The sequence below is a fragment of the Anabaena sp. PCC 7108 genome, assembly GCF_000332135.1.
Classification (GTDB): domain Bacteria; phylum Cyanobacteriota; class Cyanobacteriia; order Cyanobacteriales; family Nostocaceae; genus Anabaena.
In genome coordinates, this window is the sequence record NZ_KB235896.1 from 3,394,694 (window position 1) to 3,452,364 (window position 57,671).

Here is a 57,671-nt window from a genome sequence, read left to right on the forward strand (position 1 = left end):
ATGCTTTTACCAAACACGCCTTAATTACAGGATTTACAGGAAGTGGAAAAAGTAATACTAGCCTATATTTATTAGATCAGTTTTGGCGTAAATTAAAGATTCCTTTTTTAGTGATTGAGTCAGCTAAAAAAGAATATCGGGGATTGCGAAATGTAGATGTATTTCAGAATCAATTACTTATTTACACTTTGGGTAATGAAAATATTGCACCTTTAAGATTTAATCCTTTTGAACTAATTGAAGGAGTAAGAGTAGAATCTCATTTAGCCAATTTACAAACTTGTTTTGAGGGTGCATTGCCCCCTGTCGGACCCTTATCATCAATTATTTCTGAAGGTCTAGAGGTAATTTATCGTCAATATGGTTGGAGATTAACTGATTATGGTAGATCTGCCGATCCCCGTCAGTTTCCGACTATGGAAGATTTTTATGTGACAGTGGAACAAGTATTAAAAGAAAGGGGTTATCAAGGAGAAGTAAAAAGTAATTTAGAAGCAGCAATTAAGGGCAGAATCAAGCCTTTATTAATGGGAAGTAAGGGCTTAATGTTCAGTAGTTCTCGCTCCCATCCTAGTGCAGAAATTTTATTTAGTCATCCTGTGATTTTGGAACTTAATGACCTGAATGAACAAGATAAATCCTTAGTAATGATGTTCTTTTTAACCTTATTAAGAGAATATCGAGAACTGCACACTAGCAAAGAATTAGCTCACATTACTCTAGTAGAAGAGGCTCATAATGTTTTAGAAAATGTGGCTTCGACTGGTAATCAAGAGGGAGGAGGTTCGGATGTTAAAGCCAAGTCAGTGCAAGCATTTTGCAATATGTTGGCAGAGGTGAGAGCCTATGGTGAAGGTTTAATTATTGCTGATCAATCTCCCGAAAAATTGGCACGGGATGCAATGCGAAATACTAATGTACAAATTGCTCATCAATTAAGGGATGCTCATGATCGGGAGGCGATTGCTAATGCCATGATTATGAGCGAAGAACAAAGAGACTTTTTAGGTAAATGTGAAACAGGTAGAGCAGCAGTTTTTTATACTGGATTGCAAAAAGCCACATTCATAGATATTCCTGTTTACAAGGATAAATTACCCCCCACCTATGAAGGTAAATCAGCCATTGAAAATCGCTGGCGGGGTTTTGATGACGATCCTAGTCCTCACGTTTCTGATTTGCAAGTACGAGATTACATGAGCCAATTTATTAATAAAGAGCCAAAAAATCTTAACTGTTCTTTATGTCAAGTTAAATGTAACTATCGTGATCGGATTTTAGAATTAGCAGAAATAAGTAAGTCAGAGTTTAAAAATGCTTTAGATAAATTTAATCAAGCTAATTCACAAAGTAAAGTTGATGAGTTTACTAAACTTGGTAAAGTAATTTTAGAAAGCACAAATGTTAACAATATGAATAACTTGGATTTGGCATGGTGCTATACAAAAGAAATGTGGTTTAGATTGGAAAAAGACCTTTTAGATGATGATGATAAAAAACAGTTTATGATTATTTTTACTAAAATTGTAAAGCAAGTATAAAATTTACTTGCATCGAATGAAACCAGGTTTTATACTGATATGTATTAATAACAAAATTTTAAAGGAAAAGGTGAAAAATAAATGGGAAAACAATTAATTTGGGAAGACTCCCTTCAGGAAATGTCATTCGCATCGAAGATAAAATCGATAATACCCCCCATACCCATAATACCATTCACCATTTCTACGGTAATAGTAATTCTTGTGGCGTGCTTTTCACCTTTGAGTGTTCTTTTTCTACTGGCTATACCTGTTATAATATGGAATCTATTTACTTACATATTTGCTGCATTTACTGGTTATCATATAGTTCATAATGATCTAAAAAAAGCAATCAACAAAGGATACTACTTAAGTATAAAGGAAGCATTAGTAACGGAATATCCCCAAGGGCTTGTTTATATTTTGGAAAATGTTCTACTTCACCTTCAAAACTTTCGTATAGATTACCTCCCATTACGTGAGCAAGAGGGATGGTTGGTTTATGGATGGCCAAACCAAACCAAATTAAAAGAAGCAGTTCGCATGGCTAAAACCCTCAGTTTAGAATGGGAAAAGCTGAATCCAACAGAGCAAAGCCAAGCAATGGAAAATATTAGACAAAAAATTCAAACCGAGGATATGTATCTTTATGGTCCTTGGAAAAAAACGACAAAAGGTGAAATTGAATATTCTGGTCCAGGTATTACTATTTCTCAAGACTATTATAAATTTAAGATTTACAAATACTATTATGATTATGATGATTATCAAGCAGATTTAGCTAAATCTAATGAAGGATATCGTAATCCTAGTTTAGAATTTGCTCAATCTCCTCCCAAAATTGCTTCTCAAGAAATCTCAAGTTTTACGGAGTGGGTTCAGAATAATCCAGTTATTCAAAAATTCACTGAATCCCAGCAAAGAAAAGCTTATCAGAAATATTTATATGAGAAAGGAGTATCAGATAGTGTTGTCATGAGTTTTGCAGAGTGGGTTGAGAGTAACCCAGTTATTCAAAAATTCACTGAATCTCAGCAAAGAAAAGCTTATCAAAAATATTTATCCGAGAAAGGAGTATCAGATAATAGTATAAACATTTTGTCCTTTGAAGAGTACATTAAACAAAATTCTGGTTTAGAGTTTTTTACTGAAGAAGAACAACAGGAGCAATATCAAAATTATCTGCGGGAGAATCAATGATTATGGAGAATGAAACAAACACTTCCGTACAAAAAACGGCTTTAAGTTCTGCAAACCAAGAGATTCTTAAAGAACTACATCAACTTGCAAAAATGATGGATAGTGCTTTTGAGATTCCTGTGATTCGGAAATCTTTGGGAGCAGAAGCTGTTGCTGGGCTTGTGTTACCGGGATTTGGCGACATTATCACAATTTTACCTTCCTTATATATTATTTGGAGGGCTAAAATGATGGGACTTCCTAATGACAAAATCATCCCGATGTTTAGTAATATTGCTTTAGATACCGGAGTTGGTTTAGTACCTATTGTTGGTGATTTATTCGATTTTTTCTGGAAAGCTAACATTAAGAATATCAATATTATTCATACCCATTTTAACTTACCTTTCTACAACCCCAATCGCAAACAATCTCAGATAGATACCGTTCAACCGCAAATATTATCTGCGGATTCTGAGCCACAGGTTATTGTAAAAAGTTCACCTACAAAGAAACTACCTTTTGAGCAATGGTTGAAAGAAAACCCAGTTATGGTTCATTTTACTTCGGAAGAGCAGAATGAAGCCTATCAGGAATATCTCAGTCAAAATAATCATTAATACACAATTAATGTGAGGTAGAAAATGAGTCTTGAAACTAATCAACAAAAACTTGAACAGCAAAAACTGGAGCAAGCTAAACAAGAGAAAAGTTCTACACCTAGAGACTCTCTTAATAGTGTTTATAAACTGTTAGCGCCAGAAAATAATCAAGAATTAACAGATAATAAATCTGCTCAGACAATTGATAATAGTTCAGAAAACAATTTCATCACTGATATCGTTGAAAAACTTCCTGAATGGCGATCGCAAAGAGAGAATAAAGAATCCTCTGAAGGTACAGAAGGTACATCAGATACAGGTAGGAGATCCCTTGATCTAGTCAAAGAACAGTTAGCGCCAGAAAATAATCAATCTTTGGATGATAATCTAGATAATCCCAATGTACAACCAAATCAAGATATTTCTCCAGAGGATTCTACACCGGATGATACAGAATTAGAGAATCAGCGCCAAGATATAGAGTCAAATATGAATATAGCTCAACATGAGTCTACTAATGCTCAAGTAGAAGCTCAAAATGCTCAGAAAGAATATGAACAGGCTAATCAAGAGGCTTTAGAAGCAGAGCAAAAGCCTGATTTAGAATTAAATACCAATTGGCTCAAAAATAGAAGAGACACAGCCGAAAAAAATGCACAAGCTAAATTCGATAAAGCCACTGAAGCAGAACAGAATCTTCAAGACTTACGGAAACAATTTCAAGAATTACCAAAACCGAAAAGATGATTTTAATGGCTCTTGGTATTGAGCCGAGATAAAAGTAACCAAACCTGGTTGAGAAAGCTCTTAAATTCTCTATCAATGCAATTGAAACAACCTGTTTAGCCACATTATCACCCGTTAAATAAATAGGGTTTCAATAAAAAGCCAGCCCGTACGTGCGGGCTTGGCTATCGTAGTATTAGGTTTTATCCTGCGGTAGCTTGAACTGCATTAGCCGCTTCAGTCGCCTTTGTAGATACAGCAGTGCTACCCATGCGAATTTCTGAAGTGAAGGAAGCCATACTAAAACCACCAAATCGCTTCAGGACACTTACTCGCATCCGCAAATTGGGACTAGCAAACCACAAGCGTTCTTCAGACCACATGGTTTCATACTCAGTAATTAGAGTAAGAGCGCCATCATTGCCCATTTTATAGCTACCAGCGACGGGTGCTTTTTCTGCATAACCCATTTCCCGCAGTAACTTACCTTCATCTGGATTATCTGCATTAGGAACTGTGGCTAAAACGGTAGAACCTTCGTGTTTTTCTTCGTCCCATTCCATTGTCCCGTTCCAGGTAACTCGCGCACCACAGGAAGCTGCACTAGGTTCAATTTCATACTGTTGACACAGTTTAATCACCTCTGGATGATCTGCGGCCAGCATCTCAATAGCGATATCTGATTTACCGTCTTCCGATTGCTTAAAAGCCAAATGGTGACTTGTGCGATGAGAAAACCATTTACCAGCACTTAACTCAAAAAACTCTTCAATATTCATGAATCAAAATTTTCTAAATCCTACTTTTATTATTAAAATCTAGCAGGAGTCCTTTAACTTAAACTTGGTTGCCAATTTCTTCAAGTCTTTGCAGAGAAATTCTAGCAGCTTCGGCAACATGGGGATGACTGTCTTTTTCTAGGTATTTCAAAGCTGAGATACTTTTAGGAGTGGGCAAATTAGCCAAAGCTTCTGCAAGACGCTGCCGCACTAACCAATCCTCAGCTTGGGCAAAGCGCAGGATATGATCTACAGATTCAATAGATTTAATTTCTCCCAAAGCGGAAATAGCAGCTTGTTGAATAACTACTTCTTCGCTATCAAGTGCTTTAATCAAAATTTCACGGGCGCGGGGGTCTTTAATATTACCGAGAGATACAGCCGCACTAAATCTAACTAGCCAGTCGGTATCTTCATAAAAAGCCCGTGATAGAGCCTCTAATGCTCTGTTATCACCCAAATATCCTAAAGCCCCAGCAGCATCAGCACGGATACCATAATCAGGGTCAGTTTCCAAAATTCTGATTAATATGGGATAACATTCTGGGGTTTGCTTGATACCTAAAGCAAATACTGCCATTGAACGCAGTTGCAGAGATTCATCATCTAAAACCTTTTTAATTAAAGGTACAGCATCTTCTGGGGAGATATGGCGCAAGCTGGCCAGGGCTACCATGCGATCGCGCAAATTGGGACTTTCTAACTGAGTAGAAATTATCTCTAGGCTGGGAACATTCATTTAATTTACTGCACTTTCTTAATTTATCTTTACTTTAACTTAATTAACTACCTATGCCCCAGGTGTAAGTCTAATGTATTCCAGTTAGCAGTCAGATTCTACCCTTAACTGTATCTCAGGTGTGAAGAGAAGAATCAAGGCTAAACATAGGGTTAAAGGTACGACTGTAGAGTACAGCGTCAAACCTTCAGGAGAATCACAATGGTTCAACTTAGTGAACGTCCAGGTGTCAAACAAATCACAAGCCTGCAAGATAAGTTTATCTACGAAGTAGGTGCGATGTACGATGCTGAAAATCGCTTCTTAGAAGCACAGCAGATGATGTGGCAATGTTGTCAAAACAACCAGTGTAAGTCTCTAATTGAGACCCATATTCGTGAAACTGAGCAGCAAATCAGAAACCTAGAGCAGGTTTTCAGCACTTTGAAGCAGCAACCACAACGGGTGACTTGTGAAGCTGCGGCTGGTGTGATTAGTGATGGTCAAAAATTTATGCTACTAGCTGCTAATAATCCCACAATTCTGGATTTGGGTCTAGCAGGAGTTCAGTCTAAAGTTGAGCATTTTGAGATTGCTTGCTATCGTGGCTTGATTACAGTTGCTGAACGCATGGGACAACAAGAAATTATGCAGTTGCTACAGCAAAACTTGCACCAAGAAGAGCAGACTGCACAAAAAATTGACCAGTTGATACCGCAGTTACTTCAAGCAGCACAGTCTGGTAACGCCAAGACAACTGCTAAATCTCGCTAATTGATAGCAGACTTATATTCAAATAATTCACATTGTAGAGACGTTTGAGGAAACGTCTCTATCTTCGTTTGAGAAAAAAAACTTTTACAAACTCCTGGCAAAATTTATCTGCAAGGGTTTAATTCTACAGACTAGGTGGCAAAATCAAGTTATCAATTACATGAATAACACCGTTGCTTCCTTGAATATCTGCCTTAGTTACCTGAGCATCATTGACAAATACACCTTTCTCAGGATCAACTTTCACACTAATTGGATCACCTTGTAAGCTTGTGACTTGACCAGTTTTCAAATCGCCAGAAAGGACTTTACCTGGCACTACATGATAAGTTAAAACTTTCACTAATACTTCTTTGTTTTCTGGCTTTAACAAATCCCTTACAGCGTCTTGTGGTAATTTTGCAAAAGCTGCATCAGTAGGCGCAAAAATTGTGAAAAGACCATTTCCTTTCAATATTTCTGTCAGTCCAGCAGCGTTTAAAGCCTTGATGAGCGTTTTAAAAGATCCATTTGATTCTGCCACTTCTACAATGTTTTTGGTTTTTATTGTACTAGCAGGTGATTGGTTTGGCTGGGGTGTGGTAGTTTCTGGTATTACAGTTTCAGGATTGCTGGGAACTTCTGTTTCTGGCTTCATGGGTTGAGTTTCTCCAGGTTCCTTACGACCTCTATAGGGAGGTTCATTGAAAATACTTGGTTTAGGATTGAGTACTCCACTTCCACTTGTCCCCTTGACCGGCATTTTGCGCTTAGTATTGCCCTTTTCTGTGGATAGGGGTTGATAATTGTCTTGACTTCTTTGACTCTGATTATAGGGAGCTTCGTTGAAAATATTCGGTTGAGGATTGAGAACTTCTTGGGCTGGAGATGGTAAAGTGATCAGGAGATTAATGCTGGTGATGCCAACTATACCAGCGATGTTGGTCAATAATTTGCTGTAATTTGCATTCATAAATTGTTTTTGTCTTCATTGTTAACAAGCTACATAAAAACTTATAACATTTTGTTAAACCAAAATCTAACTAGAACCTCAAGTCTAATTTTTGCCCCAGATTCAGAGCATATAGTGATAATAAACTAGTATCGCTTCTCTAGGAAATATGTATGCGGAATTAAAAATTTAAAACGCTAGTCAGGAAGACTTTTCAGAAATTGGGAATAATTTGTTGATTTCCGCCTCTGCGTACTAAAATAGCATAGTGAAAATAACTATGCAGCGAAACCAGTTTAAAAACAATTTTGATTCTCTCTGTCCTCCAGTCAGACTAGCTTCTGCCTTATTTTTCTGGGTTAATCCACATCAAACTAAATTATTTTTTCGGGATTTTATTTGTAAATTTCCTGGAAAATATCTGATAAATATATTTTGGTCAATTATTAATAGGAACAAAAATTAGGAAAATTTTCTACTTTATTTTCTATTAAATAAACGATATAATAACTTAATAGCGGGAAAAATTACTGAAACTAAAGATAGAATTGTAAAGTCAATAAATAAATTGAGTGACAAGGTATACAATATGCTGGAATTATACCAATGGGAATTATCTCAATATTCTGAAAAGGTGCGTTTAATCCTTGACTATAAAGGGTTAGAGTATCGTAAAATTGAGGTGGCACCAGGAATTGGACAAGTAGAATTATTTCGTTTGACAGGTCAGAGACAAGTTCCAGTATTAAAGGATGGTTATAAATATATTGTAGATTCTACGGAAATAGCTAAGTATTTAGAGTTAGAATATCCAGATTGCCCAATGATACCAAAAGACCCGAAAAAACGGGCTACTGCTTTATTGATAGAAGATTGGGCGGATGAATCAATAGGAACTAAGGCTAGAAAAGCATTCTTTGCTGCTATTAGTCAAGATCAAGATTTCCGTAAGTCTTTATTACCTGTTTCTACACCAGATATTTTCAAAAATATGGTGGAGGGTGTACCTAGAGATTTGGTCTCGGTTCTGGGTTTTGGGGTGGGTTTTACCCCAGATGTGATTAGTGCTGCGATCGCTAGTCTAAAACAAGATTTAGACATTCTCACAGAATTATTGGCAGATAGTCCTTATTTATTAGGAGATGAACCAACCATAGCTGATTTAGCAGTTGCGGGATTGTCGATATTGTTGAAGTTTCCAGAAGGTTCTTATTTGGATTTACCTCCATCTCTCAGAGGTAAAGGAGTCCCCGGTTTAGCTGATAATCCTGATTATGAACCATTCTTCACTTGGCGCGATCGCCTCTACGCCCAATTCAGAAAACCTCTATCAACCATATCTCCAAGTGCGCCAAGTGCGCCAACTTCAATTCAGATTGATTAATTTAGGTGACAGGTGACAGGTGAACCAGCGCGGTCTTGGGGGTTTCCCCCATTAGCGACTGGTGAACCCGAAGGGTGACAGGTGACAGTAAGAAGTTTACCAATTACCAATCACCTATTTCCTATTCCCTATTCCCTATTTCCACTGACAAATAAAATGAATTCAGGACAACCACTAGGTTCGGTTATCGAAGGTTCACTAACTGGGGGTTTGGAAGTCAGACTACACCCAGATATTTCTGTAGAAGATATGCGGGTGGGTAAATTTTTGGTGGTACAGGGGATGCGATCGCGCTTTTTCTGTATGCTGACAGATGTAGCTTTAGGTGCTGCGAATACACGTATTGTTGCTAGTCCCCCCAGTTGGGAAGATACATTTTTGCGCGAGGTGTTAGCTGGAAGCGGAACCTATGGAATGGTCAACCTCGCACCAATGTTGATGTTTACCCCAGAATCTCATGAATCTTTCTCCTCCCCTAATGGTAAATCTGTAAATTCATTTGTTCCGTCTTTCAAGGGTTTAGCGTCATTTCAACCGCAAACCAGCACAACAATGGAACTGCTACCTGTAAAAACCATTCCCAGTCACTTTAGCCAAGTTTACGACGCGAATGAAGATGATTTTCGGCGGGTATTTGGTTGGGAAGATGATCCCCACAGAAACAACTTTTCTATCGGAAAACCCTTAGATATGGATGTGCCGATTTGTATTGATTTAAATCGGTTTGTAGAACGAAGTAATGGCGTTTTTGGTAAATCAGGGACTGGGAAATCTTTCCTGACACGCTTACTTTTAGCGGGTATAATTCGCAAAAATGCCGCTGTTAACTTGATTTTTGATATGCACTCAGAATATGGCTGGGAAGCAGTTGCAGAAGGTAAAGAAGTTAACACCGTCAAAGGTTTAAAACAATTATTTCCCGGTAAAGTCGAAGTTTATACTCTTGACCCCGAATCAACTAAACGTAGGGGTGTACGTGATGCTCAAGAACTATATCTAAGCTATGAGCAAATTGAAGTTGAAGATATTAAATTATGTGGAAGAGATTTAGGACTTTCAGAAGCAGCTTTAGATAATGCCAATATCTTATGCAACGAGTTAGGTAAATCTTGGATTCCTCAGTTATTCAATATGACTAGTGAGGATATTAAGATGTTTTGTGATGACAAGCCAGGACACCCAGGCTCAATTACATCTTTACAACGTAAGCTACTACGTTTAGATAGTCTAAAATATATGCGGGCAGTTTGTCCCCAAAATTATATTAGTAAAATCCTACAATCTTTAGAAGCTGGGAAAAATGTAGTGATTGAATTTGGTTCCCAGTCAAATATGCTATCCTATATGTTGGTGACAAATATGATCACCAGACGCATTCACGAACATTATGTCAAAAGAGCAGATCGGTTTCTGCAAAGTAAGAATCCTTTAGATAGACCAACGCCATTAATGATTACAATTGAGGAAGCTCACCGCTTTCTTGACCCAGGAGTGGTACAAAGTACAATTTTTGGAACCATAGCCCGCGAACTGCGGAAATATTTCGTAACACTTTTAGTAGTTGATCAACGTCCTTCGGGGATAGATAATGAAGTTATGTCCCAAATTGGGACTCGCATCACAGCATTGCTGAACGACGAAAAAGATATTGATGCAATTTTTACAGGTGTATCTGGTGCTGGGGCTTTACGCTCAGTATTAGCAAAGTTAGACTCCAAGCAACAAGCATTAATTTTAGGTCACGCCGTTCCCATGCCAGTAGTTGTACGTACCCGTCCCTATGACTCAGTATTTTACACGGAAATGGGCGACCAAGCCTGGGAAGAAAAATCAGATGCAGAAGTTTTCGCAGCGGCAGAACTAGCTAAAGCTGATTTAGGTTTTTAACCACCTTCAAAAAATCCACCAATTACTCAGGACTCAGGACTCATCACGATTTCGTGACATCCCTCCATAATGGTAGCTTCATAAGTTCGGTTATCCGGCTACTTGCAAGCAACAGAAGAGGGGTTTTTGCAGTCACTATAGATATAGTCAGCGTTTTTAAGGAACTTCAAAACAAAATTTAGCAGTCAGTCAATTTTGCTTTATAATTGTAAGATTTATCTGGGTTACTTTACTAGCCATCAGATCTGCCATACCATAAAAAAGTAAAACTCATACTGACTTCGTATTTTATAGCTGCTATCAGCATCTGAAGAAAAGAATAACTCTTGAAAACAAACCATTGTGCTTCTAAGAAATTCCAGAGTTGAGAAAGGGGAGGGGAACCCATCTCAGGGGACCACCGTCTTGAAAACGGCTATATAAATTAATTGCTTATGATAGCTCACCTATATCTGTTGATGTTTATACCACTCTTTTCCATCCGCCCTAGTTGAGAAAAGATTCATTCTGTTTAGGGAGTAGAGGACAACGCACCAATGCCTACTGTTAACACCCAAACTGAAAACCTGAACACCAAATTCACAGCTGATATGGTGCGAACCTATCTGCGGGAAATTGGTCGTGTACCTCTGCTAACCCGTGAGCAAGAGATTGTTTATGGGAAGCAGGTGCAACAAATGATGACACTGCTAGAAGCGAAGGAAGCTTTAGCAAAGAAACTAGACTATGAACCTAGTTTATCAGAGTTGGCTGCCCATGTTAATCAATCTGAAACTGATGTCAAGCAGACTTTGACGCTTGGTAAACGAGCCAAGCAAAAAATGATTGAAGCCAATTTACGCTTGGTTGTAGCTATTGCGAAAAAGTATCAAAAAAGGAACATGGAATTTCTGGATTTAATCCAGGAAGGAACCTTGGGATTAGAAAGAGGGGTGGAGAAATTTGATCCTATGCGGGGTTATAAGTTCTCAACCTATGCTTACTGGTGGATTCGTCAAGCGATTACGAGAGCGATCGCACAACAAGGTCGCACCATTCGCCTACCCATCCATATTACCGAGAAACTGAACAAAATCAAAAAAGTGCAGCGAGAATTGGCACAAAAGTTAGGAAGATCCCCAACGCCTACAGAAATCGCCAAAGAACTGGAATTAGAACCTGCTCAGATTCGTGAGTATCTGAATATGGCGCGTCAACCAGTATCTTTAGATGTGCGAGTCGGTGATAATCAGGATACCGAACTGCAAGAAATGCTGGAAGATGACGGACCATCTCCAGAGTATTACACCACACAGGAATTTTTGCGCCAAGACTTAAATAACCTGTTAGCAGAACTTACACCCCAACAGCGCGAAGTTGTGGCTCTGCGCTTTGGGTTAGAAGATGGTAATGAAATGTCTTTGGCGAAAGTCGGTGAGCGGTTGAACCTCAGCCGTGAGCGCGTCCGTCAATTAGAGCATCAAGCTCTTGCTCATTTACGTCGCCGTCGAGCCAATGTTAAAGAATACGTTGCGAGCTAAAAGCATACACGCACCGCAACTTATCCATAGACATCGCTTGTGGCGGTGCGCCTCCTGAATTCAGGGGGCAATTTTTTTTGGTCTCACGCAAAGGCGTAAAGAAGCAAAGAGTTAAAAAGAGCGAATTTGCACTAATGAATATTTGACTTAAGTAGGTAGGCGAAAATAAATAGAACTATGTTAAGTAAGGTAACAAATTCGGAAATTAGCTCGTAGTTAGAGCTTTAGCCCGAATTTCAGGTCTAAAGACCTGACTACAAACCTTTAATTATTTACGTTACTCTACTTACGCCATAATTTCCCTTCATCTAATCCGAAATCTCTAGGGTTGCTGTTGTAGTTAATAAGGGGACTACGATCAACAAGGTTAAAGTCAAATGAAGGGTGCATATCACAATTTGAGAGCAAATCAAGTGATCTGAATCAACACTTCACCTGTTTTTCCCCATTGAAGAATGCACAATAAAAATGCCAAACTCAGAATATCTCAAAAATCAAATCAATTGGTCATCTCCCAAAAGTATGAATCCCTTTAGCGAAACCTGAATTGTTGAATCAATGATATTTTGAGATGATCAAACACAATCTAGAAAAACTTGATTGTTTTATGGATTTTTCTGCCAGATTATATATATAAAACTTTTGATGGAATCTCGGCTTATCAGTATTTCGTTATCATTTAAGTTAAGTTACAGACAAAAAGTTAATTTCATTACAAGATAGGAGTAATTGGGTGCTTAACAATATTTCTAAGTTCATTCCTCAAGGTAATTTCAAATTTCAGGTCTTTGGTTTACTTGTTACTGTTGGGGTTTTAGGTTTAGGTGTAATTGGTCAACGGACAAAAATCAACCTGCAACCTACAGCCATAGCAGCCGATTTACCAGGTTACACAAATCAAATTCAGAATAATAATGATCAAAATTCTCTGGTGTCAAGACTAAGAAACATCAGAGATCAAAGCAGTCAATTTCAGTTAAATCCTCTTGATGGCAACAATTTACCATCTGAAGCTTTGACAAGGAATAGTCAGATCATACCCACAACAATCAAACAACAACGAGGAACATCAGCAGTAAATTTACCCCAAAAAGATGGAACTTATCTCTATGGTCAGTCATCGGCACCAGACCAGCTAGGACAAGGCTATATTGTCTTTCAGAAACAGCAAGGTAAGGTGATAGGTGCATTGTATATGCCTAGTTCTGAGTTTAGTTGTTTTCAGGGTACAATTGCTAACTCAGGAGAATTGGCAATGACGGTAAGAAGTTCTCCTGGTGAAGTTGGTACAATTCAGGTGTCTACAACCAGCAGAATACCTCACATCACGGATGATGATTCCATTACTTATGCTTACTCAGTTACACTGCAAGACTATCATCCGCTCAAAAATATCAGCGCTAATGACAGAAAGATTTTACAGATGTGTAATCAGCAGTAATGTTCATATACTGCAACTAGTTCGCAGTTTCTCCCCTCACTTTGGCACTGGGATTAATCTCAAATCGAAAATTCAAAATTGATGACCGTGATTAATATTCAATTCCGGCTTGAGCTTTAACACCTTGATCGCGGAAAGGATGCTTAACAAGCGTCATTTCAGTCACTAAATCTGCTTTTTCCATTAATTCTGGTGGTGCGCCTCTACCTGTAAGGATTACGTGTTTATCTGGTGGTTTTTGCTCTAAACCTGCTAAAACTTCTTCAATTTGTAAATAGCCTAATTTGAGAGCAATATTAATTTCATCCAGTAGTACTAATTTAAAGTCTGGGTTACGGATGAATTCTAGAGATTTTTCCCAAGCCATGCTGGCTTTATCGAGATCACGATCACGATCTTGAGTTTCCCAAGTGAAACCTTCACCCATTGCATGGAATTCTAATTGATCTGACCAATGACTGAAAGCTCGCTTTTCAGAAGGTTCCCAGGCTCCTTTGATGAATTGCACTATTGCTACTTTGTAGCCATGACCAAGCGATCGCATCACCATTCCCAAAGCCGCAGTGGTTTTACCCTTCCCATGACCAGTATTAACAATAATTAAGCCTTTTTCTGGTATGGCTTTAGCTATGCGTTGATCTTGTACTTCCTTACGTCGCTGCATCTTTTTGCGGTACTGTTCATCACTCAGGGATGATGACATGACCTCATCAATCAACCGCGAAATCTCTGGATCAGAATTTAATTCTTGGGGTGTGTCGTTTTTCATAAACTCTATTGATAAATAACTGTTACAACTAAGAGCATGAAGTATAATTTTTTTGCTTCGACAAATTCATTGAAATTGTCATTTCTTTGTCTCTAGTAATGTTACACTAAAGCTCATATGATTTTTGTTAACTGCGATAGCGTTCGCAGTAGCGTCTCGCAGAGATAGCGCGACCTAGTAATCGCTATGGTAGTATTGAAAGTGTGACCGCTTTAATCATTCAAAATTGTCAGAATTTATTTTTTTGGTAATTTTTAAACATAAGCACTAAGAAATACCAATTGGTTAATGGGTCATCTTCACCCAAAAGACCAACATCTTGGACTCTGACAATATCAATATTTGGGTTACGTCGCCACAATCCCCTCACAATAGTATTATCAAAATTTTCGTCAGCCAGCAGTTTCAACATACTTCCCGTTCTGCTTTCCTCGCCAGCAATCTATCACGCAACCCTTGGGGGTCAAACTTTGCCTCATTCATCCTGCGAATTTCCTGTGCTTGTTGTTGTCTTTGCTGTAGATACACTTCCACTTCTTGTTGATGATTGAGGTAGAAGGCAATGGTAGCATAGATATCAGCAAGTTTAAGGGATGGATAACGGTAAGCAATTTCTTCTGCTGTTGTTCCTTGTTTAAAAACAGCAATTACCGTATCTAGTGTTACACGAGTTTTGCCTATCCTAATCACGCCATCAGTGGTAAATTCCAATGGTGGGGGTTCGGATGTAATTCCTTCAGAGAGATTCACTAACGCTTGTGCCATAATTAATAACAAGTTAGTTATGTTTAATAATAGCAAATATTAGTTTAGATATACCTTTCGATTTGCTCTAATGGAAATACAAAACTAGATAACTCCCAAAGTATTCTCTTGAGAATTGCCGATAATTGATATAGCTAGATAACATTTTAGCAACTTCCGTACATTTGAATGCGATAACATTATATTCAGTGTATTTACTATTCAGGATTTCTCGAAAATGTCACAAAAGCCAGGTAAGAAAATTGCACCTATCCCCATGTCTAATAATGTTAGCGTGGTTGACTTAATTGATACCTATTTTACCGCTTACAACTCAGCCCGGTTACGGGAAGCCTGTCAACTGCTGACTAAGGAAGTGTTTCAAGAGGGTGTAACTGTAGGGGTTAGCCTTTCCGGGGCGATGACACCCGCAGGTTTTGGAGTTTCCGCCCTTGCGCCCCTGATTCGCAATGGTTTTATTGACTGGATGATTAGCACAGGTGCAAATCTTTACCATGATATGCACTATGGTTTAGGTTTTGAACTGTTTGCTGGTAGTCCATTTTTAGATGATGTTAAATTGCGGGAAGAAGGAACTATCAGAATTTATGACATTATTTTTGGTTACGATGTACTGCTAGAAACCGATGCTTTTATTCGCAAAGTTCTCCAAGCAGAACCTTTCCAAAAACGCATGGGAACAGCTGAGTTTCACCATTTGCTAGGTAAGTGCGTGTGGGAAATAGAAAAGCAATTGGGTGTCAAAAATTCTTGCTTATTAGCAACGGCTTATGAATGTGGCGTACCTATTTACACTTCTTCTCCTGGTGATAGTTCCATAGGTATGAATGTGGCAGCTTTGGCGTTAGAAGGTTCAAAGTTGGTGATAGATCCCTCTATTGACGTAAATGAAACAGCAGCTATCGTCTATGGGGCGCGAGAAAAGGACGGTACAAGTGCAGCGGTAATTATTGGTGGTGGTAGTCCTAAGAACTTTTTATTACAAACACAACCGCAACTTCACGAGGTTTTAGGATTGGAAGAACGAGGACATGATTTCTTTGTGCAGTTTACCGATGCACGTCCTGATACCGGTGGGTTATCCGGTGCGACTCCCGCAGAAGCTGTGAGTTGGGGTAAGATTGACCCAGATGAGTTGCCTAGTGCGATCGTTTGTTATACCGATAGTACGATCGCTCTCCCATTGGTGACAGCCTATGTTCTCAATCAGTGTCAACCTCGTACTTTGAAGCGGTTGTATGATCAACGGGAAGCATTGTTAGATACTTTGCAAAAAGATTATTTAGCGGCTAAAGACAAGCCGGTTGTTAAGGAAGAAGGGACTGAGGAAGTAGCGACTTATCCTTGCGGTACACCTGTGAAACGTTAAGGTTTTACTTTCATACTTAGTAGAGTCTGTCACTTTTAATAGCCAGTAAGTTATCGAGTTTGACGCACTCTACTATGCAAAAGCACCTAAAACGCTTTTCATTACCACTGCTTGTGCATAAATAATTTTGGATAATTACTTGTTGCCTGTTGAAAATGAGGTGAAGAATGGAACTGGTTTGGCTTGAGTTGAATGGCTACAAAAGGTTTGCAGAATTGTCGAAGATGCACGTGGGAGGCAAACTTGTCGCTGTCGTCGGACCAAACGAAGCAGGAAAAACTTCTTTGCTGCGTGGATTATTTCACTTTAACAATGTAAATGCTTTTGTTCGTGATGGTGCTTCGCAGGAAATCACTCGTGGTAAGAACTTAGATGATGAGCAGATAGTTGTGGAGTTTACGTTTGCAATAGAAGATGATGATCGTTCTCAGCTATCTAGCGAAGTTGCCGAGGCAAAAAATGCGAGATGGTTTGCAGTCCGTAAAACAGTTTCAGGAAAAATTATCACTGAGATCAAAGATTGCCCTAAACGAGACCTTACACTTCGGCATAAATTAGCCAGCAAACTAAAAGAAGTAGCCGATTTAAATGAAATATTTTTAAACGATGACATTGCTATAGTTTTAAATTCCGAAGATGAATCACTTAATAGTAGACAACTGAGCATTCTTCGCAATATTGTGAACTCCGCCGATCAAGGTAATGATATAGTTCGGAGTTTTGCTACGCAGCTATCAGAGCTAATTGCATATGAGGAACGTGATCATCCAGAAAACATAGCAAAGAAAATACTATTGGCACGTTGTCCTAAAGTATTACTCTTCAAAGATCAAGACCGAGATCTTTTACCAGACTATGATTTAAACAGTTTCTACAAATCAGAACAACAGAAAATACAATCATTGCAGCCTATACCACCTGCACTTAAGAATCTAGTAAATACTGCAAATTTAGATTTAGAAGAGTTGTATAAAGCGCAATCTAGACAGGATCGAGGTTGCATTCGGACAATTCTAGATAAAGCGAACTCAATACTTAGTCAACGAATACAAGATACATGGAAGCAATCAAAACTTTCAGTAAATGTTGATTTAGATCAATGGCGACTCACAATTCTTATCAAATCTGAGAACGGCGACTATGTAAAAATTGCTGAACGGAGCGACGGTCTAAGGCAATTTGTAGCACTTCTAATGTTTCTTTCACAAGAACCAAATATGAGCGTAGCACCAATAGTGTTAATTGATGAGGCCGAGAAGCATTTGCACTATGATGCACAAGCAGATCTCATCCAAATGTTTACTCGACAAGATGCTGCATCAAAGATAATTTACACGACACATTCAATTGGTTGTCTACCAGAGGATCTTGGAGCAGTAAGGATGATTGCTGCCGAGGAACCCCATAGCAAAATCATCAATTGGTTCTGGGATAGTGACGTACCAGGTTTTTCAACCCTTCTATTCGCAATGGGTGCGAATACCTTAGCATTTATACTTATGAGATACGCCATCATTGCTGAAGGTGCAGCAGATATGATTCTCGTGCCTGCTCTTCTCAAGAATGTCCTGGGAAAAGACGAATTAGGATTTCAAGTGGCACCTGGTTTATCAAGTGTCAACAGTGAAGGTATTGCGATAATCAACAACCAATCTCCCAGGACAGCTTATCTAGTAGATACAGATGAAGGTGGTAAAAAAATTCGGGGGCAGATAATTGCTGCGGGTGTACCACAGGAGCGAGTTATTGATCTACCAAGCATTCATGGCTTGGGTACGGTTACAGCAATTGAAGATTTTGTTGATCCAAAGTCTTATGTAAAAGCCGTTAATGAAGAACTAAAACTTTCATATGGAGATAATTTTCAAGTAACAATTGCCGATATTGATGGTCCAAATGTATCGAAATTACTGGAAATATGGTGTAAAAAAAAGAAAATTAAGGCTCCAAGTAAAAGAGCAGTAGCATACCGTATGATTGAGGGTCAATATGATTATCAATTAGTTCGGAGCGATGCAGCCCAACAACTTTGCGAATTGTACCAATCTTTAAACAAAGCATTAGGTTTGAAGTAGATACAGCGGTTTGCATAGTTGGAAGGTACACATCTAGCCGTCAAGAGTCCTACACCACAAGAGTTTCATTATTTAAGCTTGTACCTCCTAACGGCGAAATCCGCTGTATCTAAGATAATTGACCTTAAAGCTCTTTCTGGTTTCCTCTTTAGTGATTAGATAGACTGTCTCGATTAACTGCGGAGCCTGACTACCAAACAGATAGCCAGCAGAATCACTGCGGGTAATGGTGGGTATCGTAAAAATCAACTGAGCGCGATAACACTGGCAATGCTTTCAGCAATCATTTGATAATCTTGATCTCTCATCATATTACTTTTTAAATTTTAATTTATTTAAATAAATAAATATCATTAGGTTTTACTTTATAATACTCTCGCATTTCTTCCAGTAAGTTAATTTCATCCGTATTTTTAGCTTTCCCCAGTAAACTGCTGAAAGTTATAATATCAGGATATAATTGCAGTTTTTCGTTATTACTTATATTTTGAATAAGTTCCAAACCTTCTTCCACTTTATTAACTTTTTTTATCAAAGTATTAAGTGTTATGTCATTAGGTTTGATCTTCAATTGGCTGAACTGCTGCGTTAAGCATTTTGAGTATTGTTGATTTCCCTGAACCGTTTTTACCAATCAAAACATTCACGTCTTGATTCAGTGTCCAGGAAAAGTTATTTCCCCACAGATTTTTAATTTCAACTTTTCTTATATACATAGTTTTTTAGTTTATGAAGGTATTCCAAATGTTGGTTAAGAAATTTCAGTTTGTATATTTTTTACAAAATGTCGCTTTATCCTAGTATTTAATACTACATCAAAGTTACAATTAAATCAATTTCCAAATAAATTTGACCTTTATCTCCAAATCTGCCCTCAATCATATTCTGCCACTAACTCCTGTTTCATTAATGCCAAAAATATGATGTATGACATGAGGATATTTTTCTCTGGCCATTTTACTGGCTACTTCTTGATCTTGATCAATAAAATAATCACCGCTATCAGGTTCAATGGCAATATACCAACCATAGTATTTATCTAATATCTCTGGTTTTAAACGCTTAAAAATCACCCAACAACGTTCATAAAATGCCTGTCTTCTAGCTTTTTCTTGAGCTTTTCTTTCTTCTGTCCACTGAATTTCGGGAAATACTCGACCACGCCGTACAACTCTTTGGGGTGTAGATTGTGTCATTATTGATCACCTGCTTAAAGTTAATTATCTATCTTAGCATATTGGGGTAAATTGACCACTTTTTTTAAGATAATAAGCAGTATAATAATAAAAGATATTAAGGAGTTTAGATAGTCCATGCCAACGATCAAACAGAGATTTACTGTCATTATTGAAAAAGAAGATAATGGGTATGTTTCCCTTTGTCCAGAATTAGATATTGCTAGTCAGGGAGACAGCATAGAGGAAGCAAAAGATAATTTAAAAGAAGCAATTGAATTATTTTTAGAGTTGGCTTCACCTCCAGAAATCAAAAATCGTCTTAAAAGTGAAATTTTTATTACTAATTTAGAGGTTTCTATTGGGTAAATTACGAGTATTTTCAGGGAAAGAAATCTGTAAAATTTTAGAGGATAACGGCTTTATACAAATTAGACAAAAAGGAAGTCATATTGTTATGCAAAAACAAATAGAAGACTCTACTCTGACTGCTATTGTACCTAATCACTCATCTGTTAAATTTGGTACATTAATGTCAATTATTCGTCAATCTCAATTACCTCGTTCTTTATTTGAATAATAACCCAAGTCGCTAATAATCTAATTGAAGCTGGTAATGGGTAATTGATTATAAAATCCTAATTGTAATCCTGTTAATCCTTAAATCCTGGAAATCCTGATTCAGACAATTTCCTGAACCCTACAAAAAAACACCCATCCAGTTGTTGATCTGAATGGGTATTAATCAAATAAAATCTGCAATTCAATTATCAAACATTCCCGTAAACAGGAATAGCTGCACCTCGGATATCTTTAGCAGCTTCTGAAACTAAAAAGCAGATAACTTGGGCGATAGATTCTGGTTTTACCCACTTATCAGCGTTTTCTGCACCCATAGCTTTCTGGTTGGTGGGGGTATCAATGACACTAGGGAGAACAGTATTGGCGGTGATATTAGTTCCTTTGGTTTCATCAGCTATAGCTTTCGTTAAAGCTATCACACCAGCTTTAGCCGCAGAGTAAGCGGCTAATTTTCCCGCAGGTTCAGCACCAGCACGAGAACTGACCGTAACAATGCGCCCATAGCCGTGTTCTAGCATACTTCTCAGGCTATATTTACAAGTTAAAAAAGTTGTATTTAGGTTTAACTCAAATTCCCTTTTCCAACTGTAATAACTATATTCGTGGGTTTTCCCCATTGAAAATCCACCCACGAGATGAATTAACACATCAACCCTTCCTATGCGGCTGATCACATTTTCTACCGAAGCTTCTTCCTCCAAATTAGCAGGGATAAAGTGAATTCTGGTAAAATCTTCAGGTGGAATAATGTCTTTCAGATGTTCTACATCTTTAGAGTGATGATAAGGAATTGTCACCTCTGCACCTTGAGCGAGAACTGCTGGCGTTACGCCTAAACCCAGTCCACCAGTACCGCCTGTAAGTAAAACTTTTTTGCCTTTCATTAAAGATGCACTCCTGAAAGCACTCATGATTTACGATAGCGTCATAGGAGGAATCTGACATCTCACCTAAGGACTGACACATCACAGGTAGTTTCTGGAGGCACTATTACCAATTACAAATTAGTAATTATTCCGTCATCATCTATCCAATAAACTTTCACATAAGTCGTCCAAATTTTTTCTAACATCCTGCACAGAAATTACACCCATCTGACTCACAATGCAAATTAGCCAAAGTCTCCATACAGCCATACTTGTCACCGACTTAGAACGTTCAGAAAACTTTTATGGTAAAGTATTAGGATTAGCAAAAATAGACCGCACCCTTAAATATCCTGGTGCATGGTATCAAATAGGCAATTATCAAATTCATCTGATAGTTTCCTCATCTGTTCCCACCGATAATCAAAACGAAAAATGGGGACGTAATCCTCATATTGCTTTCTGTGTTGCTGACTTAGAAACTGCTAAAACAGAATTGCTCAATCAAGATTATCCCATTCAAGCTAGTGCTTCTGGCCGTGCTGCTATTTTCACTAAAGATCCAGACGGAAATGTGATTGAATTGGCTTCATTGTGAAAATTATTGTTTATATTTACACAGATCCTTTATTAGAAACTTCTCCCGACGAAGCTATTTGGGGTTGGGAGGTAGATAGAATTTATCAAGATTTCGGTAAGAGAAACCAATTACAGCAACTCTTCATTGATTGTCAACAAGAACCTGCCAATTATCTCTTGATTCGCCGCTTAGAAGAATTGGGGGATAAAATAGGAGAAGTGAGCGATCGCATAACCCAACTCGAAGCAATGGGGATAATAGTAATTGCGACAGAACAAGCATACACCTCAGCAACTGCCAAACCCAGTATCGAATTACTAGATTTACTACAAGAAATCCAACGAGAACAACGCAGTCGCCGCATTCGTCAAGGACACGCCCGCAATCGTCTTGAAGTCTCTCCACCACCTGGTAAAGCACCCTACGGCTACCGCAGAGGTAAAGGAAAATATATTATTGATCGTAGTACTTCGCCTGTAGTCAAAGATTTTTTTGACAACTTTTTACTCTATGGTTCTCTACGTGGTTCAGTTCGTTACTTAGCGAAAAAATATAACAAAAAAATCTCTGTCACTACCGGACGGCGTTGGCTGACTAATCCAGTTTATCGTGGTGACACTGCTTATCAAAATAGCGAAATTATTTCTGATACTCATGCAAGTATTATTTCTAGGGAAGAAGCCGCCCAAGTTGACCGACTTTTACGCCGCAACAGCCGTTTAGCACCTCGTTCCGCCAGTGCAGCCCATTCTTTAGCAGGTTTAGTTAAGTGTAATCAGTGTCAATCTCCGATGACAGTTACCCGTGTTACTCAGCGATATCAACATCAAGAGTATCTCTATTTACGTTGCACAGATTGTCCCCAAAGCCCTAAATGTCGAGCTATTTCTTACCAAGAAATTTTGGCAAAAACGATTGAAACCGTTTGTCATGAATTACCTCAAGCAGTTGCAGGGATTAACTTTCCCCACATGGATGCTATTAACAATAGTTTAAGTGATAGGATGCCTACAGCGATTGAAGTGATCGCACGTCAACAAGAAATCCTCGAACAGCTACCCATCTTAATAGAAACTGGAGTTTTGGATACAGAAACAGCTAAAATCAGGGCTTACAAACTCCGCACACAAATTTCTCAACTTCAAGCCAAGTTAGCAACTCTCCCACCCGTTAACTTGCGTTCTGTTGCTCAAGCTGTTTCTATTCCCCAATTTTGGTTAGACTTGTCAGAAGTAGAACGGCGATTTTATTTCCGAGAATTTATCCGTCAAATAGACATAATTCGCCAAAATAATGCCTGGGATTTACAGATAATTTTCATTTTTTGATTTGTTATTAGTAGGTAAGGGGGAAGCGGGTAAAATTACCAATTACCAATTACCAATTACCAATTACCAATGATTTTAATCTTCATCTTGATTTCTCTCTGATTTTGGTGATTTACCTGCATTCCGTACATTCATCACCTTACTCAAGAGATCAAACCAAAATGGCGCTCCCATTGCAATAGCAATACCACTAATTAACCAACCAGTCATCATAGTTAATAAACTACCAACTGGCACACCTTTGATCTTGAAAGGACTCCAACTCAATTGTTCTTGTCTATTATCTTGTGTCCACCCAATTGGTAAATTAACATCCTTTAAAATTTGCTTAGTATCTATATTACTTAGGTTAGAAGAATCAGATTGTTGTTCTAGTGTTTGTACAGCTTTGTAAACAATTGCTTCTCGCAACACACTATCTTTAGATAAGCGATCAACAATGTGAAAGGTATCTGCATTAGCACCAAAAGCTAGAGTAATACCGATTAAAATTGCTACTCCTTTAGCATTTCGTTTATAAACCCCACCTGCTCGCTGCATGGAACTATCAAAACTATCTTCAATTTCTCTCCTTAATATTTTAATCCCTTCCTCTGTGCTTTTAGCTCTATATTGCGCTCGTTTAGCTATGGTTTCAATATTTTTATTCATCCCAGGTGGTAGGCTATTAATCAATTCTTTAATAGTTTTATATGTTTGACTATCTTTGTTTTTTATATCTGTTTTAATTTCATGATACATAGCATTACTCGTATTCATCAATTGCACAATTTCGTTAATACTCGGCTTTAATCCTCCTAGAATTATTGCCTCTTCAATATTTGTAAAAATGTGTTTATAGTAAGCTTGTAAACGCTTCCAAGTTTCTGTTAGTATTTTATTTTCGTCTTCTATATTCGCTTGAAAATTATCTATATATTTCTCTAAACTATCCTTCATCCGGTTTACACTGGTATCTATATCCAGCTTACTGCTTTTGAAATCAGCAACAATATTTGTATATTCTGTCTTGAGATTTTCAAAATCATCATTTATGTCTTGGGCTATATAATTTGATAATTCAGTCAGCTTTATTTGTCTGAGAGACCTAGTTAAAATTGTTTCAACTTCTTCCAATCGTTGGGTTTTGAATTTTTCCAGTCGGACTTCAGTTAAACTGTGGATAATTTTTGGTAGTTGCAATTCTTCTATCAGAGTTGTAGCAAAAGTATCAGCAGAAATATAGGAAGGCGCACTATATTCTTGATCAAGAGTTCTTGGCTCTTTTGAAGACCTAGCTATTAATTTCTGGATTAGACGAATTTTATCTGCTATAAACCAAGTAAATTTTCTGGGGAGAATAGATACAAATCCTTTTGCTTCTTGGTTGAGGCTTTTAATTAAAGGATTACTATAAATAGTATTGACTAGTTGAATTACTTCTGATTTCTCGGCTCCCTCTAAATTTCCAGATAAGAAAATTTCAATTGATTTCTTTAAATGTACAGCACGCCATTGTAATACTGTCGAAATCAGTTCTTGAATTTCTGATGCTAACAAACTTAAGATTAAGTAAATGAAAATTAACCCTAGGGCGACATCTAAAATAAAAGGTAAGCGCATTATACAGAATCCTTCAGGATAATTGACCAGTGGACGATTGTATTCTTTATATCATTTAATTTAAAAAATGCTTGTTAAATTTCTTAAAAAAATAACTAAGAAAAATTTTCTCCAAAAAATTATCATGATCGAGAGAAAACTGAGCTAATTTTGGATCTAGCCATTGCTTATATTAAAAGTGTGCCAACATAGGAGACTAACTCTCATCTCCATGTAATCAAACCAGCGAGTAAAATGATTAGCATAAAATATGCAAGAAGGAAGCTTTATTTGGAGTCATCTAGAAAAACAGCATCGCGCAGTTGAGAAATGGATTGATTGGTTATGGCTAATAGTGTTGCTGTTGGCCGCAGTAGTACTCTTTAGCATCAATCTTGGGGGAGTACCGTTACGAGATTGGGATGAAGGTACCGTAGCACAGGTAGCCAGAGAAATTTGGCGGGCCCCAGCAGGTTCTATGCGCTGGCTTTACCCGATTTTGGGAGGTGAACCATATCATCACAAGCCACCCCTTATGCATTGGCTAATTGCTTGGGCTTACTCCCTAGGTGGTGTAAATGAATGGACTACACGTTTACCTGGTGCAATTATCACCGCAAATTCAGTACCTCTAATGTATTGTATCGGCAGAGAGATATTTCATCAACGTTGGGCTGCTGTTTATAGCGCCTTGGTTTATCTAACAATGCTACCGATAGTACGTCACGGTAGATTGGCAATGTTAGATGGTGCGGTTGTCAGCTTGTTGATGGTAATGATGTTGTGTATGCTGCGATCGCGTCGAGACTTACGTTATTGTCTTGGTATCGGTATCAGTTTTGGGTTAATTTGTCTGACAAATGGCATGGTGGGCATTTTATTAGGTGCTATCGCCGCAGTTTTTCTCTTTTGGGACACCCCAAGATTGCTGACTAGTTACTATTTGTGGATAGGCATTTTCATCGGCAGTTTACCTGTGATGGGGTGGTATTTTGCCCAGCTATTACACTATGGTTCCTATTTTGCCCAAATGGACTCAGTAGATCAACCCTTTAATCAGATGAGTCAAGCAGCTAAAAGTCTGTATAAAGCCCCTTGGTATTATGTCCTAGAACTTCTCAAATGGTCATGGCCTTGGCTGGTATTTTTACCACAAACCTTGCGTTTAACCTGGGAAAATCGCAACCTAAGTTGGGCAAAACTGATCATAGTCTGGACTGGTGTTTACTTGTTACTCATTTCCCTGATTAGCATCAAACAGCCTTGGTACATAATCCCAATTTATCCAGGTTTGGCCTTGGGTTTTGGTTTTCAGTTAGCAGAGACTGAAAATTCCCGTCTATTCTCATCCTATCCCCGCATTTGGATAACTGGTTTTGCCATACTGGCAGTAGCAGCTTCTGCTGGAAGTATTTATTTTAGTTGGGATAGCTTAGGCAAAACCGACTTACAGATGATTTTGGCCACAGTAGCTTTGACTATGACTTTAGCAGCAATTTTAGCAGAACGAGGCGATGGACAATTTCTGAAAATTTTAATTTGGGGAAGTTATATTTCACTCCTGTTGTTAATGAAATCTAACTACTGGGTGTGGGAATTAGGAGCAGCCTATCCAGTTAAACCAGTCGCCACAATGATAGCGCGTGCTAATCCCACAGTTCAGAAAATCTACACATCACTTGCCAATTATCGGCCATCGTTGGATTTTTATAGCGATCGCACTATTACTCCTGCTTCTAATGGTGAACTGCAATATTATTGGCAGCTTAACAGTCAACCCTATTTCCTTTTGAATGCATCTGATTTAAGTGACCTCAACCTCAAATCTATCAAGGTAGTTGATCAAGCTGAAGGTTGGCAATTAATTACCAAAGACAGCAATCGATTGTAATTAAAAAGTGATGAGTGCTGAGTCTAGAAATTCACAATTTTAATGACTCAACTCTCATCACTACAATAGAACACTATGTTAAGGTGTTATCTTCAATCTTTTCATTTCCTGGCAGATTTGGTTGGTTGTAGGTAGTGTTTTTCTGTGTAACAGCAATTGTAGTCAATAAAATTGCACCTCCTACAGCTAAAGCCACTAAAGGGCGCTTGAGAAGAACTAAATCTCTGATCACCCTAGCTAAAGGTCGGCTTTGACGACGTAACGCCGAAGCAATAACAATTTGTTTCCAAGTAAACGGATCACGGACATAGTGACCACTTTTACAAACTACAAGCCTTTCTTGACAATATGGACAGGTGAATAAGCCCATATAAGTCTTTATAGGCTGTGTCCTGTTATTTCGTTGGCAAATCGGGCAAGTAACATAATGATTATCAAAAGTGTGTATATTCATCTAGCTCGTCTGCCTAATCCATTTACTCGCTCTATAACAATAGCTATATTGAAATTTACCCACCACTCAGTAGCCTCGCCAATATAGTCTGAACATTTATCGTGCATCACACATACATTTCTCTGGTTACTAAGGAGAGCTACATGGTCGTAACACGAGTATAGCCAGATTTGGGTCATAATGACTCCTAGTTACAGCTTATTGCAGCTATGTTCACGAAGACCATTGTTAATTGACTATTCTGATCGAGAATACAGTCAGAATTCACCCACCCTGAAAGGATGCTAATTGACCACTAACTATTAATTCTCTCTCATTTAACCATTCTCCTCACAAAAATTGTGAGTAGTTCTCTGGTTTTATCAAAGCTTTGTAAATTAGGCCAAGCCAGCATACTTGTCTGGTAGCTAAATGATGGCTCACAATAAGAAGTAGCAAATAAAAATTTAAATTTTTTCTTACATTTACCCCCCTCTCTCCATGACTCTCTTGCCTCCCACTCAACTGAGGAAGGTAACTGAATTACCTGCCTTTGCCAAACCTTCCGCCCATTTAACTCACCTCATTAACCGTTTGCAACCATCCCCGGAAACAGTTGTGCTGTTTTTAGCCATACTAATTGGTGGTAGTACTGGTATGGGTGTAGTTACATTTCACTATTTAATCCAGCTGATTCAGAAACTAATGCTGGAAAATTTCATGGGACAAATTGGAGTCTGGGGTGCTTGGACTTTAGCCTCTGTTCCCACCCTAGGGGGACTTATTGTTGGCTTAATGCGCTGGCGGACTCAAGACTTTGGCCCCGGACTTTCATCTCTAATTGCCGTCTCTCAAGGTAGAGAAGTTAAGAGACAACTACGACCAGTAACTAAAATGATCGCCGCAGCTGTGTCTTTAGGTAGTGGTGCATCTTTAGGTCCAGAGGGTCCGAGTGTAGAAATTGGGACTAATTTTGGAGTTTTGTTGTCTGATGTACTACAAGTTTCTGAAGAAAGACAGCGCTTGCTTTTGGGTGCTGGTGCCGCAGCTGGTTTAGCTGCCGGATTTAATGCTCCCATCGCTGGAGTATTTTTTGCCCTAGAGGTAGTAATGGGGGCTACATCTTTTGCTACTTCTGCTGTAAGCGTAGTATTACTTGCTGCGGTGGTGGCAGCCTTAATTGCTCAAATTGGTTTGGGGGCGCAACCTGCTTTTGCCTTACCTGCTTACCAAGTCCGCAGTCTCTTAGAATTGCCGCTTTATGTTGGCTTAGGTTTAGGTGCAAGTCTAGTTTCTCTTACTTATACAGAATTAGTACGTTTGGTTAAAGCTGGCTTTGCGGGAAGAGTTCCAGGGTTTAAGTTTCTGTCTCAAATTCCTCAGCCTATTCAGCCAATTATCGGTGGCGCAATACTTGGGTTAGTGGCTTTGCAGTACCCACAAATTTTGGGTATTGGTTATGGAACTGTGCAAGCAATGCTGCAAGATCAGGAGTTTTCCCTTAACTTGTTACTCGTGTTAATGCTATTAAAATTGCTGATGACGGCAATTAGTGCTGGTAGCGGTTTTGTGGGTGGGTTGTTTGCACCGGCAATGTTTTTAGGTGCTTCTTTTGGGTCAGCTTATGCTAAATTTTTGGCTTTTTTAGTGCCAAGTATTGGTGAATATATGGCTGCTTCCCCAGCTTATGCAATGGTGGGGATGGCTGCTGTTTTAGCCAGTAGTGCCAGAGCGCCCTTAACCGCTATTTTAATGTTGTTTGAGTTAACCCGTGACTACCGCATTGTTTTACCTTTGATGGCAGCGGTGGGTTTAAGTGTATGGTTGGTGGAACGCATCAAACCAACTTTTAACTCTAATTCCAATCTTCAACAGATCGGTCTTTCAGAATTAAAGGATGAACAGGTGGAAATTGTGCAGCAAATTTCAGTAGCAGATGCTATGCACTCCAGCCCAAAAAAGCTGCCTGCCACTATTGGGGTTTTAGAAGCTGCGATGGAAATGATCCGCGATCGCACACGCAGTGCTTTAGTAATTGATACCGCAGAAAAATTAGTTGGTATCTTGTCTTTGGAAGATATTAACCGTACTCTTTCTCTTTGGCAAAATTACCAAAATTACCCTGCTGAAATCCAGGCTAATTTTTCTTCTCAAACTCTTATAGACATCTGTACAACTGACATTCTCTATGCTTGGCAAGATGAACCTTTATCTGAAGCTTTAGACCGTATGGCGCTGCGGGGTTTGCATCAGTTACCTGTTGTAGCACGAGACAACCCCGATTGCATTTTAGGATTACTAGAAAAAGATCAAATTGCTTTAACTTGTAATTTGGCAGCTACGAACAAGGCACTACAGCGCTATTTGCCAGTTCTGCCCACCACAGATATAGTTATTGGTCACTAGTCATTGGTTATTAGTCATTGGTAAACAACAGATAACCGACTAATGACTCATGACTATTTATTCATCTGTTGCTTCTACTTCAGCATCTTCCTTGTCTTCAGGGTCTACTTGCCGGAGTCGAATGTGCTTCTTCCCTAAAGTGATGATAAATTCATCTCCAGGTTGAAGATTCATCTGTTTTGTATAAGCTGAACCTATCAGTAAGTTGTTGTTAGATTGCACGCTAATTCTATAGCTGGCACTGCGTCCACCACGACCATTGGCACTAGGTGTACTATCCAACTGAATGCCCTCTGCATCAATTAGGGCATTTAAGAATTTCATCATATTGACGCGCTCTATACCATTTTTGGTAACAGTATAGTAGCCACACTGTTTAGCTTTGTCTTCCTTGCTTTCGCTCTCTAGCTCCTTAACTTTTCTGAGCAGTTCTTCGCCGACTAGGGGGTCAATTTTTTTCTGTTTAGGCATCAACTTAGGTCGAAAATGAATGTTTGAAGTGGTTGAATCGATTTTATTTTAACTGATACTGAGCTAATAGGAACATAATCCTTTATTTTATCTCAGCATAGCCAAGTATATTACACTCGCAGACAAAATTGTTGCACAATTTTCAATCTTGTCAAGACATTTTATCAAAATTATTTTTGATAATGCTGATATCTATAAGAATCCTATTTGATTTGTGAACTTACTCTCTACAAGACACAGTTCGCTTTCGTCAAGATAGGTAAGAGGGCATAAGGAAAGAATTTTATCAAAGATTTGTTGAGTAAGTACTATATATAGTTTATGAATTCCTGCTAGACTATATTTATTTAAGTTTTTTAAAGTTACCCCAAAGTTAACCCAAAAAAGTCGTCTGCTCACCGAAGACAATCTCTCACGGACAAAATGATCAGCAAAACTGATCCTTAGTCATTACTGATGAATCATTGGTCAGTCATACAATAACTGATAACTGATAAATGAAACTAACGACCAGAGGACACTACAGTGTTAAAGCATTGCTAGATTTGAGTTTACAGCCAGGATATGGTCCTGTATCTGTAAGATCAATTGCCAAGCGCCAAGATATTCCGGCTCCTTATTTAGAAAAGCTGCTGATAGAAATGCGTCGTGGAGGGTTAGTGAAATCAATTCGCGGCAGCATCGGTGGCTATCAATTAGCAAGAGAGCCTCTCCAAATTTCTGTAGGGCAAATTTTAGAGGCAGTTGGTGAAAATATGACTCACTTACCCCTTAATAGTTCAACACCAGCGCAAGCTGAAGATTGGGTAACATTCACTTTGTGGCAGAGGCTTAACCAAAAACTGAAAGAAGCTTTGTACAGTATTACCTTGGCAGACCTTTATTATGATGCTCGTAGTTGGCAGGCATCTCTTGGCGAAGAAGCTAGTTTTGTTGTTTAGTCATTGGTCAGTGATCAAGAAATAGGGAATAGGGTAGAAATTAATCAATGACCAATAATGAACAATATATATTAATTTTTGCTGCCTTGTTAGATTACTTAGTTGGTGATCCTTGGGGTTGGCCTCATCCAGTACGAGTGATGGGGTGGGTGATTTCTCACTTGAGTAAATTTTTACTGCAACAGTGTCAGAGTTCTCTAACACAGCGTCTAGCCGGAATTGGACTCGGACTGATCCTCATCATCGGCAGCGGTTTAACAGGCTGGTTGATAATTCTAATTGCTAAATGGCTAAATCCATTGTTAGGAATTGCCCTACAAAGCATTCTCCTAGCCAGTTGTTTTGCTCTTCATAGTTTGCGTAAAGCTGCTATGGATGTTCTTCAACCTTTAACAATAGAAAATTTAGGCGAAGCACGACAGATTTTAAGTAATTACGTGGGTAGGGATACAGAAAATCTTTCAGAAACAGAAATTTTGCGAGCAGTTCTAGAAACGGTAACAGAAAATGCTACCGATGGAGTCATGGCTCCCCTATTTTATGCAATTGTTGGAGCATTTATACCATTTGTTGGAGTAGTACCTTTAGCTCTGGCATATAAAGCTAGTAGTACTCTAGATTCAATGGTGGGTTATCGGGAAGCACCTTATACTAATATTGGTTGGTTCAGTGCGCGGTTAGAAGATTGTTTAACTTGGCTTCCCTGTCGGTTGACTGTGATAACTTTGGCGCTGTTATCAGCTAAACCCTCAGATATCTGGCGAATCTGTCGCCGGGACGCGATTAAAGACCCCAGTCCCAATTCTGGCTGGAGTGAGTGTGCCTATGCTGCGGTTTTAGGTGTACAAATGGGAGGGACAAATTGGTATCGTGGAGTGGCTAAAGATAAACCACTGTTAGGAGATGCTATTTATTCCATCACTCCAGATTCCATTCACAAAGCTTTACAACTGACTCGATTTTGTTTTTTGTTGTGGTTGGGGGTAGCAATATTTTTAATTCGTAATTCGTAATTCGTAATTCGTAATTCGTAATTCGTAATTCGTAATTCGTAATTCGTAATTCGTAATTCGTAATTCGTAATTCGTAATTCGTAATTCGTAATTCGTAAATTCCTTCCCCTCTCCCCCTCTCCGCGTCCCCAATCCCCAATCCCCAATCCCCGCGTCCCCAATCCCCAGTATTTATGTCTATGAAAGTAGTTGAAATTCTCTCATCGGAAGAACTGCGACGAACCTTAACCAGGCTTGCTTCTCAGATTGTAGAAAGAACACGTGATTTGTCGCAATTGGTACTTTTGGGTATTTATACTAGAGGTGTGCCATTAGCAAATTTATTAGCACGTCAAATAGAGACTCTGGAAGATGTCAGCGTGTCCGTTGGAGCATTAGATATTACATTCTACCGTGATGACCTCGATCAAATAGGATTAAGAACTCCAGCCAAAACCGATATTCCTTTTGATCTGACAGGAAAAACAGTTGTACTTGTAGATGATGTTATTTTTAAAGGCAGGACAATTCGTGCTGCGTTAAATGCAGTCAACGAGTATGGTAGACCGGAAGTAATTCGTTTAGCGGTGTTAGTAGACAGAGGTCATCGAGAGTTACCAATTCATCCAGATTTCGTTGGCAAAAAATTACCTACTGCTAAAGAAGAGATTGTCAAAGTTTACCTACAAGATAACGATGGACGCGATGCAGTGGAGTTGATTGCTAATTAAAATAATTCGTAATTCTTGGCAAATAAATTATCTAGCTAGTTAGATGAAAGAAGAGAGTAATTTCATTCCTGTTCAAAAATGTCTAAATAATTAATGATTGAGAACTGTACTGATACTTTGTAATAATTGGTTTGCTGTGTAAGGTTTGGATAAAAAATCTTTAACACCTAGACCATAGGCTGCATTTACCTTATCTGTAGTCCCTAATCCGCTGATAGCAATAACTTTAACGTTGGGATTAATTTTTTGCATGGTACGAATGCTAGTTAGTCCGTCCATACGTGGCATTCCCATATCAGTTAAAACTAGAGATATTTCATCACGATGTTCTACGTATAAGGCTATTGCTTCAATACCATCACGGGCTGTAATTACTCTATAATTATAGTTTTCTAATGATATTTTTGTAATATCACAAATGGCAGCTTCATCATCTACAACTAATATGAGTTCTTGATTACCTTGAGGCCAAGATATTTCTGTTGTTTCTAGAATTTCTGGTGTGTCTTTTGCTGGTAAATAAACTTTAAATTGACTGCCTTTTTTTTCTTCACTATAGACATTGATAAAACCATGATGATTTTTAAGAATTCCCAATACAGTAGATAGACCTAAACCAGTTCCTTTGCCAAGTTCTTTAGTAGTAAAAAATGGTTCAAATATCCGATCTAATATTACTGGTGGAATACCAATTCCATTATCAGTTATTGTAATGATGATGTAAGGTCCAACTTGAGCATCAATATGCATCTGGGCGTAATTTTCATCAACTAAAAGATTTTCGGCAGTAATTTTTAAAGTACCACCATTAGGCATAGCATCACGAGCATTAACACATAAATTCATTAAGACTTGATGTAGTTGAGTAGTATCACCAGATACAGTCCAAAGATTTTGGGGAATTTCAGTGATAACTTCAATAGATTTAGGAAAAGTTTCTTTAATAATTTGCTGAATTTCTATCAACAAATGTTTTAATTGTAAAAGTGAATGCTTTACTAAAGAGCTACTATTATCACTATCTAGCCCACGAGTAAAAGATAATACTTGCTTAACTAAGTTTGCCCCTCGTTTAGCATTGGCAGTCAATATTGGAATTAGTCGTTGAGAACGTTCTTCTTTGACTTGAGTTTCTAAAAGTTGAGCAGTCATTAAAATTGGGGTGAGGACATTATTTAAATCGTGGGCAATACCACTAGCCAATGTGCCAATACTTTCTAAACGCTGGGTGCGTAAAAGTTGAGATTCTAGTAGCTTTTTTTGAGTAATATTAGTGTTTACAACTAAAATAGATGGTGCTTGATAACCCAATTGAGGTACTAATGTCCAACGACTTTCAACAATGATTTCTTGATCATCTTTGGTAACTTGATACAGTTCACCCTCCCAGCAGCCATTTTTCATGAGAATTTGGAGTGCTGCTGACAATTTAGATAAGTCTTTTTCCTGCCAGAGGTTTTGTGTCTTTTTTGTCAGGGCTTCTTCGGCTTTCCAACCGTATAAATATTCGGCAGCTTTGTTCCAATATGAAATTTGATTATCTAAATCATGGACAAAAATGGCATCAGTAGCGACATCAAGTAAAGCAGCTTGCTGACGGATTTTTGCTTCTGTTTGTTTGCGTTCAATAGCGTAGCGAATCGAACGTTCTAATAAAGGTGCTGTTAGTTGACTTTTCTCCAGATAATCAACTGCGCCTACTTTCATCGCTTCTATATCTATTTCCCGATCACCCTGGCCAGTCAGTAAAATAAAGGGACAAGTGTAACCATTGTTCATGGCTTCTTGCAACAGTTCCAATCCATTATGCTGCCCTAAGCGGTAGTCTACCAGATAGATATCATGTTGGTGTTGAGCGATCGCATCCCTAGCTGTTTCATAATTCTTCACCCATTCCAACTCACAGCCAGCCACCTGAAATTCTCTCAACCACTCACGAATTAAAATATAATCATCTTCATCATCATCTATTAACAAAACTTTGATGGGGCTGTTATTCATAATTTCCTCGCACTGCTTATCAGGGCAGTTCTACAATTTCAAACCAGTATTTTCCTAAAGTTTTTATTGCTGCAATTAAAGATGTAAAAATTCTTGGTTTAATAATGAACGAATTTGTACTAGTCTCCTTTGTACTAATGATAGTTAATCATTCATTTCCTAAATATAGTTATTTACATTTGTACAATTAACTCTAAATTAGAGTCTAATAGTAATCCCTCTCTAGGCAGAAAAATCAGAGATGCTAAGAAATTGGCAACGTCACAATAAATTTGGCTCCTTGCCCTGGAGTATTTTGTGCTTTAATACTACCATGATGTCGTTCAGTAATTTTCCGACAGATAGCTAAACCGATGCCAGTGCCTTCATATTCAGTGAGACTATGCAGACGTTGAAAAACATGAAAAATCCGGTCAAGATATGCTTCGGGCAGACCAATACCATTATCTTCAACAATGATTTGAAAATATCTAATCTTGTGTTCAAAATCATCTAAATCATTGTTTAATAATTGACTAAATATTCTAACCACAGGAGGTTGATTTTGACGATGAAATTTCAGGGCATTACCAATAAGATTTTGCAATAATTGCCGCATCTGTAAAGGATCAGCTTGAATAATGGGTAAGTATCCTATTTCCACTCGTCCACCAGTTTGCTGAATACGTACTTCTAAATCAGATAGTACTTCTTGAGCGATTTCTGATAAATTCACCGATACAAAAGGTTTTGCCTTAGTAGTTACCCGTGAAAGTGTCAATAAGTCATCAATCAAAGTTTGCATTCTCAGGGCAGCTTTTTGCATACGTTCCAGATAATCATATCCCTGAGTACTTAATGAGTCTCTACAGGTAACTTTCAAGAGATCACCAAATGTTCTAATTTTTCGTAGTGGTTCTTGTAAATCATGGGAGGCAATAAAAGCAAATTGCTGTAATTCTTCATTAGAACGGATAAGTTCTTGCCGTTGATGAGTTTCTTGTTCTAAGATCAGACTCTGTGCTAAAGCAATACCAATTTGATCGGCAAGTTGTCGCAAAAGTTCAATTTCCCAGTCAGTCCATTCACGAGTATGCAAACACTGGTGGGCAACCAGCAACCCCCAAAGTTGATTTTTTTGGAAAATTGGCACTACAAGATTCGCTTTAACAGCAAATTGTTGGAGAAATTCAACGTGGCAAAGTTGAATCTGTGCCGTTTCGATGTTACTAATTGCACTAATTTGCCCTTGGCAATATTTTTGGTAAACGTAATCTTCTGCAAAACAAGAGTCAGTAATTGTTTGTCCCATGACAACTGGTAAACCAGGAATTACAGCTTCTTTCACAGCTAAAAAAGAACGATTACTATGCAGTTTTAAGATTAATACTCGATCTGCTTGCAGTAACTTTTGTACTTCGGTAACACTAGTTTCCAGAATTTCGTCAATTTGTAAAGACTGACGAATTTTTAAGGTGATATTAGCGAATAATTGTGTTAATGTTGCTTGCTGTAAACAGCGCAGATTTTGCTGTTGTAATTCTGCTTCATCTTGTTTACGCTTGCTAATATCCATATCTACCACACACATTTGCACTGGTACTCCAGATGAGTCTCGCCAAATTACACCTTTGCTAACTAGCCAGCAAATACTATCATCGGCTAAAACAATTCGATATTCAATTTCAAATTCTCTTCCATCTTTAATAGCCTGTTGATGAACGCGCTTTAAAAAATCACGATCTTGTGTATGAACACAGTTCAGAATCGCCTCATAGGTGTGATTACAACTGTCTTTCTCTAAACTAAAAATAGCTTCCAAATTAATCGCGCTAGTAATTTGGTGGTTGTGGATATCAAGAGTCCAGATGCTCATTTGAGCAGCATCCAACGCCATCTTGAGTTTTGCTTCCCACTGATGTTTTTGCTCAGTTTGTGCTGGTAATTCCTTAGTCATTATCGTTTTTTAATGACGTTGAGGTAATCTCTTGAATAGAAGCTTTTTCAGCTTCTAGGATAACCAATTCTCCATCACCAATCAGCATTTCTGCTGCTTTTAAGGACTGGTCTTCAGCGGTATATACTGCTGGTAAATATACTTGAAATTCTGTACCTTTATTTAGGCTACTTGATACCGTGATAAAACCCTCATGACCTTTAATAATACCTATTACTGTTGATAACCCTAATCCTGTACCTTTGCCAGCTTCTTTAGTCGTAAAAAAAGGTTCAAAGATTCTATCTAATATTTTACTAGAAATACCCAAGCCTGTGTCAATCACTTTGATGACAATGTAATAACTAACTTTTGCATCTAAATGCACTTTAGCAGAAGTCTCGTCAATCCAAAGATTCCCAGCCACTATTGTTAAACTACCGCCATTGGGCATAGCATCACGAGCGTTTAAACATAAATTAATCAATACTTGATATAATTGGGTAATGTCACCACAAACTGGTAATAAATTTGGCTGAATTTCCGTATGAACTGTAATTGATTTGGGAAATGTTTGTTCAACAATCTGTTCTATTTCTGAAATCAAATATTTAACTTGAATTACTGTCCGTTCACCTTCAATTCCTCTGGCAAAGGATAAAACTTGATTAACTAAATTAGCACCTCGGTTAGCATTATTCTCTATGATCGATATAATCTGTTGAACTTGCGGATCATAGTATTTAGTTTTTAGCAAATATGCAGACATTAAAATCGGCGACAATACATTATTTAAATCATGAGCAATGCCACTAGCTAGAGTACCAATACTATCCATACGTTGGGCGCGTAAAAATTGCTGTTCTAATTGTTTTTTCTGGGTAATATCTGTGTCAACAATCAAGATAGATTTAGCTTGATTATGCTCATCATGTACTAAAGTCCAGCGACTTTCTACAATTATTTCTGTGTCAAATTTTGTGATTTTATTTAACTCACCTTGCCAAGCACCAGACATCAATACTGTTTGATAAATTTCCTGTTGTTGTGCCACAGGTTCATCAACCCAGATTTCTCTAGCATTCTGATCTATAACTTCTTCAGTTTTCCATCCATATAATTTTTCTGCACTTTTGTTCCAGAGTAAAATTTTGTTGTTTAAATTTATGACAATAATCGCATCTGTAGTAATATTCAGTAATGCAGCTTGTTCGCGCAGCTTTTGTTCTACTTGTTTACGGGCTGATATATCTTCAAAAATATACAAACGCCCAAAATATTTATGATTATGATCCTGAATTTGGGTAGAGAAACGCCGAATAATTCGCCCATCATTAAAGCCAATTTCATCTTCAACAACACAAAAGTTGTTTTCATCTTGTAGAGGTTGGCATGATGCTGCAAAGGAAGGAATATCTATGATTAATTGGCAACAATCAGGAATAATATCTTGATTTTTTAATTTGCCGATTGTCATAGCATTTTTAAGATGTTCAATTTTCCAAATTTCACAGAACCGATCATTAAAATAAAGGATATCATCAGTCCGATTATCAACAACATAAAATCCTAGTGGTGAAACACTATTCATGGAGCGCAAAAGTGCTTCTTGCCAACGTAATTCATTTTCTGCCTGCTTGCGTTCAGTGATGTCTTCTACTATGTATGCAAATTGTTGACGATTGCCATGATTGTTCGCAATAGCCGAAACCGTGGCTGATAAACAAATTAGTCCTTGAGGAGTTTCATGGGAATATTCAAATCTCACAGGTGATTGGGTAAGCTCTGCTTGTCGATAGTGATGCATCCAATACTTTAAATTTCTGTTTTCTGCGCCCAGTTCTCGCGCTAGACGATTTTGCATTGCTTCTGGTGTGAGTCCCAAAAATTTGGCAGTGATAGGATTATCAGAAATATGCAGGATATCATTATCTACCAATTCCACAATTCCCATCATCATGGGCGCACTCTCGAAGAAACTGTGTAAGGTAGATTCACTTTGTGACAGTGCTTCTTGTGCCTGTTTATATTCCCGATTGATGCTGGCTAATTCTGTTAAATTTTGCCGCATTTCTAATTGTTTGACAATAAGACGACTAATAGATTCCAGTGCTGCTAACTGTTTAGCACTGATTTGATGTGGTACTTGATCTACTACACATAGAGTCCCGATTATCTCTCCTTTTGCTACTATTAACGGTATGCCCACATAAAATCTCACATATGGTGCTGAGGTAACTATATCTGCTGTGGCAAAGCGTTCATCTGTTAAGGTATCAGGAATAATCAAAATGTCGCCTTGCTGGAGGCAAATTGGACAAAAACCACTGTCTATTGGCATTTCTGGGATATCTAATCCCACCTTGGCTTTGAACCACTGACGGTTGGCATCAATGAGATTAATTAGCGCAATTGGTGTATCACAAATCTGGGCGGCTAACGATGCTAAATCGTCAAAAGTTTCCTCTGGTTCTGTATCAAGAATGTCGTACTGTCGTAGAGCCTCAAGCCTCGCTGCTTCATTATTAGACACTGGTAATCTCATGAAAATTTTCCTAGTATTACTGAATGACAACGTGTGATCGTGTTACTCTCGGTCTTCTAAGTTAATCAAGCAGGGAAGGTGAAGGCTTGTAATTGCTGACTTTTAAGTTTTAACAAGCAAAGTAAAATCAGGAAGCTCGATTTGTAGGTTGTTTTTTAGGCGCAGAGTGCAGGCCACGTTAGCCATATGTTTCAGTAATAGATACACAAAGATCAAATACGATTCCCATGGTAGTCCTTGATTTATACTTATTTTCTATAAATTAAACTGGCAAATTATCAAAACTTGATTATGAAAACCCCACTTGTTGTTCCTGTTAAAACTAGAAGCGAAGATAGCTTTGGTATTACCTTGGCTCCCTTGTCTGTTGAGGAAATCTATACTAAAGCTGATGACCCAGCTAATGGTGCTGTGGTGATTATGAGTGGGATGGTTCGTAATCAAACTGATGGCCAACCTGTAATTGCTTTAGAGTATCAGGCTTATGATCCTATGGCATTACAAGTATTTTATCAAGTTGCAGCTGATATTCGCTACCAATGGACTGATGTGAAGCGGGTTGTGATATATCATCGTGTTGGACGGTTGCAAATTGGGGAAATCAGTATTTTGGTGGCTGTAGGGTGTCCCCACCGAGGTGAGGCTTTTGCTGCTTGTCAGTATGCGATTGACACTATTAAACACAATGCTCCAATTTGGAAGAAAGAACATTGGCAAGATGGTTCTAGTAGTTGGGTGAGTATTGGTGCTTGCGAAGTCACGGAAGCTAATTGTTAGGGAACTCTTCACCGGAATTTCGCAATTAAATTTAACTAAATAATTGTAAATTGATAGATGATTATCTTTGCAATTATTTACATAAATATCAGTTAACTATTGCAGTTTGTAACTATTTTGCATATTCATTCGGAATAGTCCTTTAGACTAATTGACGATGGGAAAATCAAAATATCAAAATAGTTGGATCAAGGCAATGGACTCTGTAAATTTATTTTGTCATGAATTTGTAGTTGCTGTTTCCTCTGTAGCCTGTATTATTGGACTGCTTTTACTGTGGGATGATCATAAGCAACAGAAAGATGAAGCCCAAGAAACAGAAGAAATTCTGTTAAGAATGAGCTTTGCTTACTGGCTGGTTTACTGTGTGGCTTTTGGAATCGAAAAAACAGTTTTACCAAACTGGGAAAGTTTAACAATGGCTGTGAAAATTACCACAGCTTTATCATATTTTTTAACTTTTTCTTGTATTCTCAGTTTGCCATTACATAAATTTGCAGTGCATGAAGTTGAGGAATAATCAGAAGCTAAGGGGGGAGAATTTTGGCTCTTCCCTGTGTTAATCGTACTATTTATTAATTTTCATAGCGATCGCAATTGCTATTTCCAATTGTTCCAGTTCCAAAGTCGTGAGAACAAACACTTCTTGTACCGTCTTACCCTGCCGTGCAATGACTTTATAACCCCCGCGAATGGGTACAGACACACGCAACTGCATTTTTGGACAATGACCTCTGGCTCGTCCAATGACTGCCGGCGTTACAGTGTGAATGCCGTCTTGTTGACATAGACGTTCTAAAATTGGGATTAGACCAGAAATGTGGGTGGAGTGATTCCAGACTAGTCTACCATCCGTGGGTTTGCCCATGATAATTATGCTGCTTCCAGGGGAGCCATAGTCAAACCAGCCCGTCGCAGCTGTTGGTGGTATAGTTCCGCTTGTTCCTGAGGACCTACCCAAACGATCGCTTGTCCTTCATAATGTATCTGATTTGTCAGATCCCAAGCGCGATCGCTCGACATTCCCGGAATATACTTGAGCAAACACTCAGCCACATGGGGAAATGTATTGAAATCGTCATTCAATACAATCACTTTATAATTTGGATAAGTTTTGCGAGTAACTTGATTAACCCGATCAGGTGTTACTGTTGGCGCTGTAGCCATGCCATAAACAGCTGTTAGTCTTTTAAGCATAAAACAATAATTGAAAAGGACAAGGGGACACAGGGACGCGAAGAGATCCCATAAAAGACAACCAGAAAATTCCAAGTTGAGCAGGGTTGCTCTCTGCGTCTTTTTAGTCAAAAAAGAGGTTTGACAAACCCACACTACAAAAACTAGTTTAATCCATTGTCAGCGGTGATTGGGAATTGGGAATTGGGGATTGGGGATTGGTGATTGGTGATTGGGGATTGGGGATTGGTGATTGGGGATTGGTGATTGGGGATTGGTGATTGGGGATTGGTGATTGGTGATTGGTGATTGGTGATTGGTCATTGGGAATAGGTAATTAAGTTATTCTTGATTTTCCCCGCGTCTCAGCGTCTTCCCATCTCAGCGTCTTCCCATCTCAGCGTCTTCCCATCTCCGCGTCTTCCCATCTCAGCGTCTTCCCATCTCAGCGTCTTCCCATCTCCGCGTCTTCCCATCTCCGCATCTTCCCATCTCCGCGTCCCCCCATCTCCGCGTCTTCCCATCTCCGCATCTTCCCATCTCCGCATCTTCCCATCTCAGCGTCTTCCCATCTCAGCGTCTTCCCATCTCCGCGTCTCCGCGTCTTCCCCAATGATAAATATTTAACCAGACAGGATATTACCGCCAATCATCCCAATTTTGGTTAAAAATGGAAGTATCAGGAAAAGCCGTGGGATTACCATTTTGCTCCAACAGACGTTTGAGAACTTGTAATTGCGGTTCCTGTTTAGGTAAATCATCAACTAATTGGTAAGGTGCGATTCCCTGTTTAAGAGCAAAAGCAGCCACAGTTCCCGCAGCCGCACCAGAAGACCACTCAAAAGAATGTACCCGATAAGCAGCAGCAGCTATGTGACTAGTAGCAATACTTTTACCGCCTACTAATAAATTATCAATTTTTTGGGGAATCATCGCCCGCAGAGCAATTTGGAAAGGATAAGCTTGTCCCGCACCACGTCTTTCTCCTGCACGTTCTGTATTACCCGGTGTTTCTGGGGGACTTTTTGTCATGCAAGGATGAAAATCAATAGCGTAGTGACCGATACCTACAGCATCCGGGAAAATTGTCGAACGACTGCGCCGCATCGCTTTATCAGGAGAAACTTCACCCCTAATTACAGAAGTAGCCTCTAACCCAGCCAGTGTCGCTTTTAACTGGCGATACATATCTGCTGGCAAAGTTTTACGGTAATATTCGTCATTATAATTGCGGCGAGAAATATCAACTTCCCAAATCCCAAAACCTTCTGGTTGTCCCCAACTGGGACGGCCAATAATGCGTCTTCCTTCCCGCATATAGGGATATTTCGATAAACCATGTACTGTCCCCATAGGGGAATTTACACCCGTTAACAACCGATTGTTTAGTTGCGGTTTTTTTACACTCTCACCTAATTGAGAATCCGTAGTTCCCGCATATAACCAATAAAAATAGGAAAGAGCATTTTCTTCACCTTTGCGGAAAGTTTCGGTTCTTAATCCCCCCATCCAACCCCCAGGCTGTAACTGGCCACTGGCTTGCAACTGTTGACGAGTGTAGATGAGATTATCATTAGCAGTTCCTGGACGGTAGTCATTACCCCAAGTCCAGTTTTGCATAGAGATGTCTCCTGGGGTAGGGACGGTAAAATTAATACCACCAAATTTCATTTGTTTTCCTTGTTGAGGACTCCAAATGCGACGATAGGTAAACACTAAATCAAAATTCGCCAGTCGTGCTAATTCATAACTAAAATATGGTGCATATTGTGAGTAAAATGGGGGCATTGCTTGCTGTTGCGGTTCCTTAGTCGCCTCCATTGCAAAGGTGTAGGTAAAACCTTGAGTACAATAAGGATCATTAGTGGTGCTAGAAGAGGAAGGTTCTAGGTATGAAAGTGCATCAATACCCAAGCGATAAGGAACATCTGCTAAAGCAATAATTTCCCCAGTTTCACTGGTATCAACAACGTACCATTTCAAACCATTGTTTTTAGATTGTTTGGGGACAAAGCGAATAATAGCTTTACTCAACCGAGATGAGTTTTCGTAGCGATAAGCATCTTCAATAGTTTGAGATAAAGGAAAAGTGTTGAGAGGTGGTGCGCCTTTTGCTGGTTGATGTTGAATAGCTGTGGCGTTGTTAATAATTTTACCATCAGTACTAATTCCTAATTCTTTAATTACGGTATTGGGAAACCATTGCAACTTTCCTTTACCCTGCTTTTCTGCATCTTTGAGCATTTGGGTGAGAATGTTGTGAGCATCACGAGGAAGAAAGCAGGCCTCACTTACCCAGCAGTCACCAGGGTTAAGTTGACCATATTTGCGTTGAATACGGTTTCGTAATTCCAAATACCCGCGAGAATAGAATTGTTTAGCGCGTTGAGTTGGTCTTTCATCTAACGCAGATGTACCTTGAGAGGAGATTTGTCCACCCAACCAGTCAGTAATTTCCGTTAAGCAAACTGTCCGCCCTGCAAGTAACCCCTCATAAGCAGTCGCTACACCGGATAGTCCACCACCAACAACGAGAATTTCACAGTTGACGGTTTTATCTGGGTTTCTGGGTGGGGTAGCGGTGACGGAATAGGGGGTGAGAAAGGTGGTAAGTAAACTGAGACTGATGATTGATTTCTGAAAGCTTTTTTTGTATGTGCGCTTCATGTTTCATGCACTCCGTATACTATTGCGTCAACTTGTAGACGGTAGCATCTAGGAAATGTTCTTTACAAGGTTGGGCTGAGAAACAAAACAGAAACGATTTGGCTTTTTGGCTATCAGAAACGCTAGAATTATGGGAAATCATGGACAAGCTTGACTGTATACCCAAGTGCTGAGTGCTGAGTGATGAGTAATGAGTGCTGAGTTCTGAGTGGTGAGTGCTGAGTTCTGAGTGGTGAGTGCTGAGTGCTGAGTCCTGAGTGCTGAGTGCTGAGTGGTGAGTCCTGAGTGCTGAGTGCTGAGTGCTGAGTCCTGAGTTCTTAGTCCTGAGTGCTGAGTGCTGAGTCCTGAGTTCTTAGTCCTGAGTGCTGAGTTCTTAGTCCTGAGTTCTTAGTAAAAATTATATTTTTTGTCTTGAGCGGATATTTAAAAAGTCTAAATTTACACTTTTATCTCCTTCCTAGTACTGTTTACTGATCATGGACATTATTGAAATTCTCAAAGCCGACTATCAAAGATTTCCAGTTAATCAAACTTACAGCATTTACGCTGCTGATGTTTATTTTCAAGATCCGGTTTTTAAATTTCGTGGTTTGGAACTCTATAAATGGATGATTAAATTCATTCAGACTTTTTTCTTAAATCTGAAAATGGATTTGCATAACATCCAACGCCAAGAAGATACCATCAAAAGCGAATGGACACTGAGTTGGAATTCTCCCCTACCCTGGAAGCCACGCATTTCTATATCTGGTTGGAGTGAATTACTCTCCAACACTGACGGTTTGATAGTTTCCCACATTGATTATTGGCAGTGTTCACGTTTAGATGTACTTAAGCAGCACCTATTTTCCGTAAACAACGGATAATGTAAATAAATGTAAATAAAATTCAGGCGGGACAGAATCATTCATGCGAGTAATTTTAATGACCGGCAAGGGTGGCGTAGGTAAAACCTCAGTAGCCGCAGCCACAGGACTGCGTTGTGCAGAACTCGGCTACCGCACATTAGTTTTAAGTACAGATCCTGCTCACTCCCTAGCAGACAGTTTTGATTTAGAATTGGGACATGATGCCCGACAAGTCCGCCCAAATTTGTGGGGAGCAGAACTTGACGCGCTTCAAGAATTAGAAGGTAACTGGGGTGCGGTGAAGCGTTATATTACTCAAGTGTTACAAGCACGGGGTTTAGACGGGATACAAGCCGAAGAATTAGCCATTTTACCAGGAATGGATGAGATTTTCGGCTTAGTCAGAATGAAACGTCACTATGATGAAGGGGAATTTGACGTTTTAATTATTGATTCTGCTCCTACTGGTACGGCGCTACGTTTGTTGAGTTTACCAGAAGTCGGCGGCTGGTATATGCGGCGCTTCTATAAACCTTTTCAAAACATCTCGGTAGCACTTAGACCTCTAGTTGAACCTATTTTTAGACCAATTGCGGGTTTTTCGTTACCAAATAAAGAAGTAATGGATGCTCCTTATGAGTTTTATGAACAAATAGAAGCTCTAGAAAAAGTATTGACTGATAATACTCAAACCTCAGTCCGTCTTGTCACCAACCCAGAAAAAATGGTGATTAAGGAATCTCTCCGCGCTCATGCTTATTTAAGTTTGTATAATGTGGCGACCGATTTAATTATTGCTAATCGGATTATTCCTAAAGAAGTTGAAGATCCTTTCTTTCAACGTTGGAAAGAAAATCAAGAACAATATCGCCAAGAAATTCATGAAAACTTTCATCCCTTACCTGTGAAGGAAGTACCTCTTTATTCTGAGGAAATGTGTGGTTTAGCAGCATTAGAAAGACTCAAGGAAACTCTCTATCAAGATGAAGATCCTACTCAGGTTTATTACAAAGAAACAACGATCAGAGTTGTGCAAGATAATAACCAATATAGCTTGGAACTTTATTTACCTGGCATTCCCAAAGACCAAGTTCAACTAAGTAAAAGTGGCGACGAATTAAATATTACAATTGGTAATCATCGTCGTAACTTAGTATTACCACAGGCTTTAGCTGCACTCCAACCATCAGGAGCAAAAATGGAAAATGATTATCTAAAAATTCGCTTTGCTGACATTGTGAAGGTTTAGGTGATAGTAATAAAAGTCTTGTGGTATCTAGGTTTTATCAATATCTATGGTTGACCTAGGGGATAGAGTTGGTGTCCTAACAACATTGACAGTTATTATCACAATTCTAGATGAGGTGGGGTTACACAGATAAAGCTCATCTACTTAGGCTCTTTAGGTGTATCTTCATAGAGAAACGATATAATTCCTGAATCCTGTTCAATAGATATCTATGGAAAAGAATGTAGAGCCGAGAATCCCTACCCATGGAAAGTCTCGACAAGGTTAATTTTCTGTTCCGATCAAGATTCAAGGATTATGTTATCCTGTTACTTAATCCTAAAAATCTTGATCGTTGCCTGTCTGCTGGTGATAAATTTGCGGTAATAAGTTTAACAATTAATAATTGTAATTTCTATGATTTGACCGTAATCTCACTGAAGACAAAGACATAAATAAAATCTAAAAATGCTATTAAGCTGAATCGCTTATGATAGTAGGAGAAGAATCTATGTTATCCAAAAAACCGTATCCATCCCTCCGTTGCACCTGAGGAAAAGTATGGAAAAAGAAAATTTATTACGTCGGATTACAAATCGAATTAGACCATTCTTAGAATTAGAAGACATTATCACAGTGGTGACGGCGGAAGTTCGATCTTTACTGGAAACTGACCGAGTCATGATTTACAAATTTCATGCTGATGATAGTGGTCAGGTTATAGCAGAATCTATTTATGAAAATCGCTTACCGTCTTTATTGGGGTTGAATTTCCCTGCTGATGATATTCCATTACAATCTCGTGAAATGTTTATTAAATCGCGGGTGCGTTCTGTAGTTAATGTTGATGCTAGGGAAATTGGCCAAAGCCCTCAGCATAATCTGGAAACTGGAGCAATTATCTCTGAGGATATTCTTTACCGAGCATTAGACCCCTGTCATGTAGAATATTTGACAGCTATGGGGGTTAAGTCTTCTGTAGTTGCACCGATTATCTATCAAGATGCACTTTGGGGCTTATTAGTATCTCATCATTCTCAAGCCCGTGATCTGGCAGAATATGAATTAGAAGCGATACAGATAGTAGTAGAGCAGTTACCCATAGCGATCGCTCAAAGTAATCTTCTCACCCAAGCCCGTGCCAAAGCTGAACAAGAAGCTATTCTTAACACTATTGGGACTTTACTCCATTCACTACCCACGATAGTTTTACAACCACCTTTAGAAAGCGCAGTTAACGCTTTTAACGGAGTTGGAGGCAGATTATGTATTAGACACAATGCCTTTGACTCCGAAAATAGTAGTTTCAAAAGCTTATCAGAATGTTTAATCCCTGGTAGCGATTGTTTTCAGCTTTATACCTGTGGAGAACAACCTATAATTCCAGCACCAAGTAAATATCCCCTACTAGAGCAGTATAGTGTCTGGCAGGAACATTATCAATCTGGTGAATATGAAGTTTGGGCAATTTCCGACATCTATGAAAATCCGAATTTAAGAAATATACAAGTTGCTTTTAAACCAACTAAAATTCGCAGTATCTTGATGATTCCCCTTCACTATCATCAACAATTAGTAGGCTATTTAAGTATTTTTCGTAATGAACTAGATACAGAAACCCTTTGGGCAGGAAAATTTGATCCAGATAGTAGACAAATTTACCCCCGACTATCTTTTGAAATCTGGCAGGAATCTAAAAAAGCACAACCTCAAAAATGGACAGAAGAGGAAATTACTTTAGCTACAGAAATTAGTAACCACTTTGCTTCATCCATTCAGCAGTATGAACTTTACCAACAGGTACAAACATTTAATGAAAACTTAGAAAAAAAAGTCCATCAGCGGACATTAGAATTGAAAAAGACAGCAGAACAACAACAAGCAGTATTTGGAGTTATTAACAAGATTCGTGAGTCACTAGAAATTGACACTATTTTTCAAACTACCACTAAAGAAGTTTGCCAATTAATCAAAGCTGATCGAGTTTCTGTCTATAAGTTTAATGCCGATTGGGGTGGGCAATTTGTTGGTGATTTTGAAGCTGCTAGTCTTAAATGGTCAAATGATACTAAATTGGGAATTAACACAATTTGGAATGATACTTATTTACAAGAGACCCAGGGAGGACGCTACCGAAATCATGAAACTTTTGCTGTAAATGATATCTATAAAATGGGTTTTACTCCCTGTCATGTTGATAACTTAGAGCAGTTTCAAATTCATGCTTTTGTGTTGGCTCCTATTTTTATTGGTAAAAAACTTTGGGGTTTACTTTGCACTTATCAACACTCCAGTCCCAGACAATGGCAGGAGACGGAAGTTAGCTTTATTAGTCAGATTGCCTCCCAATTAGGGGTAGCGATTCAACAAGCTGAATTATTAGTGAAAACTCAACATCAAGCTGAACAACTAACCCAAACTCTACATGAATTACAATCAACTCAAACCCAACTAATTCAAACAGAAAAAATGTCTTCTTTGGGGCAACTTGTAGCAGGTGTTGCCCATGAAATTAATAATCCAGTTAACTTTATTTCTGGCAACCTTGTTCATCTTAATGAATATGCTGAAGATTTACTCAGTATGCTCAATCTCTATCAGCAGGAATTTCCAGAACCTAGTGTAGAGATTTTAGAAAGAGCAGAAGAACTAGATTTAGATTTTTTGACAGAAGATTTACCAAAAACTCTATCTTCGATGAAAATTGGAGTTGACAGAATTCGGCAAATTGTCTTATCTTTACGGAATTTTTCACGCCTTGATGAGTCAGAAATGAAAGAAGTGAATATCCATGATGGTATTGATAGCACTTTGCTGATTTTACAACATCGCTTAAAAGCTAAACCTGAAAGTCCGGGCATTCAAATAATAAAAGAATACGGTAATTTACCGTTAGTAGAGTGTTATGCTGGACAACTAAATCAAGTATTTATGAATGTTTTAAGTAATGCAATTGATGCCCTAGAAAGTTATAAAACATTTAAATCGGAAAATTCTGAGCCAGGGAAAATTACTATTTGTACTTCCATAGGAGAAATAAATGAGAAAGTACAAAGTGCAGTAATTCATATTAGTGATAATGGAAAAGGAATCCCAGAAGCTGAATTGGCAAGAATATTTGACCCATTTTTTACTACTAAGCCAGTGGGTAAAGGTACTGGCTTAGGTTTGTCAATTAGTTATCAGATTGTAGTAGAAAAACACGGCGGTATATTCAAATGTGATTCACAAACAAATGTGGGTACAAAATTCTGGATTGAAATTCCCATTTTCCACACAACCTAATAATTTAGATTTGGGATTTTAAACCCCATCCAAGTTGAAACCTATAGTTTTTTGATAAATTGATGTAACCTAATTGAGAGGCAACACTTGTTGGTTAAGGAAATGTAGGTTGGGTTGAGCGACAGCGAAACCCAACAAAATCCTTGATAATGTTGGGTTTCGTTCCTCAACCCAACCTACCATATAATGACTTTTGAGCCTTAACCGACCAGTATTGAATTGAGAGGGGAGATTATGTAAGAGGAAAGCTCAATCATTACAGACCTTAACATAATTATCGTTAGCATCTGGCACCCATCTACAAGATAAATCGCGCTTGATCATATCCCACAATGCAGCATCCGCCTCTTGCATCCGTTGCCTTTTCTGCTCATTTTCTTTTCGGACTAGGACATCATAGGCTTTATTATCAGCTGATGATAAAGTTGCTTTCCACGCTCTATACTCCTCTCCCGGAGTACGTGAGATCACGGGGTCAATTCTGGCATACCATTGTTCATGTGTTTCATTACTTCTCTTATTTAAAATGCGTTGAAGTATTCGGTTGCCAGGTTTTGTTGGGGCTACACTTCCATTATAATTATTAACTAGAGGTTGAGAACTGGTTGAATTATTACTATCGCGAATAGCATTCTGAAACTCTAGGTCAAGGTCTTGTGGAGTTTGAGTAGTTCCTTTGGGACTAATGCCAAATCCGCTCCCAAGAAAATCAGCAATAGGCTGATGTTGGAGATCGCGTTTGGCTTTCTGGATAATCTCGTAAACCTCTCGTTCTTCAGGAGAAAGACTATTCACATATTCCTGCTCCTTCTGGTTTACTAAGTCTGTAGATTGAGAGGGGCGTTGGGAGGGTGTCCTAGGTATCCTACGCGACCTTCTCACCTTACGCCTTGTCGGGATGATATCTTTGATGTCAAAAGCAAGAAGGGATTCACCTCTGGCAACCGATGTTGCAGAAGATTGCCCTAGAGCTGGAAAAGGACTTATCAGTAGAGCACTCATCAAAACTAAGCTAATCATATTTCTACTGTAAGGTAGCTCAATAGAACGACACAGAGTATTGCTAAAGTGAGTTTGCATATATGAATGGATTAAGCTAAATACACACTGAAGATTGTAGCATAGCAGCAGACAAAGCTGATATTGGCACGTTGATCTCAGCATCTCTGAGTACAAGGTACACGTTTGGCGAACGCTATAGCACGGGTATACCCCTAGCAAGTAGGGGCTTATGCCCGAATTTACCAAAATGATAAATTTTCTAACTCTGTCATTACCTGGCTAAATTTATTTACAGGAATTTCTTTTGTAGAAGCCAAGTTAAACTTTGCTATCGCTCCTCTAAGAGGCTGTTTGAAAAGTTTTCCGTAATGAGTTTTAATAATAGTAGAGGCAGAGCCTCTGTGATAGCATTCCCAGTTTGAAACTGGGAACGAGTTAACGCAAAATTCAAAATTGACGGATTTTTAATTTCTCAATTGCACAGGCATAGCTAAATAGGTCATTTTTAAACCGCCCAAAGGTGTAAAAATTACTGGAGTGAGACTTTGATTTAAATGCATTTGAATTTCTGAAGATGGCAACTCTTTCAAGCCTTCCATTAAATATTTAACATTAAAGGCAATATCTATATCTTCACCAGATATTTGTGCCGGCATTGACTCTGTACCACTACCTACATCTTGCGCTTCACAAGATAAAGTAATTTCTTGATTGGCATTATCAATGCTGACTTTGACAATATTATTTTTCTGATCTGCTAACACAGCAATTCGCTCTAAAGTGCTGATAAATTGTCGCCGTTCAATGGTAACTTGGCGCTCAAATTGGCGAGGAATTAATTGCCGATATGCGGGATATTGTCCTTCTAAAGTTCGGCTGGTTAATCGTTGATTTTGCCAAGCAAAAACTATTTGACCTTGATCAAAATATAAGGCTACAGTTTCTTCTGAAGAACTATGAGCTAACATCCGTTGTAGTTCCCGTAATGCTCTCGCTGGGACTGTTACCTCAAGTTGACTGCTACCCTCAAGCGGACGCTCATTAGTTGTTTCTAGCACAGCTAAACGATGTCCGTCTGTCGCTGCAAATTCTAAGGTGTCTTGTTTAACTGTTAAATGCACACCTGTGAGGACTTGTTTGGTTTCATCCGCACTAGTAGCAAATAATGAACCTCTTAGTCCTTCAATTAAAGCAGCTGTGGTGAGGTGAATTGCTTCAGAATTTTCAATTATGGGTAATTCGGGAAATTCTTCTGCTCCCATAGCGCGGACTTGATACTTGCCGCTTTTGGGTTTGAGAGTGACAATGATACCTTCTCCGGTGTTGTCCCCTGATTGATCATCTAAGGTGATTTCGCCTTCTGGTAGACGTGAGGTAATATCTACAAGTAATTTAGCAGGAAGTGCGATCGCTCCCCCTTCTATGACTTCCGCACTAAAACTGGTTCGGATACCCAAGCTGAGATCAAAGGCTGTTAAGCTGACTTGGTTAGTTTGAGCGTCCGCTTGCAGCAGTACGTTAGCAAGTACGGGATGAGTTGGCCTTGATGGTACTGCACGACTGACGAGTGATAGATTGGTACTGAGATCGCTTTGAGCGCAAACTAATTTCATAAATCTGAGATACAGCTGGTGAAGGATAATGGTAACAAATTTTGTAACAAGAGATAGACTCCCGGCTTCTCGAAGAAGTTGAATATCTGGGAATTTTTTGCATCTTTGCGGAAACTACTTTAAATTAAACACCTTAAAGCAACTTATCCAAAAGAATGCGATTCTCTAAAGCCAAAATATCTTTAAGTGCTAATGCAATTCGATATCCTATAGATAGTAATCTAAATTTTTTGACATATCCGATGGTAGCTTTTCCCATTCTGATTGAGGAATTTGACTACTCACATCATCAATGAAATTTAAAAAAGATTGGGATGCTAAGTTATCGGTAAAATCTCCAGTTTTATTTTCGGAAACTCTTTGCTTAAACCGATTGTTAATGAACAGTAAAAAATTTAATACTTCTTGGATTAAAAAGTCAGGGGTTTGAGAAATTTCTTTGATAAGTTCTTCTTTTACTGTCATGACTTCACCTCTTTTATTTCATTATTCATATCATCTTGAGATACTACAATAATTCTATAACCTAAAGCACATACATAACCGTAAAATTTTAAGCTTGTAAATAAATATACCAGGATTCTTTGTTATTCAATCAAATCAAATGAAAATAACTCTTGCGCCTCTGCGCCTCTGCGTGAGACAAAAAAATGTGGTTCATTTACCCGAAAATCGCTGTAATCAGAAATTCATCATACTCAGGATAGGAAAATCTGAAACGTTTATTTAACAAGGCTGGGAATATTAGGAATTACGAATTATTTTAATCCAAGTTTCACAGGTGGGACGAGATAACTGCTAATTGCCACAATAGAAGAAAGAGCAAGCAATCATTTAACTTTAAACTGTAATTAATCTGGTCTACACCAAGTAGCCAATATCCTACCACTCAGGGACTAACACGGAGACTAAACTACACATGAAGACAAATAATCACAACCTAACACCCAAAAATATGGATACCAAGTTTTTATTCCAAACATTGGGAACCAAACGAAGAGAGTTGATGTTAACTGGTTTAGCAGTTATCCTTCTTGGTGGCTGTTCCCGTCTGAATAGCAAAACTTTAGAAACCCAACAAAACATTCCTCAAGGTCAGAATATCCCCATAGCAGCTCCTCCTGCCATGATCTCCTCCTCTGGAGATCCTAACTTCATAGTTAAAGTAGTACAAAATGTGGGCGGTGCTGTGGTTCGCATTGATTCTACCCGAACCATCACATCTCAAGCACCGGAAGCATTTGGTGATCCATTTTTCCCGTTTTTTAGCGATAGAGTTCCACAAACAAGAAAAAGAGTAGAAAGAGGTAGCGGATCTGGATTTATAATTAATTCCTCTGGGCAAATTTTAACTAATGCCCACGTAGTAGATGGTACTGATAGAGTAACAGTTACACTCAAAGATGGACGCACTTTTAACGGTAATGTTTTGGGTGAAGATCCAGTAACGGATGTAGCGATGATTCAAATTGATGCTAATAATCTACCAACCTTAGCTCTCGGTAATTCCGATATTTTACAACCCGGAGAACCTGTGATTGCAATTGGTAATCCTTTGGGTTTAAATAATACTGTAACTTCGGGAATTATCAGTGCTACAGGCCGTTCTGGTAGTGAAATTGGCGTTAGTGATAAGCGTGTAGATTATTTACAAACAGATGCAGCTATTAACCCTGGTAATTCCGGCGGACCTTTATTGAATGCTCGTGGTGAGGTAATAGGAATGAATACAGCTATTATCCAAGGCGCTCAAGGTTTAGGATTTGCTATTCCTATTAATACAGTCCAGAAAATTTCTCAGCAATTAGTTACTAAAGGTAGAGCAGAACATCCATATTTGGGTGTTGAAATGGTAACGTTGACACCTGAAATTAAGGAAAGAATTACTAGAAGATTTGGCGCTCGTGTGAAAATCCCAGATCAAGGAATTTTATTATCTAGAATTGTTGCTAATTCCCCAGCCGCAGTTGGTGGACTCAAACCTGGGGATGTAATTAAAAGCATTAATAACCAACCTGTTAATAAGGTAGAAGAAGTACAAAAGCTAGTAGAAAATAGTACAATTGGTGACTCTCTCCAAATCCAAATAGAGCGAAATGGACAACCTACTCAAGTAACGGTTAAACCTGCACCTTTGCCCATTAGGAATGAAAGTTAATTGCAGATATTTATCAAATCAACATTAAAGCCCAATTTACAGGAGTTTATTTCATGACTGAATTAGCGCCAATTATCCAATTAGGTAATCCGATATTACGGCAAAAAGCAGTTGACATTGAAAATATTCAAGATCAAGATATTCAAAAGCTAATCGACAATTTAATCGCTACTGTTGACCTAGCTAATGGTGTAGGAATTGCGGCTCCCCAAATAGCAGCATCTTATCGTTTATTTATTGTTGCTTCCCGTCCTAATGCTCGGTATCCATCTGCACCAGAAATGGAACCAACAGCGATGATTAATCCTCAAATTATTTCTCACTCAACTGAAGTTCTCAAAGGTTGGGAAGGTTGTTTAAGTGTTCCGGGAATTAGGGGTTTAGTTCCTAGATATCAAAAAATTGAAATTGAATATACAGATAGAAATGGGAATTTACAAAAGCAAGAATTAACCGATTTTGTGGCGCGAATTTTTCAACATGAATATGATCATCTGGAAGGAAAAGTATTTTTAGATAGGGTAGAATCTACCTATGAATTAATGACTGAAGCAGAATATCAACAGCGGGTAGTTAACAATATTGACAGCAGCATTCAGCAGTAAAATCCTCTTGGATAAGGAGAAATTAGGGTGGGTTAGCGACAGCTTAACCCATTATTATTTTAAGTTTACTATGCAGCTTTCGTAGTTTTTAGATATGTCTAAAGGAGACGGATTATAAATTCCAGCCTTAAGACGAATGTAAGGATTCAGTTAAATAAGTTATGTTATGTCCGCCTAATCACTTATCAAAAAAATTCTCCGCGTCCCCGCGTCTCCCTGTCTCCGCGTCAGTCTAAATGATAAGTATTCAACTGGACATGATATTACTTGTCAGTTCCCAGTTTTGACTCAAATAAATCCTAAATATTTTGAGAGGCGGTACGCAATCAATATTCCCAGTATACCGCCAATCATACTGAACAAAATTGAGGCAACCGATAATAAACCTCCACCCCATAAAAGCGGAATGTAACTACCAATGGTAGAACCAGCAAACATTCCAATCCCGATAAGTAATTTATTCAAGCTTATATACTTCCAGTGATTACAGCTTTAGAGTACAGGATTTTACAAAAAATTTAACGGGAGTCTGAAAATGCTGAAATTTTTTTGTGCTGTGAAAGCTTATTCTGATTTTTAGCCCCTTTGAATATGAATTATGAAAAAGCTGATTAATCAACCCGAAGACTTTGTTAGAGAAAGTCTAGAAGGAATGGCTGTGGCTCATGGTGATTTAATTAAGGTAAATTATGAGCCAACTTTTGTCTATCGTGCCGATGCACCTATTCAGGGTAAGGTAGCAATTATTTCTGGGGGCGGAAGTGGTCACGAACCCATGCACGCTGGCTTTGTTGGTGATGGAATGCTTGATGCTGCTTGTCCTGGTGAAGTTTTCACCTCACCCACACCTGACCAAATGTTAGCCGCAGCGCAGCAGGTAGATGGTGGTGCTGGTATTCTTTATATCGTCAAAAATTATAGTGGCGATTTGATGAATTTTGAAATGGCGACGGAATTAGCCAGAAGTGAAGGCATCCGCACCCTAAATATTATCATTGATGATGATGTGGCAGTCAAAGATAGTTTGTATACCCAAGGCAGAAGAGGTGTAGGAACAACAGTGCTGGCGGAAAAAATTTGTGGTGCAGCCGCAAAACAAGGTTATGATTTGCAGCAAGTAGCTTCTTTGTGTAGAAAGGTAAATTTGCATGGACGGAGTGTAGGAGTTGCCCTCAGTTCTTGTACAGTGCCGATGAAGGGTACACCGACTTTTGCTTTGGGAGATGATGAAATAGAATTAGGAATTGGGATTCATGGGGAACCTGGGAGAGAGAGAGTTACCATGAAATCAGCGGATGAGATTACAGAGATTTTAGTGCGATCGCTCACGGATGATACCGCCTATAGTCGCACAGTGCGGGAGTGGAATGAAAGAAAAGCAGAATGGCTGGATGTAGAACTGTTAAATAAACCCCTGCAAAAAGGCGATCGCATTCTAGCATTTGTTAACAGTATGGGTGGGACTCCCGTTTCTGAACTTTATCTTGTCTATCGCAAACTAGCAGAAATCTGTGAGCAGGAAGGACTACAAATTGTGCGAAACTTAATTGGCCCCTACATCACATCTTTGGAAATGCAAGGCTGCTCAATTACCCTGCTAAAGTTAGATGATGAGATGCTGCGGTTATGGGATGCACCAGTAAAAACGCCAAGTTTACGCTGGGGAATGTGAGATGATTACTCAGGTGCAAATTGTCGAATGGTTACAGGTTTACGCTTCTGTCATTGAGCATCATAAAGAAGATTTGACAGAATTAGATGCGGCCATAGGTGATGGTGATCACGGTATCAATATGGATCGCGGTTTTAAAAAAATCAGCAGTCAGTTAGGGAGTTTTACAGGTAAAGACATCAGCAGCATTTTCAAAGCTGTCAGCATGACCTTAATTTCCAGTATTGGTGGTGCGAGTGGACCCCTCTATGGAACTTGGTTTTTAAGGGCTAGTTCCGCAACGGATGGCAAGCAGGAATTAACAACAGAAGATACTCTGAAAGTACTTCAGGCTGGCTTAGATGGTTTAGTTGAACGTGGTAAAGCGCAGTTAGGAGATAAAACTATGATAGATGTGATGTCTCCGGCTGTAGGTGCTTTTGAGCAAGCTGTCAGCGAGGGTTTGGAGACTGTAGAAGCCTTGCAGAGGGCGGTTACTGCGGCAGAACAAGGGTTAAAGGCAACTATCCCCATGTTAGCTAAAAAAGGCAGGGCAAGTTATTTAGGTGAGCGAAGTTTGGGTCATCAAGATCCTGGAGGTACTTCTGCTTATTGGATGTTGCGGAGTTTATTGGAGGTGGTAGAAGGTTCGAGGGGATGAGGCAGGGGGCAGGGGGCAGGGGGAAAGAAGAGGACATCTGACAACCTAAATACAAGCTAAATAAATGCCGGTTTTGGGATGTTGACAAGGAATAATAGAATGGGTAACTAACTGGCTCAGGTATTACAGTGGTTAGCATTGTTATCGTTTCTCACAGTAAACAATTAGCGCTGGGAGTGCGGGAACTGGCCGCACAGATGGTTCAAGGACAGGTTTCTCTGGCTATTGCAGCGGGAATTGATGATCCAGAAAATCCACTGGGAACAGATGCGATACAGGTTTATGAAGCGATCGCATCTGTATTCAGCGATGATGGTGTTTTAGTGCTGATGGATTTGGGTAGTGCTTTGATGAGCGCAGAAATGGCGCTAGAGTTTCTATCCCCAGAACAGCGAGATCAAGTATATTTGTGTGCCGCACCTCTGGTAGAAGGGGCTGTGGTGGCTGCTGTGGCAGCTGCAGCTGGGAAAGACATACACCAAGTTATCTCTGAAGCACAGGGAGCATTAGTATCAAAAGCCACGCAGTTAGGTTTTATTAGTCGGGCTGGATTTAACCAATCAATAGACGGAAAACCAGCAATGCCCTTATCAGTCAGTAGCCAACCTATCCTCAACGCAGAAATTCCCACGAGAGAAATTAGACTTACAGTTAATAATCGTTTAGGTTTACACGCTCGTCCTGCGGCTCAATTTGTAGGCACTGCATCCCGGTTTAAATCGCAAATTAGAGTCCAAAATTTAACTAGAAATACGGAAGCAGTTCGGGGTGACAGTATAAATCAGGTCGCAACTTTGGGAGTGCGTCAAGGACATGAATTGCTGATTACTGCTACTGGTATTGATGCCCAAGAAGTGCTGACAGCGTTACAAGCTTTAATTATCAACAACTTTGGCGAAGATAATACCATTGTCGAATTACCACTCGCTGTACCGCAAGAAGAGACACCGCCTCAGCAAGGGGAAATTATCGGTATTGCGGCTTCTCCAGGAATTGCGATCGCACCAATAGTTCATTATCAATCTGCCACTATTGCAATTACCGAATATCACATAGAAAATGTAGAAATAGAGTGGCAACGATTACAATCAGCTATGCAAATAGCTAAACAGGAAATTCA

The 57,671-nt window shown here is 38.8% G+C and carries 53 protein-coding genes (2 of these 53 running past the window's edge); 30 read left to right on the top strand and 23 right to left on the bottom strand.

Annotated elements, in window-relative coordinates; translation table 11 throughout:
* From ANA7108_RS0116045 to ANA7108_RS0116060, 4 genes are all read left to right on the top strand, one after another.
* Positions 1-1,541, top strand: the 3' portion of a protein-coding gene (locus tag ANA7108_RS0116045) for an ATP-binding protein (protein WP_016951821.1). 1,270 nt of this gene lie to the left of the window's left edge; 1,541 of the gene's 2,811 nt are visible here — the last part of the coding sequence; its start codon lies beyond the left edge, outside the window; it ends in the stop codon at positions 1,539-1,541.
* 81 nt (positions 1,542-1,622) lie between these two features.
* A complete protein-coding gene (locus tag ANA7108_RS0116050) occupies positions 1,623-2,723 on the top strand; it encodes a hypothetical protein (RefSeq protein ID WP_144052391.1) in 1,101 nt (366 codons plus the stop codon).
* A 2-nt stretch (positions 2,724-2,725) separates the two neighbouring features.
* On the top strand, positions 2,726-3,322 hold the full coding sequence (locus tag ANA7108_RS28225) for a DUF4112 domain-containing protein (protein ID WP_052311096.1): 597 nt from the start codon (positions 2,726-2,728) through the stop codon (positions 3,320-3,322).
* Between the two features lie 24 nt (positions 3,323-3,346).
* Positions 3,347-4,051 (top strand): hypothetical protein, encoded by a 705-nt coding sequence (locus tag ANA7108_RS0116060; RefSeq protein ID WP_016951824.1) that lies wholly within the window; start codon positions 3,347-3,349, stop codon positions 4,049-4,051.
* A 182-nt stretch (positions 4,052-4,233) separates the two neighbouring features.
* On the opposite strand, the gene ANA7108_RS0116065 is transcribed toward ANA7108_RS0116060, so the two are convergent.
* On the bottom strand, positions 4,234-4,809 hold the full coding sequence (locus ANA7108_RS0116065) for a phycobiliprotein lyase (RefSeq protein WP_016951825.1): 576 nt from the start codon (positions 4,807-4,809) through the stop codon (positions 4,234-4,236).
* 58 nt (positions 4,810-4,867) lie between these two features.
* Positions 4,868-5,548: a HEAT repeat domain-containing protein gene (locus tag ANA7108_RS0116070; protein ID WP_016951826.1), complete on the bottom strand. Its 681-nt coding sequence runs from the start codon at positions 5,546-5,548 to the stop codon at positions 4,868-4,870.
* 201 nt (positions 5,549-5,749) lie between these two features.
* Here ANA7108_RS0116070 and ANA7108_RS0116075 point away from each other — a divergent pair, with 201 nt between their 5' ends.
* Positions 5,750-6,301, top strand: coding sequence for a ferritin-like domain-containing protein (locus ANA7108_RS0116075; protein WP_016951827.1), 552 nt, complete (start codon positions 5,750-5,752; stop codon positions 6,299-6,301).
* A gap of 124 nt (positions 6,302-6,425) precedes the next feature.
* Here ANA7108_RS0116075 and ANA7108_RS0116080 read toward each other — a convergent pair whose 3' ends face one another.
* Positions 6,426-7,253, bottom strand: a complete 828-nt coding sequence (locus ANA7108_RS0116080; protein ID WP_016951828.1) for a fasciclin domain-containing protein — start codon at positions 7,251-7,253, stop codon at positions 6,426-6,428.
* A 568-nt stretch (positions 7,254-7,821) separates the two neighbouring features.
* Here ANA7108_RS0116080 and ANA7108_RS0116090 point away from each other — a divergent pair.
* The 4 genes from ANA7108_RS0116090 (at position 7,822) to ANA7108_RS0116110 (ending at position 13,464) form a co-directional block, all read left to right on the top strand.
* Positions 7,822-8,616 carry a glutathione S-transferase family protein gene (locus tag ANA7108_RS0116090; protein ID WP_016951830.1) on the top strand — a complete coding sequence of 265 codons (795 nt, stop codon included), beginning with the start codon at positions 7,822-7,824 and terminating at the stop codon, positions 8,614-8,616.
* Between the two features lie 156 nt (positions 8,617-8,772).
* Positions 8,773-10,503: an ATP-binding protein gene (locus tag ANA7108_RS0116095; protein ID WP_026104231.1), complete on the top strand. Its 1,731-nt coding sequence runs from the start codon at positions 8,773-8,775 to the stop codon at positions 10,501-10,503.
* Positions 10,504-11,039: 536 nt separating this feature from the next.
* A complete protein-coding gene (locus ANA7108_RS0116105; RefSeq protein ID WP_016951833.1) occupies positions 11,040-12,023 on the top strand; it encodes an RNA polymerase sigma factor, RpoD/SigA family in 984 nt (327 codons plus the stop codon).
* Positions 12,024-12,756: 733 nt separating this feature from the next.
* The gene (locus ANA7108_RS0116110) at positions 12,757-13,464 is read left to right on the top strand and encodes a hypothetical protein (protein WP_016951834.1); all 708 of its coding nucleotides are present in this window, start codon (positions 12,757-12,759) and stop codon (positions 13,462-13,464) included.
* A gap of 91 nt (positions 13,465-13,555) precedes the next feature.
* Here the strand turns inward: ANA7108_RS0116110 and cobO are convergent, their stop codons facing one another.
* The 3 genes from cobO to ANA7108_RS0116125 all read right to left on the bottom strand — a co-directional run bounded on the left by cobO (position 13,556) and on the right by ANA7108_RS0116125 (position 14,998).
* Positions 13,556-14,233, bottom strand: a complete 678-nt coding sequence (cobO, locus tag ANA7108_RS0116115) for a cob(I)yrinic acid a,c-diamide adenosyltransferase (protein ID WP_016951835.1) — start codon at positions 14,231-14,233, stop codon at positions 13,556-13,558.
* Between the two features lie 229 nt (positions 14,234-14,462).
* The gene (locus ANA7108_RS0116120; RefSeq protein WP_016951836.1) at positions 14,463-14,645 is read right to left on the bottom strand and encodes a hypothetical protein; all 183 of its coding nucleotides are present in this window, start codon (positions 14,643-14,645) and stop codon (positions 14,463-14,465) included.
* Positions 14,639-14,998, bottom strand: coding sequence for a DUF433 domain-containing protein (locus ANA7108_RS0116125; protein ID WP_016951837.1), 360 nt, complete (start codon positions 14,996-14,998; stop codon positions 14,639-14,641). Before ANA7108_RS0116125 ends, ANA7108_RS0116120 begins: the two co-directional genes overlap by 7 nt.
* Positions 14,999-15,215: 217 nt before the next feature.
* On the opposite strand from ANA7108_RS0116125, the gene speY reads away from it, so the two are divergent.
* Positions 15,216-16,367 carry a deoxyhypusine synthase gene (gene speY / locus ANA7108_RS0116130; RefSeq protein ID WP_016951838.1) on the top strand — a complete coding sequence of 384 codons (1,152 nt, stop codon included), beginning with the start codon at positions 15,216-15,218 and terminating at the stop codon, positions 16,365-16,367.
* 167 nt (positions 16,368-16,534) lie between these two features.
* Positions 16,535-18,442 (top strand): AAA family ATPase, encoded by a 1,908-nt coding sequence (locus ANA7108_RS0116135; RefSeq protein WP_016951839.1) that lies wholly within the window; start codon positions 16,535-16,537, stop codon positions 18,440-18,442.
* 331 nt (positions 18,443-18,773) lie between these two features.
* Here the strand turns inward: ANA7108_RS0116135 and ANA7108_RS0116140 are convergent, their stop codons facing one another.
* The 3 genes from ANA7108_RS0116140 to ANA7108_RS0116150 form a co-directional block, all read right to left on the bottom strand.
* The gene (locus tag ANA7108_RS0116140; RefSeq protein ID WP_237741518.1) at positions 18,774-19,076 is read right to left on the bottom strand and encodes a hypothetical protein; all 303 of its coding nucleotides are present in this window, start codon (positions 19,074-19,076) and stop codon (positions 18,774-18,776) included.
* On the bottom strand, positions 18,997-19,158 hold the full coding sequence (locus ANA7108_RS31400; protein WP_016951841.1) for an AAA family ATPase: 162 nt from the start codon (positions 19,156-19,158) through the stop codon (positions 18,997-18,999). The genes ANA7108_RS0116140 and ANA7108_RS31400 overlap by 80 nt, the downstream gene beginning before the upstream one ends.
* A gap of 162 nt (positions 19,159-19,320) precedes the next feature.
* Positions 19,321-19,638 (bottom strand): hypothetical protein, encoded by a 318-nt coding sequence (locus ANA7108_RS0116150; protein ID WP_016951842.1) that lies wholly within the window; start codon positions 19,636-19,638, stop codon positions 19,321-19,323.
* A 117-nt stretch (positions 19,639-19,755) separates the two neighbouring features.
* Between ANA7108_RS0116150 and ANA7108_RS0116155 the strand changes: the two genes are divergently transcribed.
* Together ANA7108_RS0116155 and ANA7108_RS0116160 are read left to right on the top strand one after the other, a co-directional pair.
* Complete coding sequence (locus ANA7108_RS0116155; protein ID WP_016951843.1) at positions 19,756-19,986, top strand: type II toxin-antitoxin system HicB family antitoxin; 231 nt, start codon at positions 19,756-19,758, stop codon at positions 19,984-19,986.
* Positions 19,979-20,197, top strand: a complete 219-nt coding sequence (locus tag ANA7108_RS0116160) for a type II toxin-antitoxin system HicA family toxin (protein WP_016951844.1) — start codon at positions 19,979-19,981, stop codon at positions 20,195-20,197. The genes ANA7108_RS0116155 and ANA7108_RS0116160 overlap by 8 nt, the downstream gene beginning before the upstream one ends.
* Before the next feature lie 190 nt (positions 20,198-20,387).
* Here the strand turns inward: ANA7108_RS0116160 and fabG are convergent, their stop codons facing one another.
* The gene (gene fabG / locus ANA7108_RS0116165) at positions 20,388-21,083 is read right to left on the bottom strand and encodes a 3-oxoacyl-ACP reductase FabG (RefSeq protein ID WP_016951845.1); all 696 of its coding nucleotides are present in this window, start codon (positions 21,081-21,083) and stop codon (positions 20,388-20,390) included.
* Between the two features lie 220 nt (positions 21,084-21,303).
* Between fabG and ANA7108_RS0116170 the strand changes: the two genes are divergently transcribed.
* Complete coding sequence (locus ANA7108_RS0116170) at positions 21,304-21,663, top strand: VOC family protein (RefSeq protein ID WP_016951846.1); 360 nt, start codon at positions 21,304-21,306, stop codon at positions 21,661-21,663.
* Complete coding sequence (locus ANA7108_RS0116175; protein WP_016951847.1) at positions 21,660-22,973, top strand: recombinase family protein; 1,314 nt, start codon at positions 21,660-21,662, stop codon at positions 22,971-22,973. Before ANA7108_RS0116170 ends, ANA7108_RS0116175 begins: the two co-directional genes overlap by 4 nt.
* 75 nt (positions 22,974-23,048) lie before the next feature.
* Here ANA7108_RS0116175 and ANA7108_RS0116180 read toward each other — a convergent pair whose 3' ends face one another.
* Positions 23,049-24,575 (bottom strand): hypothetical protein, encoded by a 1,527-nt coding sequence (locus tag ANA7108_RS0116180; protein WP_016951848.1) that lies wholly within the window; start codon positions 24,573-24,575, stop codon positions 23,049-23,051.
* Between the two features lie 250 nt (positions 24,576-24,825).
* On the opposite strand from ANA7108_RS0116180, the gene ANA7108_RS0116185 reads away from it, so the two are divergent.
* Positions 24,826-26,445, top strand: coding sequence for a glycosyltransferase family 39 protein (locus ANA7108_RS0116185; protein ID WP_016951849.1), 1,620 nt, complete (start codon positions 24,826-24,828; stop codon positions 26,443-26,445).
* Between the two features lie 73 nt (positions 26,446-26,518).
* Here ANA7108_RS0116185 and ANA7108_RS0116190 read toward each other — a convergent pair whose 3' ends face one another.
* Entirely contained in the window at positions 26,519-26,899 is a 381-nt protein-coding gene (locus ANA7108_RS0116190; protein ID WP_026104232.1) for a hypothetical protein, read from the bottom strand.
* 480 nt (positions 26,900-27,379) lie between these two features.
* Between ANA7108_RS0116190 and ANA7108_RS0116195 the strand changes: the two genes are divergently transcribed.
* Positions 27,380-29,284, top strand: coding sequence for a chloride channel protein (locus tag ANA7108_RS0116195; RefSeq protein ID WP_016951851.1), 1,905 nt, complete (start codon positions 27,380-27,382; stop codon positions 29,282-29,284).
* A gap of 57 nt (positions 29,285-29,341) precedes the next feature.
* Here ANA7108_RS0116195 and ANA7108_RS0116200 read toward each other — a convergent pair whose 3' ends face one another.
* A complete protein-coding gene (locus ANA7108_RS0116200) occupies positions 29,342-29,755 on the bottom strand; it encodes an AbrB family transcriptional regulator (RefSeq protein WP_016951852.1) in 414 nt (137 codons plus the stop codon).
* Positions 29,756-30,252: 497 nt separating this feature from the next.
* Here ANA7108_RS0116200 and ANA7108_RS0116205 point away from each other — a divergent pair, with 497 nt between their 5' ends.
* From ANA7108_RS0116205 to pyrR, 3 genes are all read left to right on the top strand, one after another.
* The gene (locus tag ANA7108_RS0116205) at positions 30,253-30,696 is read left to right on the top strand and encodes an Rrf2 family transcriptional regulator (RefSeq protein WP_016951853.1); all 444 of its coding nucleotides are present in this window, start codon (positions 30,253-30,255) and stop codon (positions 30,694-30,696) included.
* A gap of 47 nt (positions 30,697-30,743) precedes the next feature.
* Positions 30,744-31,709 (top strand): adenosylcobinamide-phosphate synthase CbiB, encoded by a 966-nt coding sequence (cbiB, locus tag ANA7108_RS0116210; protein ID WP_016951854.1) that lies wholly within the window; start codon positions 30,744-30,746, stop codon positions 31,707-31,709.
* Between the two features lie 173 nt (positions 31,710-31,882).
* Positions 31,883-32,419: a bifunctional pyr operon transcriptional regulator/uracil phosphoribosyltransferase PyrR gene (gene pyrR / locus ANA7108_RS0116215; protein ID WP_026104233.1), complete on the top strand. Its 537-nt coding sequence runs from the start codon at positions 31,883-31,885 to the stop codon at positions 32,417-32,419.
* A 90-nt stretch (positions 32,420-32,509) separates the two neighbouring features.
* Here the strand turns inward: pyrR and ANA7108_RS0116220 are convergent, their stop codons facing one another.
* The 3 genes from ANA7108_RS0116220 to ANA7108_RS27490 form a co-directional block, all read right to left on the bottom strand.
* On the bottom strand, positions 32,510-34,420 hold the full coding sequence (locus tag ANA7108_RS0116220; protein WP_016951856.1) for a response regulator: 1,911 nt from the start codon (positions 34,418-34,420) through the stop codon (positions 32,510-32,512).
* Positions 34,421-34,664: 244 nt separating this feature from the next.
* Positions 34,665-36,356, bottom strand: coding sequence for an ATP-binding protein (locus ANA7108_RS0116225; RefSeq protein WP_016951857.1), 1,692 nt, complete (start codon positions 36,354-36,356; stop codon positions 34,665-34,667).
* A complete protein-coding gene (locus tag ANA7108_RS27490; protein ID WP_016951858.1) occupies positions 36,349-38,880 on the bottom strand; it encodes a PAS domain S-box protein in 2,532 nt (843 codons plus the stop codon). Before ANA7108_RS27490 ends, ANA7108_RS0116225 begins: the two co-directional genes overlap by 8 nt.
* Before the next feature lie 291 nt (positions 38,881-39,171).
* On the opposite strand from ANA7108_RS27490, the gene ANA7108_RS0116235 reads away from it, so the two are divergent.
* Both ANA7108_RS0116235 and ANA7108_RS0116240 read left to right on the top strand, forming a co-directional pair.
* Complete coding sequence (locus tag ANA7108_RS0116235; RefSeq protein ID WP_016951859.1) at positions 39,172-39,657, top strand: molybdenum cofactor biosynthesis protein MoaE; 486 nt, start codon at positions 39,172-39,174, stop codon at positions 39,655-39,657.
* Between the two features lie 196 nt (positions 39,658-39,853).
* On the top strand, positions 39,854-40,177 hold the full coding sequence (locus ANA7108_RS0116240) for a hypothetical protein (protein ID WP_026104234.1): 324 nt from the start codon (positions 39,854-39,856) through the stop codon (positions 40,175-40,177).
* A gap of 48 nt (positions 40,178-40,225) precedes the next feature.
* Here ANA7108_RS0116240 and ANA7108_RS0116245 read toward each other — a convergent pair whose 3' ends face one another.
* From ANA7108_RS0116245 to ANA7108_RS0116265, 4 genes are all read right to left on the bottom strand, one after another.
* The gene (locus ANA7108_RS0116245; protein WP_016951861.1) at positions 40,226-40,525 is read right to left on the bottom strand and encodes a DUF2103 domain-containing protein; all 300 of its coding nucleotides are present in this window, start codon (positions 40,523-40,525) and stop codon (positions 40,226-40,228) included.
* A gap of 5 nt (positions 40,526-40,530) precedes the next feature.
* On the bottom strand, positions 40,531-40,854 hold the full coding sequence (clpS, locus tag ANA7108_RS0116250) for an ATP-dependent Clp protease adapter ClpS (RefSeq protein WP_026104235.1): 324 nt from the start codon (positions 40,852-40,854) through the stop codon (positions 40,531-40,533).
* Positions 40,855-41,198: 344 nt separating this feature from the next.
* Positions 41,199-41,381 carry a hypothetical protein gene (locus tag ANA7108_RS27495; protein ID WP_016951863.1) on the bottom strand — a complete coding sequence of 61 codons (183 nt, stop codon included), beginning with the start codon at positions 41,379-41,381 and terminating at the stop codon, positions 41,199-41,201.
* A 91-nt stretch (positions 41,382-41,472) separates the two neighbouring features.
* Positions 41,473-43,500 carry an FAD-dependent oxidoreductase gene (locus ANA7108_RS0116265; RefSeq protein WP_016951864.1) on the bottom strand — a complete coding sequence of 676 codons (2,028 nt, stop codon included), beginning with the start codon at positions 43,498-43,500 and terminating at the stop codon, positions 41,473-41,475.
* Between the two features lie 476 nt (positions 43,501-43,976).
* Here ANA7108_RS0116265 and ANA7108_RS0116270 point away from each other — a divergent pair, with 476 nt between their 5' ends.
* The 3 genes from ANA7108_RS0116270 (at position 43,977) to ANA7108_RS0116280 (ending at position 48,861) form a co-directional block, all read left to right on the top strand.
* Positions 43,977-44,366, top strand: a complete 390-nt coding sequence (locus tag ANA7108_RS0116270; RefSeq protein ID WP_016951865.1) for a DUF2358 domain-containing protein — start codon at positions 43,977-43,979, stop codon at positions 44,364-44,366.
* Positions 44,367-44,409: 43 nt separating this feature from the next.
* Entirely contained in the window at positions 44,410-45,597 is a 1,188-nt protein-coding gene (locus ANA7108_RS0116275) for a TRC40/GET3/ArsA family transport-energizing ATPase (RefSeq protein WP_016951866.1), read from the top strand.
* 540 nt (positions 45,598-46,137) lie between these two features.
* Entirely contained in the window at positions 46,138-48,861 is a 2,724-nt protein-coding gene (locus ANA7108_RS0116280) for a GAF domain-containing protein (RefSeq protein WP_016951867.1), read from the top strand.
* 249 nt (positions 48,862-49,110) lie between these two features.
* Here the strand turns inward: ANA7108_RS0116280 and ANA7108_RS0116285 are convergent, their stop codons facing one another.
* The 3 genes from ANA7108_RS0116285 to ANA7108_RS0116295 all read right to left on the bottom strand — a co-directional run bounded on the left by ANA7108_RS0116285 (position 49,111) and on the right by ANA7108_RS0116295 (position 51,941).
* Positions 49,111-49,656 carry a hypothetical protein gene (locus tag ANA7108_RS0116285; protein WP_144052393.1) on the bottom strand — a complete coding sequence of 182 codons (546 nt, stop codon included), beginning with the start codon at positions 49,654-49,656 and terminating at the stop codon, positions 49,111-49,113.
* 671 nt (positions 49,657-50,327) lie between these two features.
* Complete coding sequence (dnaN, locus tag ANA7108_RS0116290) at positions 50,328-51,476, bottom strand: DNA polymerase III subunit beta (protein ID WP_016951869.1); 1,149 nt, start codon at positions 51,474-51,476, stop codon at positions 50,328-50,330.
* Positions 51,477-51,683: 207 nt separating this feature from the next.
* On the bottom strand, positions 51,684-51,941 hold the full coding sequence (locus ANA7108_RS0116295; protein WP_016951870.1) for a hypothetical protein: 258 nt from the start codon (positions 51,939-51,941) through the stop codon (positions 51,684-51,686).
* A gap of 454 nt (positions 51,942-52,395) precedes the next feature.
* Between ANA7108_RS0116295 and ANA7108_RS0116300 the strand changes: the two genes are divergently transcribed.
* From ANA7108_RS0116300 to ptsP, 5 genes are all read left to right on the top strand, one after another.
* Positions 52,396-53,634, top strand: coding sequence for an HhoA/HhoB/HtrA family serine endopeptidase (locus ANA7108_RS0116300; RefSeq protein ID WP_016951871.1), 1,239 nt, complete (start codon positions 52,396-52,398; stop codon positions 53,632-53,634).
* Between the two features lie 53 nt (positions 53,635-53,687).
* Entirely contained in the window at positions 53,688-54,239 is a 552-nt protein-coding gene (gene def / locus ANA7108_RS0116305; protein ID WP_016951872.1) for a peptide deformylase, read from the top strand.
* 598 nt (positions 54,240-54,837) lie between these two features.
* Positions 54,838-55,911 carry a dihydroxyacetone kinase subunit DhaK gene (gene dhaK / locus ANA7108_RS0116310; RefSeq protein WP_016951873.1) on the top strand — a complete coding sequence of 358 codons (1,074 nt, stop codon included), beginning with the start codon at positions 54,838-54,840 and terminating at the stop codon, positions 55,909-55,911.
* Position 55,912: 1 nt separating this feature from the next.
* Positions 55,913-56,551 carry a dihydroxyacetone kinase subunit DhaL gene (gene dhaL, locus ANA7108_RS0116315; protein WP_016951874.1) on the top strand — a complete coding sequence of 213 codons (639 nt, stop codon included), beginning with the start codon at positions 55,913-55,915 and terminating at the stop codon, positions 56,549-56,551.
* Between the two features lie 128 nt (positions 56,552-56,679).
* Positions 56,680-57,671 carry the 5' portion of a phosphoenolpyruvate--protein phosphotransferase gene (gene ptsP, locus ANA7108_RS0116320; protein WP_016951875.1) on the top strand. The gene runs 1,546 nt beyond the window's last position, so 992 of the gene's 2,538 nt are visible here — the first part of the coding sequence; the start codon lies at positions 56,680-56,682; its stop codon lies off the right edge, out of view.

What these genes read in the sequence shown, in the direction of transcription:
- ANA7108_RS31400 (WP_016951841.1), bottom strand. Translation starts at nt 19,158, where the DNA reads ATGTATATAAGAAAAGTTGAAATTAAAAATCTGTGGGGAAATAACTTT.
- ANA7108_RS0116105 (WP_016951833.1), top strand. Translation starts at nt 11,040, where the DNA reads ATGCCTACTGTTAACACCCAAACTGAAAACCTGAACACCAAATTCACA.
- dhaK (WP_016951873.1), top strand. Translation starts at nt 54,838, where the DNA reads ATGAAAAAGCTGATTAATCAACCCGAAGACTTTGTTAGAGAAAGTCTA.
- ANA7108_RS0116265 (WP_016951864.1), bottom strand. Translation starts at nt 43,500, where the DNA reads ATGAAGCGCACATACAAAAAAAGCTTTCAGAAATCAATCATCAGTCTC.
- ANA7108_RS0116170 (WP_016951846.1), top strand. Translation starts at nt 21,304, where the DNA reads ATGCAAATTAGCCAAAGTCTCCATACAGCCATACTTGTCACCGACTTA.
- ANA7108_RS0116080 (WP_016951828.1), bottom strand. Translation starts at nt 7,253, where the DNA reads ATGAATGCAAATTACAGCAAATTATTGACCAACATCGCTGGTATAGTT.
- dnaN (WP_016951869.1), bottom strand. Translation starts at nt 51,476, where the DNA reads ATGAAATTAGTTTGCGCTCAAAGCGATCTCAGTACCAATCTATCACTC.
- ANA7108_RS0116060 (WP_016951824.1), top strand. Translation starts at nt 3,347, where the DNA reads ATGAGTCTTGAAACTAATCAACAAAAACTTGAACAGCAAAAACTGGAG.
- ANA7108_RS0116120 (WP_016951836.1), bottom strand. Translation starts at nt 14,645, where the DNA reads ATGTTGAAACTGCTGGCTGACGAAAATTTTGATAATACTATTGTGAGG.
- ANA7108_RS0116235 (WP_016951859.1), top strand. Translation starts at nt 39,172, where the DNA reads ATGAAAACCCCACTTGTTGTTCCTGTTAAAACTAGAAGCGAAGATAGC.
- ANA7108_RS0116225 (WP_016951857.1), bottom strand. Translation starts at nt 36,356, where the DNA reads ATGACTAAGGAATTACCAGCACAAACTGAGCAAAAACATCAGTGGGAA.
- ANA7108_RS0116300 (WP_016951871.1), top strand. Translation starts at nt 52,396, where the DNA reads ATGAAGACAAATAATCACAACCTAACACCCAAAAATATGGATACCAAG.
- ANA7108_RS0116070 (WP_016951826.1), bottom strand. Translation starts at nt 5,548, where the DNA reads ATGAATGTTCCCAGCCTAGAGATAATTTCTACTCAGTTAGAAAGTCCC.
- clpS (WP_026104235.1), bottom strand. Translation starts at nt 40,854, where the DNA reads ATGCTTAAAAGACTAACAGCTGTTTATGGCATGGCTACAGCGCCAACA.
- ANA7108_RS0116095 (WP_026104231.1), top strand. Translation starts at nt 8,773, where the DNA reads ATGAATTCAGGACAACCACTAGGTTCGGTTATCGAAGGTTCACTAACT.
- ANA7108_RS0116075 (WP_016951827.1), top strand. Translation starts at nt 5,750, where the DNA reads ATGGTTCAACTTAGTGAACGTCCAGGTGTCAAACAAATCACAAGCCTG.
- ANA7108_RS0116125 (WP_016951837.1), bottom strand. Translation starts at nt 14,998, where the DNA reads ATGGCACAAGCGTTAGTGAATCTCTCTGAAGGAATTACATCCGAACCC.
- ANA7108_RS0116155 (WP_016951843.1), top strand. Translation starts at nt 19,756, where the DNA reads ATGCCAACGATCAAACAGAGATTTACTGTCATTATTGAAAAAGAAGAT.
- pyrR (WP_026104233.1), top strand. Translation starts at nt 31,883, where the DNA reads ATGTCTATGAAAGTAGTTGAAATTCTCTCATCGGAAGAACTGCGACGA.
- cbiB (WP_016951854.1), top strand. Translation starts at nt 30,744, where the DNA reads ATGACCAATAATGAACAATATATATTAATTTTTGCTGCCTTGTTAGAT.
- ANA7108_RS0116275 (WP_016951866.1), top strand. Translation starts at nt 44,410, where the DNA reads ATGCGAGTAATTTTAATGACCGGCAAGGGTGGCGTAGGTAAAACCTCA.
- ANA7108_RS0116150 (WP_016951842.1), bottom strand. Translation starts at nt 19,638, where the DNA reads ATGACACAATCTACACCCCAAAGAGTTGTACGGCGTGGTCGAGTATTT.
- ANA7108_RS0116295 (WP_016951870.1), bottom strand. Translation starts at nt 51,941, where the DNA reads ATGACAGTAAAAGAAGAACTTATCAAAGAAATTTCTCAAACCCCTGAC.
- cobO (WP_016951835.1), bottom strand. Translation starts at nt 14,233, where the DNA reads ATGAAAAACGACACACCCCAAGAATTAAATTCTGATCCAGAGATTTCG.
- dhaL (WP_016951874.1), top strand. Translation starts at nt 55,913, where the DNA reads ATGATTACTCAGGTGCAAATTGTCGAATGGTTACAGGTTTACGCTTCT.
- ANA7108_RS0116190 (WP_026104232.1), bottom strand. Translation starts at nt 26,899, where the DNA reads ATGAATATACACACTTTTGATAATCATTATGTTACTTGCCCGATTTGC.
- ANA7108_RS0116205 (WP_016951853.1), top strand. Translation starts at nt 30,253, where the DNA reads ATGAAACTAACGACCAGAGGACACTACAGTGTTAAAGCATTGCTAGAT.
- speY (WP_016951838.1), top strand. Translation starts at nt 15,216, where the DNA reads ATGTCACAAAAGCCAGGTAAGAAAATTGCACCTATCCCCATGTCTAAT.
- ANA7108_RS0116090 (WP_016951830.1), top strand. Translation starts at nt 7,822, where the DNA reads ATGCTGGAATTATACCAATGGGAATTATCTCAATATTCTGAAAAGGTG.
- ANA7108_RS0116195 (WP_016951851.1), top strand. Translation starts at nt 27,380, where the DNA reads ATGACTCTCTTGCCTCCCACTCAACTGAGGAAGGTAACTGAATTACCT.
- ANA7108_RS0116180 (WP_016951848.1), bottom strand. Translation starts at nt 24,575, where the DNA reads ATGCGCTTACCTTTTATTTTAGATGTCGCCCTAGGGTTAATTTTCATT.
- ANA7108_RS0116240 (WP_026104234.1), top strand. Translation starts at nt 39,854, where the DNA reads ATGGACTCTGTAAATTTATTTTGTCATGAATTTGTAGTTGCTGTTTCC.
- ANA7108_RS0116135 (WP_016951839.1), top strand. Translation starts at nt 16,535, where the DNA reads ATGGAACTGGTTTGGCTTGAGTTGAATGGCTACAAAAGGTTTGCAGAA.
- ANA7108_RS27490 (WP_016951858.1), bottom strand. Translation starts at nt 38,880, where the DNA reads ATGAGATTACCAGTGTCTAATAATGAAGCAGCGAGGCTTGAGGCTCTA.
- ANA7108_RS0116270 (WP_016951865.1), top strand. Translation starts at nt 43,977, where the DNA reads ATGGACATTATTGAAATTCTCAAAGCCGACTATCAAAGATTTCCAGTT.
- ANA7108_RS27495 (WP_016951863.1), bottom strand. Translation starts at nt 41,381, where the DNA reads ATGCGGAGATGGGAAGATGCGGAGATGGGAAGACGCGGAGATGGGGGG.
- ANA7108_RS0116220 (WP_016951856.1), bottom strand. Translation starts at nt 34,420, where the DNA reads ATGAATAACAGCCCCATCAAAGTTTTGTTAATAGATGATGATGAAGAT.
- fabG (WP_016951845.1), bottom strand. Translation starts at nt 21,083, where the DNA reads ATGAAAGGCAAAAAAGTTTTACTTACAGGCGGTACTGGTGGACTGGGT.
- ANA7108_RS0116065 (WP_016951825.1), bottom strand. Translation starts at nt 4,809, where the DNA reads ATGAATATTGAAGAGTTTTTTGAGTTAAGTGCTGGTAAATGGTTTTCT.
- ANA7108_RS0116245 (WP_016951861.1), bottom strand. Translation starts at nt 40,525, where the DNA reads ATGGGCAAACCCACGGATGGTAGACTAGTCTGGAATCACTCCACCCAC.
- ANA7108_RS0116200 (WP_016951852.1), bottom strand. Translation starts at nt 29,755, where the DNA reads ATGCCTAAACAGAAAAAAATTGACCCCCTAGTCGGCGAAGAACTGCTC.
- def (WP_016951872.1), top strand. Translation starts at nt 53,688, where the DNA reads ATGACTGAATTAGCGCCAATTATCCAATTAGGTAATCCGATATTACGG.
- ANA7108_RS28225 (WP_052311096.1), top strand. Translation starts at nt 2,726, where the DNA reads ATGGAGAATGAAACAAACACTTCCGTACAAAAAACGGCTTTAAGTTCT.
- ANA7108_RS0116280 (WP_016951867.1), top strand. Translation starts at nt 46,138, where the DNA reads ATGGAAAAAGAAAATTTATTACGTCGGATTACAAATCGAATTAGACCA.
- ANA7108_RS0116185 (WP_016951849.1), top strand. Translation starts at nt 24,826, where the DNA reads ATGCAAGAAGGAAGCTTTATTTGGAGTCATCTAGAAAAACAGCATCGC.
- ANA7108_RS0116050 (WP_144052391.1), top strand. Translation starts at nt 1,623, where the DNA reads ATGGGAAAACAATTAATTTGGGAAGACTCCCTTCAGGAAATGTCATTC.